At 48.3% G+C, this 57,671-nt stretch carries 39 protein-coding genes and 5 pseudogenes (1 of these 44 running past the window's edge); 31 read left to right on the forward strand and 13 right to left on the reverse strand.

Annotation, left to right across the window (positions count from 1 at the left end):
* Positions 1 to 224: pseudogene (locus C234_RS18000) on the reverse strand (IS982 family transposase); the annotation flags it as partial.
* 260 nt (positions 225 to 484) lie between these two features.
* On the opposite strand from C234_RS18000, the gene C234_RS0106045 reads away from it, so the two are divergent.
* The 20 genes and pseudogenes from C234_RS0106045 to C234_RS15965 form a co-directional block, all read left to right on the forward strand.
* Complete coding sequence (locus C234_RS0106045; protein WP_027325034.1) at positions 485 to 1,186, forward strand: iron-sulfur cluster assembly scaffold protein; 702 nt, start codon at positions 485 to 487, stop codon at positions 1,184 to 1,186.
* Between the two features lie 18 nt (positions 1,187 to 1,204).
* A complete protein-coding gene (locus C234_RS0106050) occupies positions 1,205 to 2,215 on the forward strand; it encodes a GGGtGRT protein (RefSeq protein ID WP_027325035.1) in 1,011 nt (336 codons plus the stop codon).
* 158 nt (positions 2,216 to 2,373) lie between these two features.
* Complete coding sequence (locus tag C234_RS0106055; protein WP_027325036.1) at positions 2,374 to 8,001, forward strand: alpha-2-macroglobulin family protein; 5,628 nt, start codon at positions 2,374 to 2,376, stop codon at positions 7,999 to 8,001.
* A 15-nt stretch (positions 8,002 to 8,016) separates the two neighbouring features.
* Positions 8,017 to 10,335: a penicillin-binding protein 1C gene (gene pbpC / locus C234_RS0106060; protein ID WP_027325037.1), complete on the forward strand. Its 2,319-nt coding sequence runs from the start codon at positions 8,017 to 8,019 to the stop codon at positions 10,333 to 10,335.
* A gap of 192 nt (positions 10,336 to 10,527) precedes the next feature.
* Positions 10,528 to 10,947: a hypothetical protein gene (locus C234_RS0106065; RefSeq protein ID WP_021646018.1), complete on the forward strand. Its 420-nt coding sequence runs from the start codon at positions 10,528 to 10,530 to the stop codon at positions 10,945 to 10,947.
* A gap of 45 nt (positions 10,948 to 10,992) precedes the next feature.
* Positions 10,993 to 11,652, forward strand: coding sequence for a response regulator transcription factor (locus tag C234_RS0106070; RefSeq protein WP_027325038.1), 660 nt, complete (start codon positions 10,993 to 10,995; stop codon positions 11,650 to 11,652).
* A gap of 427 nt (positions 11,653 to 12,079) precedes the next feature.
* Positions 12,080 to 12,928 carry a hypothetical protein gene (locus C234_RS0106075; protein WP_027325039.1) on the forward strand — a complete coding sequence of 283 codons (849 nt, stop codon included), beginning with the start codon at positions 12,080 to 12,082 and terminating at the stop codon, positions 12,926 to 12,928.
* A gap of 341 nt (positions 12,929 to 13,269) precedes the next feature.
* On the forward strand, positions 13,270 to 16,635 hold the full coding sequence (locus C234_RS0106080) for a SusC/RagA family TonB-linked outer membrane protein (RefSeq protein ID WP_027325040.1): 3,366 nt from the start codon (positions 13,270 to 13,272) through the stop codon (positions 16,633 to 16,635).
* Between the two features lie 23 nt (positions 16,636 to 16,658).
* Positions 16,659 to 18,428, forward strand: coding sequence for a RagB/SusD family nutrient uptake outer membrane protein (locus C234_RS0106085; RefSeq protein ID WP_027325041.1), 1,770 nt, complete (start codon positions 16,659 to 16,661; stop codon positions 18,426 to 18,428).
* Positions 18,429 to 19,160: 732 nt separating this feature from the next.
* A complete protein-coding gene (locus C234_RS0106095) occupies positions 19,161 to 22,256 on the forward strand; it encodes a golvesin C-terminal-like domain-containing protein (RefSeq protein ID WP_027325043.1) in 3,096 nt (1,031 codons plus the stop codon).
* A gap of 4 nt (positions 22,257 to 22,260) precedes the next feature.
* A complete protein-coding gene (locus tag C234_RS0106100) occupies positions 22,261 to 24,135 on the forward strand; it encodes an outer membrane protein assembly factor BamB family protein (RefSeq protein WP_154656396.1) in 1,875 nt (624 codons plus the stop codon).
* Positions 24,136 to 24,155: 20 nt separating this feature from the next.
* Complete coding sequence (locus C234_RS0106105; RefSeq protein WP_027325045.1) at positions 24,156 to 25,628, forward strand: glycosyltransferase family 2 protein; 1,473 nt, start codon at positions 24,156 to 24,158, stop codon at positions 25,626 to 25,628.
* A gap of 15 nt (positions 25,629 to 25,643) precedes the next feature.
* Positions 25,644 to 27,014 carry a SpoIID/LytB domain-containing protein gene (locus C234_RS0106110; RefSeq protein WP_027325046.1) on the forward strand — a complete coding sequence of 457 codons (1,371 nt, stop codon included), beginning with the start codon at positions 25,644 to 25,646 and terminating at the stop codon, positions 27,012 to 27,014.
* 33 nt (positions 27,015 to 27,047) lie between these two features.
* Positions 27,048 to 27,563 (forward strand): annotated as a pseudogene (locus C234_RS18190) (MFS transporter); the annotation flags it as partial.
* A 663-nt stretch (positions 27,564 to 28,226) separates the two neighbouring features.
* A pseudogene (locus C234_RS18195) lies at positions 28,227 to 28,937 on the forward strand (MFS transporter); the annotation flags it as partial.
* Between the two features lie 52 nt (positions 28,938 to 28,989).
* On the forward strand, positions 28,990 to 30,228 hold the full coding sequence (locus C234_RS0106120; protein WP_027325048.1) for an exo-beta-N-acetylmuramidase NamZ family protein: 1,239 nt from the start codon (positions 28,990 to 28,992) through the stop codon (positions 30,226 to 30,228).
* Between the two features lie 48 nt (positions 30,229 to 30,276).
* Positions 30,277 to 31,449, forward strand: a complete 1,173-nt coding sequence (locus C234_RS0106125) for an acyltransferase family protein (RefSeq protein WP_027325049.1) — start codon at positions 30,277 to 30,279, stop codon at positions 31,447 to 31,449.
* 49 nt (positions 31,450 to 31,498) lie between these two features.
* Positions 31,499 to 32,338, forward strand: a complete 840-nt coding sequence (locus tag C234_RS0106130; protein ID WP_027325050.1) for a BadF/BadG/BcrA/BcrD ATPase family protein — start codon at positions 31,499 to 31,501, stop codon at positions 32,336 to 32,338.
* 18 nt (positions 32,339 to 32,356) lie between these two features.
* Entirely contained in the window at positions 32,357 to 33,178 is an 822-nt protein-coding gene (murQ, locus tag C234_RS0106135; RefSeq protein WP_021646002.1) for an N-acetylmuramic acid 6-phosphate etherase, read from the forward strand.
* Positions 33,179 to 33,362: 184 nt separating this feature from the next.
* Positions 33,363 to 33,956: pseudogene (locus C234_RS15965) on the forward strand (GDSL-type esterase/lipase family protein); the annotation flags it as partial.
* A 25-nt stretch (positions 33,957 to 33,981) separates the two neighbouring features.
* On the opposite strand, the gene mnmA reads toward C234_RS15965, so the two are convergent.
* Entirely contained in the window at positions 33,982 to 35,055 is a 1,074-nt protein-coding gene (gene mnmA / locus C234_RS0106145) for a tRNA 2-thiouridine(34) synthase MnmA (RefSeq protein WP_027325051.1), read from the reverse strand.
* A 182-nt stretch (positions 35,056 to 35,237) separates the two neighbouring features.
* Here mnmA and C234_RS15970 point away from each other — a divergent pair, with 182 nt between their 5' ends.
* Entirely contained in the window at positions 35,238 to 36,584 is a 1,347-nt protein-coding gene (locus tag C234_RS15970) for a S41 family peptidase (RefSeq protein ID WP_081688124.1), read from the forward strand.
* Positions 36,585 to 37,070: 486 nt separating this feature from the next.
* On the opposite strand, the gene C234_RS0106160 is transcribed toward C234_RS15970, so the two are convergent.
* Positions 37,071 to 37,889, reverse strand: a complete 819-nt coding sequence (locus C234_RS0106160) for an alpha/beta hydrolase (RefSeq protein WP_027325052.1) — start codon at positions 37,887 to 37,889, stop codon at positions 37,071 to 37,073.
* 20 nt (positions 37,890 to 37,909) lie between these two features.
* On the reverse strand, positions 37,910 to 38,344 hold the full coding sequence (locus tag C234_RS0106165; protein WP_027325053.1) for a putative signal transducing protein: 435 nt from the start codon (positions 38,342 to 38,344) through the stop codon (positions 37,910 to 37,912).
* 111 nt (positions 38,345 to 38,455) lie between these two features.
* Here C234_RS0106165 and C234_RS15975 point away from each other — a divergent pair, with 111 nt between their 5' ends.
* The 6 genes and pseudogenes from C234_RS15975 (at position 38,456) to C234_RS15980 (ending at position 46,217) form a co-directional block, all read left to right on the forward strand.
* A complete protein-coding gene (locus C234_RS15975) occupies positions 38,456 to 39,331 on the forward strand; it encodes an ATPase (RefSeq protein ID WP_051290180.1) in 876 nt (291 codons plus the stop codon).
* A gap of 702 nt (positions 39,332 to 40,033) precedes the next feature.
* Positions 40,034 to 40,555 carry a hypothetical protein gene (locus tag C234_RS0106180; RefSeq protein WP_027325054.1) on the forward strand — a complete coding sequence of 174 codons (522 nt, stop codon included), beginning with the start codon at positions 40,034 to 40,036 and terminating at the stop codon, positions 40,553 to 40,555.
* A gap of 197 nt (positions 40,556 to 40,752) precedes the next feature.
* Positions 40,753 to 41,937, forward strand: coding sequence for a C1 family peptidase (locus tag C234_RS0106185; protein ID WP_027325055.1), 1,185 nt, complete (start codon positions 40,753 to 40,755; stop codon positions 41,935 to 41,937).
* Between the two features lie 612 nt (positions 41,938 to 42,549).
* Entirely contained in the window at positions 42,550 to 43,422 is an 873-nt protein-coding gene (locus C234_RS0106195) for an electron transfer flavoprotein subunit beta/FixA family protein (protein ID WP_021645983.1), read from the forward strand.
* Between the two features lie 63 nt (positions 43,423 to 43,485).
* Positions 43,486 to 44,505: an electron transfer flavoprotein subunit alpha/FixB family protein gene (locus C234_RS0106200; protein ID WP_021645982.1), complete on the forward strand. Its 1,020-nt coding sequence runs from the start codon at positions 43,486 to 43,488 to the stop codon at positions 44,503 to 44,505.
* Positions 44,506 to 44,511: 6 nt separating this feature from the next.
* A pseudogene (locus tag C234_RS15980) lies at positions 44,512 to 46,217 on the forward strand (acyl-CoA dehydrogenase family protein).
* Positions 46,218 to 46,446: 229 nt separating this feature from the next.
* On the opposite strand, the gene C234_RS0106210 reads toward C234_RS15980, so the two are convergent.
* Positions 46,447 to 46,761 carry a chaperone modulator CbpM gene (locus tag C234_RS0106210; RefSeq protein WP_027325056.1) on the reverse strand — a complete coding sequence of 105 codons (315 nt, stop codon included), beginning with the start codon at positions 46,759 to 46,761 and terminating at the stop codon, positions 46,447 to 46,449.
* Positions 46,762 to 46,777: 16 nt separating this feature from the next.
* Positions 46,778 to 47,743, reverse strand: coding sequence for a DnaJ C-terminal domain-containing protein (locus tag C234_RS0106215; protein WP_021645978.1), 966 nt, complete (start codon positions 47,741 to 47,743; stop codon positions 46,778 to 46,780).
* Positions 47,744 to 47,804: 61 nt separating this feature from the next.
* Between C234_RS0106215 and C234_RS0106220 the strand changes: the two genes are divergently transcribed.
* Positions 47,805 to 48,107, forward strand: coding sequence for a hypothetical protein (locus C234_RS0106220; RefSeq protein WP_027325057.1), 303 nt, complete (start codon positions 47,805 to 47,807; stop codon positions 48,105 to 48,107).
* Here C234_RS0106220 and C234_RS0106225 read toward each other — a convergent pair.
* From C234_RS0106225 to C234_RS0106245, 5 genes are all read right to left on the reverse strand, one after another.
* A complete protein-coding gene (locus C234_RS0106225; protein ID WP_027325058.1) occupies positions 48,101 to 49,807 on the reverse strand; it encodes a phosphoethanolamine transferase family protein in 1,707 nt (568 codons plus the stop codon). The two genes, C234_RS0106220 and C234_RS0106225, sit on opposite strands and share 7 nt — an antisense overlap.
* Complete coding sequence (locus C234_RS0106230) at positions 49,794 to 50,852, reverse strand: BamA/TamA family outer membrane protein (protein ID WP_428829119.1); 1,059 nt, start codon at positions 50,850 to 50,852, stop codon at positions 49,794 to 49,796. The genes C234_RS0106225 and C234_RS0106230 overlap by 14 nt, the downstream gene beginning before the upstream one ends.
* 263 nt (positions 50,853 to 51,115) lie before the next feature.
* Positions 51,116 to 51,334, reverse strand: coding sequence for a winged helix-turn-helix domain-containing protein (locus C234_RS0106235; protein ID WP_027325060.1), 219 nt, complete (start codon positions 51,332 to 51,334; stop codon positions 51,116 to 51,118).
* A 455-nt stretch (positions 51,335 to 51,789) separates the two neighbouring features.
* Complete coding sequence (gene groL, locus C234_RS0106240; protein ID WP_021645973.1) at positions 51,790 to 53,427, reverse strand: chaperonin GroEL; 1,638 nt, start codon at positions 53,425 to 53,427, stop codon at positions 51,790 to 51,792.
* 43 nt (positions 53,428 to 53,470) lie between these two features.
* Positions 53,471 to 53,743, reverse strand: a complete 273-nt coding sequence (locus C234_RS0106245) for a co-chaperone GroES (RefSeq protein WP_027325061.1) — start codon at positions 53,741 to 53,743, stop codon at positions 53,471 to 53,473.
* Positions 53,744 to 54,434: 691 nt separating this feature from the next.
* Between C234_RS0106245 and C234_RS0106255 the strand changes: the two genes are divergently transcribed.
* Both C234_RS0106255 and C234_RS0106260 read left to right on the forward strand, forming a co-directional pair.
* Positions 54,435 to 55,466 (forward strand): L,D-transpeptidase, encoded by a 1,032-nt coding sequence (locus C234_RS0106255; protein WP_027325063.1) that lies wholly within the window; start codon positions 54,435 to 54,437, stop codon positions 55,464 to 55,466.
* A 43-nt stretch (positions 55,467 to 55,509) separates the two neighbouring features.
* Complete coding sequence (locus C234_RS0106260) at positions 55,510 to 56,253, forward strand: murein L,D-transpeptidase catalytic domain family protein (protein WP_051290185.1); 744 nt, start codon at positions 55,510 to 55,512, stop codon at positions 56,251 to 56,253.
* 77 nt (positions 56,254 to 56,330) lie between these two features.
* On the opposite strand, the gene C234_RS18005 is transcribed toward C234_RS0106260, so the two are convergent.
* The gene (locus tag C234_RS18005) at positions 56,331 to 56,756 is read right to left on the reverse strand and encodes a PepSY-associated TM helix domain-containing protein (RefSeq protein ID WP_051290181.1); all 426 of its coding nucleotides are present in this window, start codon (positions 56,754 to 56,756) and stop codon (positions 56,331 to 56,333) included.
* Positions 56,753 to 57,034 carry a PepSY domain-containing protein gene (locus tag C234_RS18010; protein WP_052001874.1) on the reverse strand — a complete coding sequence of 94 codons (282 nt, stop codon included), beginning with the start codon at positions 57,032 to 57,034 and terminating at the stop codon, positions 56,753 to 56,755. Before C234_RS18010 ends, C234_RS18005 begins: the two co-directional genes overlap by 4 nt.
* A 213-nt stretch (positions 57,035 to 57,247) precedes the next feature.
* Between C234_RS18010 and C234_RS0106270 the strand changes: the two genes are divergently transcribed.
* A protein-coding gene (locus tag C234_RS0106270) for a monomeric [FeFe] hydrogenase (RefSeq protein WP_027325065.1) crosses the window boundary here: on the forward strand, positions 57,248 to 57,671 show its 5' end (the start). 1,046 nt of this gene lie beyond the right edge of the window; 424 of the gene's 1,470 nt are visible here — the first part of the coding sequence; the start codon lies at positions 57,248 to 57,250; the stop codon falls past the right edge of the window.

Consider the following 57,671-nt stretch of genomic DNA (forward strand, 5'->3'; position numbering starts at 1 on the left):
GCTGTTATGCTCAAAGCGATGACCTCAAGGTCGGAAAACTTGGGAACTACACCACAACGGGGTATATTTCCGAGCTCATTAACACGATTTCCGGCGAAATCCTTGCAGATTCCGAGAATTCTGACGAAATTTGCTATGAAGTTGCGCATATGCAGATAAATAGTATTCAACGGTTTAGCTACCATTAAATTACTAAAAATCAGTGATATGTGCAACTTTTTCATTTGTAAATATTTAGATTTTTAATTCAACCAACGGGTTATGTATGGTAAAAAGCATTATAAAATGTTTCAATGAGAACGAGAAAATCAGTTTCTGCAATACCGACTTTGCAATCTTTAAATAAACGCCGGTCAAATTGCCGGTTTTCTCAAAAAAGTCACAAAAGGCGGTTGACAGAAACAAATAAAACGACTAACTTTGTGGACGATTCTGAAAAAAGCAACTACGTATTTTTTATTATATTACTTAAATAGAGCTAATTATGACTTATTCACACGAAGTGGAACACATGTGTGTTGTAAAGAAAGGCCCTAATCATGGACCGGCTCCCATACCCGAAGAAGGCAAATGGGTAAAATCAAAAGAAATCGTCGACATTTCAGGTTTAACACACGGTATCGGTTGGTGTGCTCCTCAACAAGGCGCCTGCAAACTGACACTCAACGTTAAAGAAGGCGTTATTCAGGAAGCATTAGTTGAAACTATTGGTTGCTCGGGTATGACGCATTCGGCAGCAATGGCCTCCGAAATTCTTCCGGGAAAAACAATTCTCGAAGCGCTGAACACCGACCTCGTTTGCGATGCCATTAACACCGCCATGCGTGAACTTTTCCTGCAAATCGTTTACGGACGTACACAGTCGGCTTTCTCAGAAGGCGGTCTGATGATCGGTGCCGGATTGGAAGATTTAGGCAAAGGATTGCGCAGCCAGGTAGGTACATTGTACGGAACTTTGGCCAAAGGTCCTCGTTACCTCGAAATGGCCGAAGGCTACATCAAGTCTGTCGCATTGGATAAGAATGATGAAATTTGCGGATACGAATTCGTTCACCTTGGCAAATTCATGGATGAGATTAAGAAAGGTACAGATGCCAATGAAGCTCTGAAGAAAGTCACTGGTACGTACGGACGTTTCACTGCTGAACAGGGTGCGGTTAAACATATCGACCCGCGTCACGAATAATAGATGGAGGAAGAAACAATGATTAGAGAAGTAAAATTTGAAAGCCAGGACCGTCGTATCAAACAGATTTTAGCTGCATTGAACGAAAACGGAATCAAAGATATTGAAGAGGCTAACGCAATCTGCGAATCGCACGGTCTCGATCCATATAAAACTTGTGAAGAAACCCAGCCGATATGTTTCGAAAATGCCAAATGGGCATATGTGGTAGGTGCAGCTATCGCATTGAAAAAAGGTTGTAAAAATGCAGCCGAAGCGGCCGAAGCTATCGGTATCGGTCTGCAAGCATTCTGTATTCCGGGCTCTGTTGCCGATGACCGTAAAGTAGGTATCGGACATGGAAATCTGGCTGCTATGTTGCTGCGTGAAGAAACCAAATGCTTTGCTTTCCTTGCCGGTCACGAATCGTTCGCTGCGGCCGAAGGTGCAATCAAAATCGCCGCAAAAGCAGATAAAGTGCGCAAAGAACCCTTGCGTTGCATCCTGAACGGTTTGGGCAAAGATGCCGCACAGATTATTTCACGTATCAACGGATTTACCTATGTTCAAACTCAATTCGACTATTATAGCGGCGAATTGAAAGTAGTTCGCGAAATTGCCTACTCCGACGGGCCACGTGCCAAAGTTAAATGCTACGGCGCCGATGATGTTCGCGAAGGTGTGGCTATCATGTGGAAAGAAGGCGTAGACGTATCTATTACAGGTAATTCTACCAACCCGACCCGTTTCCAACATCCGGTTGCCGGCACTTATAAGAAAGAACGCGTTCTCGCAGGCAAACCCTATTTCTCAGTAGCTTCAGGCGGTGGCACCGGTCGTACACTTCATCCGGATAACATGGCTGCCGGTCCGGCATCTTATGGAATGACGGATACAATGGGGCGTATGCACTCAGACGCTCAGTTCGCCGGTTCTTCATCAGTCCCCGCTCATGTGGAAATGATGGGATTCCTCGGTATCGGAAACAACCCGATGGTAGGCTGCACAGTAGCTTGCGCGGTCGATGTTGCCCAAGCTTTGAGCAAGTAAACTGATACTTCAATCGACATAATAAATCCCTGTAACTGAAAGTTATGGGGATTTTTGTTTTTATCGCTTCGGGCAAATGGTAAAATCTATATAAAATATTTGAAATGCACAATAAAATTAGTTTCTTTGTATGATAGATCCATATCAAACATTTCACTATGAAACAAATCAAGAACAACCGCAATAACTTTCTGTCGTTACTTCTCATCACAATGGCAGCCGTGATCGTTTCCTCATGCACACGAACCCGAAAAGAAATTCTTCCTTCTATAGAATATGCGCCGTACATAAACGCTTATACGGGCGGGGTTATTTCACAGGCTTCCACCATACGCATAGAGCTGACGCAAGACCAACCGGTTGTCGATCTTAACAATGAATTGAAAGAGAATCCGTTTAGCTTCTCACCTTCATTAAAAGGAAAAGCCTATTGGGTCAGCAATAACACCATCGAATTTATTCCCGAAGAGGGTTCGCTGAAACCCGGAGAGCTTTATGAAGGAAGTTTTCAGTTAGGCAAATTCGTAGAAGTAAAAAAGGATCTGGAAAAGTTTTATTTCTCTTTCAGGGTACAAGAAAGAAATTTTACTCTGCATACTTCTCCCATCTCAGTCACATCCTCACAACCGGATGAAGTGACAGTGAAAGGAGAGATATGTTTTAGCGATGTAGTGAAAAAAGAAGTGGCAGAATCAATGATAAGCGCTTCCGGGCCGGACGGGAAAGCGTATCGGGTACATATAGTTTCCACCGACAATCCTGCACGCTACCGATTCAGTATAGAAAAAGTGGCGAGAGGCAACACAGATTACCGGCTAAAGATAATGGCAAACGGAAAACCTGTCGGGATAAAACACACGCAAGAAAAAGAAGTTTTGATTCCGGTCAAAGGAAGCTTCCGTTTTTTATCCGCACACCGTATCGAAGAACCGGAGAATGGCATTGAAATTATCTTCTCCGATCCGGTTTCATCCACACAAGATTTGAAAGGATTAGTAGAAATCCCCGAAATCTCTTCAAGTATTCTACAAGTTGAAAACAATAAAATTATTCTATTCTTCGAAGCCAATCATCGCGATAAACTGAGTCTGAAGATTGACGAAGGACTGAAAAACTTCGACAACCGTGCGTTAGGATCATCGCATTCCGTATCATTCGGCCAACTGAATCTGAGACCGCAGGTAAAACTGTCGACATCCGCAGCTATCTTGCCCGATTCAAAGAACCTGATTATTCCTTTCCGGGCTGTCAATCTTCATGCTGTCGATTTAAGCGTCATACGTATTTTCGAGAATAATGTACTGACGTTTATGCAGACCAACTCCCTCTCGTCTGCCAATGAGCTGAGGCGTTCGGGACGATTGGTATATAAAAAGACCCTTTGGTTAAGCAAAGACCCTTCTAAGGATGTCCGCCGTTGGGAAGACTATTCGATCGATCTTGCAGGAGTGATCCGTCAGGAGCCGGGAGCTATTTATCGAATCGTTCTTTCTTTCCGTCAGGAATACTCCGCTTATTCCTGCGGGGGAGACACCCAAAACGTGCAATCAGCCGATAATAACACAAATAACCGATTGACAAGAATCAATGAGGAGACTTTGTCGGATAAAGAAAAAGATGCATGGGACACCCCGGAGGCTTATTTTTACTATAATGGAACAGAAGGTATAGACTGGAGTTTGTACAAATGGGACGAGCGGGATAATCCCTGTCATCCGTCATATTATATGAGCTCCGACCGTAGCGCAGCATGCAACGTGTTTGCGTCTAATCTGGGAATGATTGTAAAAAGGAACTCCCAAAACAAGATATGGGTTACCGTAAACAATATATTGGACACGAAGCCGATATCGAAAGCGCTGGTAAGCGTATACAACTTCCAACTACAACGCATAGGCAAAGGAGAGACAAATGGAGAAGGGTTTGTGGAAATCACTCCGCAAGGAATACCTTTCATCGTGGTAGCCGAAGCGGATAAGCAAAAAGCCTATGTTCGTACAGTCGACGGCGAAGAGCAGTCCGTGAGTCGGTTCGATGTAGGAGGAAAAGATGTTCAGAAAGGCTTGAAAGGATTCATCTATGGTGAAAGAGGGGTATGGCGACCGGGTGACACCTTGCATCTTTCATTCATTCTGGAAGACCGGGAAAAAAGAATTCCCGAAAATCATCCCGTATCATTGGAAATTTACAATCCGCAAGGACAGTTTTACGCAAAGCAGATTTCAACACAGGGAATGAACGGTTTCTACACATTTCATGTACCGACAAACGCCGACGCACCGACAGGCTTCTGGAACGCTTATGTTAAAGTGGGTGGAAGCAGCTTCCACAAAAGCCTGCGTATTGAAACAGTCAAACCCAACCGACTGAAAATAAATCTCAAATTACCCGGCAAAGTAGTCGAAGCTTCCGGAAAAGAAGTTCCGATAAGCATTTCTTCTACCTGGCTGACGGGCGCCACCGCTTCCCGATTAAAAACAAAAGTAGAAATGTCTTTGTCGAAGGTAAACACACAATTCGAAAAATACGGCAAATACATCTTTAATAATCCTGCGACCGACTTTACTTCAGTCAAAGAAGAAGTATTCAGCGGTACCCTTGACGCAGAAGGAAATACATCTTTCTTATGGAAACTCCCTCACGCCGTGCACGCTCCGGGAATGCTGAACGCCACTCTCACCACCCGCGTGTTCGAACCGGGAGGAGATGCCAGTATCTATATCCAAAGCATTCCATTCTCACCCTTCACGTCGTATGTGGGTATCAATCTGAACCAACCGAAAGATAAATACATCGAAACCGATCAAAACCACATATTCGACATCGTAACCGTTAATGCCCGGGGAGAACTGACCAACTGTTCCAATCTGGAATATAAGATATACCGAATCAATTGGAGTTGGTGGTGGGAAGCAAACAACGAGTCGTTCGAAACATATGTGAACAGCAGTTCTATCACTCCTGTAGTAAGCGGAAATTTGCAAACCAACGGTGGAAAAGCTTCTTTTGGCTTTCGTGTGAACTATCCGGACTGGGGACGCTACCTGGTCTATGTGAAAGACAAAGAAAGCGGACATGCTACCGGAGGAACCGTATATGTCGATTGGCCTGCATGGAGAGGGCGATCGGACAAAACCGATCCCAGCGGTATCAAAATGCTTGCTTTCTCATTGGATAAAGATTCGTATAAGCCTGGTGAGACAGCCACAGCCATTATTCCCGGATCGGCGGGCGGAAGAGCTTTGATTTCCATCGAAAACGGATCGAAGATATTGAAACAGGAATGGCTCGAAGTATCCCCTCAGAACGACACAAAGTATACATTTAAGATAACGGAAGAAATGACTCCGAACGTATATCTGCATATCAGCCTGCTGCAACCTCATGCGCAAACGGTGAACGATCTGCCTATCCGCATGTACGGAGTCGCTCCCGTATTTGTCACCAATCCGCAAACCATTCTGCAACCGCAAATCAAAATGCCCGAAGTTATCCGTCCGGAAACCGACTTCAGCATAACTGTCAGTGAAAAAAACGGCAAACCCATGACGTATACGCTGGCAATTGTCGACGACGGTTTGCTCGATTTGACGAATTTCAAGACTCCCGATCCCTGGAACGAATTTTATTCGCGCGAAGCGCTGGGCATTCGCACTTGGGATATGTACGATGATGTATTGGGAGCTTTTGCCGGACGCTACACGGCGTTGTTCAGCACCGGAGGAGATGCTACCCTGAAACCCGCCGATGCCAAAGCAAACCGTTTCAAACCCGTAGTGAAATTTATAGGACCGTTCTCTCTGAAAAAAGGAAAGCAACAAACACATACGCTGAAGCTTCCGATGTATATCGGTTCGGTTCGCGCGATGGTGGTAGCCGGACAAGACGGAGCGTACGGAAGTGCGGAAAAAAACGCCTTTGTGCGCACACCTTTAATGCTGTTGTCTACTTTGCCTCGCGTGCTTAGCACTCAGGAAGAAATACTGGTTCCGGTAAACATCTTCGCCATGGAAAAACAGGTGAAGAACGTGACCGTATCCATACAAGCTTCCGGCGCAGGAGTACAGATAGCAGGAACCCGCCAACAGTCGCTTACATTCGGACAACCCGGAGACCAACTCGCATTCTTTACATTGAAGACGGGACAGCAAACGGGAAAAGCTACCATTCGCATTGCTGCCGATGGCGGTGGACAACGGACGCAAGAAACAATAGAAATAGACGTACGCAACCCTAATCCTGTAGTAACGACACGAGAAAGCCGCCGGCTCGAGGAAGGACAGGAAAGCGAGATTGCTTATCAGCTGGACGGGACTTCCACCGACAACCACATTGCTTTGGAAGTATCGCGCATACCGTCGGTAGACATCAACCGCAGGTTAGATTTCCTGTACAGCTATCAACATCAATGTACCGAGCAAATCACTTCCAAAGCCTTTCCACTCTTGTTCGTCGATTGTTTCAAAGAGACAGACAAACAGGAAGCCGAAAAGATAAAGGCCAATATACAGGAAGCCATCCGACAGCTGTATGCCCGCCAGCTGCCGAACGGAGGATTTATTTACTGGCCGGGGAATGCAGTTGCCGACGAATGGATCAGTTCATACACAGGCATGTTCCTGACGATAGCACAAGAAAAAGGATATGCCGTTCAGCCCGCCGTATTGAAAAAATGGAAACGATTCCAACGTGCCGCGGCACAAAATTGGCGTATGCCGCAAGGTGCCGACGAATGGCAATTGTGGCAGGCAGAATATCAACAAAGTTTCCGATTGTATACGCTGGCATTGGCAGGAACACCGGAACACGGAGCTATGAATCGCATGAAAGAGCAAAAACAACTTTCGCTCCAAGCCAGGTGGAGACTGGCCGCAGCCTATGCGCTGACCGGCAAACAAAAACCCGCCGGCGAATTGATATATAAGGCCGAAACGGAGATTACTCCCTATTCTTCGATGAATTTCATCTACGGATCGTCCGATCGGGACGAAGCTATGATTCTGGAAACACTCATCCTGATGAAGAGAGATGGAGAAGCATTGAAGCAGGCCGGAAAAGTATCGAAAAACCTCTCATGGGAAAACTGGTTCAGTACGCAGTCTACGGCATTCTCACTGATGGCTATGGGGCGGTTGGCCGAAAAGCTGTCGGGCAACATGGACTTTAACTGGACGTGGAACGGCAAACAACAACCAGACGTGAAAACGGCAAAAGCTGTTTTTGAAAAATCGATTCCCACTTCTCCGAGATCGGGCAGAATAACAGTAAAAAACCGGGGGAAAGGAGTGTTGAGCGTAGACCTGATCACACGCACGCAACTGTTGAACGACACGCTACCCGCCATTGCCGACAACCTGCAAATGACAGTGAAATACACAGATGTCAACGGCTCTCCTGTTTCGATAGAGAATATCCGACAAGGAAGCGACCTGCTGGCTGTCGTTACCGTAAGTAATGTCAGTGGAACATCGGATTATAGCAATTTGGCGCTGACGCATATTCTTCCATCGGGATGGGAGGTATACAACGAACGAATGATAACGAATCCCGAAGAGGGAACGGCAACCGGAAGCTCGACGGGCAAATTGTATACTTATCAGGATATTCGCGACGACCGTGTACTGACTTATTTCGATTTGCGACGAAACGAATCGAAAACATTCACCATCAAATTGCAAGCGACCTATGCAGGCAACTTTATACTACCGGCCGTTCAGTGCGAAGCCATGTACGACACCTCGGTGCTGGCACGGAGTAAAGCCGGAAGAACCATCGTCAGCAGATAGGCAGTAAAGATACAGATGAAGAATAATTTGCTAAAATTCTTCAAAGATTTATCCGCCGCCCGGAAAGCAAGCATCGGCATTATTGCTTTTCTGGTGGCAGGATATGTATTTTGTCTTCCTCAGGAGTTATTCAAAGTGCCCTACTCCACAGTTGTAACCGACCGGAACGACGAACTGCTGGGCGCACGCATCGCCTCCGACGGGCAATGGCGTTTCCCTCCGCGCGAAACGACTCCCGAAAAAATAAAACGGTGCCTTGTCGCTTTCGAAGACAAACATTTCTACAGCCATTGGGGCGTTAACCCGTTTTCCATCGGAAGAGCCGTTTATCAGAACATAAAAAACAGGCGTGTCATAAGCGGCGGGAGCACAATCACCATGCAAACCATACGGCTTGCCCGGAACAACCCGCGCACCATCGGAGAAAAACTCATTGAAATGATTTGGGCTACCCGGTTGGAGTTTCGCGCTTCGAAAGAAAAAATCCTGTCGATGTATATTTCCCATGCGCCGTTCGGAGGAAATGTAGTCGGCCTGGATGCTGCTGCCTGGAGATATTTCGGACATTCCGCAGAAGATTTGTCGTGGGCGGAAGCAGCTACACTGGCTGTATTGCCCAACGCTCCCGCAATGATTCATCTGTCTAAAGGTCGTAAAGAATTGTTAAGCAAAAGAAACCGGTTGCTCAAACGATTGTTCGAACAGAAAAACTTCGACCGTTCTACCTACGAGCTGGCAGTCAGTGAACCCTTGCCCGATGCGCCTCATCCTCTCCCGCAAACAGCCCCTTATCTGGTGAGCCGTTTCTACAAAGAGCGGAACGGAATGTACAGCCAGTCCACCATCGACCGTGGCCTCCAAATGCAGATCGAGGAGCTGGCGGAACGATGGAGCCGTGAATTCAGCCGGAGCGATATCCGGAATCTGGCTATTCTGGTAATCGACATGAGAACCAACGAAGTGGCGGCATACTGCGGCAATGTACATTATCATAAGAAGCAGCAAGGAAATCAGGTAGACGTGATACAAGCCCCGAGAAGTACAGGCAGTATTTTGAAACCGTTCCTGTATAATGCGATGTTGCAAGAAGGAACCTTATTGCCCGACATGTTGGTTCCGGACACTCCCATCAATATCAACGGCTTCACTCCGCAAAACTTTAACATGCAATTCGAAGGAGCGGTGCCGGCCTCGGAAGCTCTTGCCCGTTCGCTGAACATTCCTGCCGTAACCATGCTGCAAAGATACGGAGTACCGAAGTTCCACCGCCTGTTGCAACAGGCGGGTTTTACAACAATCAACCGTGCTCCCTCCCATTATGGCCTGTCACTTATTTTGGGAGGTGCGGAAGCCACCTTATGGGACATAACGAACGCATACGCCCGTATGGGACGCAGTCTGCTCCGATTGCCGCAGAAGCGTTGCAAACTGCTGTCCTCCGAAACGGGAGCCGATGAGGATACGGAATTTTTCATGCCGGGCGCTGTGTGGCAAACTTTCGATGCACTGAAAGAGGTAAACCGTCCCGAAGAGATAGACTGGAAATCGATTCCGTCTATACAGACAGTTGCCTGGAAGACAGGGACAAGCTACGGATTCCGCGACGCGTGGGCAGTAGGAGTTACTCCGCGTTATACCGTTGGCGTGTGGGTGGGCAATGCCACCGGCGAAGGAAAACCGGGATTGGTCGGTGCTCAAACGGCAGGTCCCGTATTGTTCGACATATTCAACCTGCTTCCTGCATCAAAATGGTTCGAACGTCCCACAGGCGTTTTCGTCGAAGCGGAAATATGCCGACGTTCCGGGCACTTGAAAGGGCGGTTCTGTGAAGAAACGGATACGGCACTTATTCTTCCGGCAGGGGCGCGAACGGAAGCTTGCCCGTACCATCATCCTGTCACTCTCACGGCAGATGAGAAACATCGCATATACGAAACCTGTGCCGATACCGAACCTACCATTCGGAAGTCATGGTTCACTCTCCCGCCTGTATGGGAATGGTACTACAAACAATACCACCCCGAGTACAAGCCCTTGCCTCCGTTCAAACCCGGCTGTGGAGAAGATTTCTTCCAACCGATGCAGTTTATATATCCTTCGCCCAATGCCCGCATCAAGCTCACCAGACAGATGGACGGAAGCGGCGGATTCATAACCGTGGAGCTGGCGCACAGCAACCCCCAAGCAACTGTCTTCTGGCATTTGGACGGATCGTATGAAACACAGACGGAGGATTTTCATAAAATATCGTTGAAGCCTTCGGCGGGCAAACATTCCCTGACCGTAGTCGACAACGAAGGCAACAGTGTTTCGACCAGCTTTTTAATAGAATAAACAACTGACTTCAACTACAAAATAAAAAGAATAAAGCGTTTCCTCCCGACTCGGTTTTTTATCGAATAAAACAACAAAACCGATGTACTAATCGTTGTATTCAAGAAATAAGCACCGGATGAATGACATTTACCTCACCGGCCGAATAATTATCCGATTAACCCGCTAAGAAAAGGAGAAAAGAAAAAGAGTATGAAATACGGAGTAAACAGAAACGTTCTGCTTATCACGGCCGGACTTGTATGGATTGTAGCCGGCGCCAACGTATTGCGAATAGGTGTTGTCACTTGGATGAACAATGACAAAGACTGGATGTTCAAAACAGGCGAAGCAATCATCGTCTTCCTGCTCTTCTTCGTCCTTGTATTCCGAAAGCTCTACTACAAGCACACCCGGCGCATCGAACAGAAAAAGAAAGAGAAAAACTGCCCCTTCTCCTTTTTCGATGCGAAAGGATGGGCCATTATGACATTCATGATTGCTCTCGGAGTATCCATCCGCCGTTTTCAACTGCTGCCCGATACCTTCATTTCCGTCTTCTACACGGGGCTGTCCGTAGCTTTAATTCTCACGGGCATATTATTTCTGCGTTATTGGTGGCTGAAACGTTAATCAAAAAGCGTACCTTTGCAGCAGGATTTTAAACAGGCGATTCAGATGAGAGAGTATATCATTGCAGACAATCAAGACATCAGCAAGGCAGGAATGATGTTCCTGTTGAATCAGCAAAAAGATGTATCCGCTCTTTGGGAAGCCGACAATAAGTCCGAGCTGATTCAACAACTGCGACTGCACCCGCAGGCGATCGTGATATTGGATTATACGCTGTTCGACTTTGCCGGAGCGGACGAGCTGCTCATTCTGCAAGAGCGTTTCAAGGAGGCGGACTGGATTTTATTTTCCGACGAACTGAGCGTTAGCTTTCTCCGACAAATGTTGCTGGGCAGCACCGCTTTCAGCGTAATTATGAAAGACAACAGCAAGGAAGAAATCACCTCTGCCCTTCAGTGCGCCACACGCAGGCAGCGGTACATCTGCAACCACGTCAGCAACCTGCTGCTTTCGGGTTCAGGCTCTCCCTCCCATACTTCTTCTGCAAAAAGCAGCCTGCTTACCGTAACGGAACAAAACATCCTGAAAGAAATCGCTTTGGGTAAAACGACCAAAGAGATAGCAGCGGAGAAAAACCTCAGCTTTCATACCATCAATAGCCACCGGAAGAATATTTTCCGCAAGCTGGGGGTCAACAATGCGCACGAGGCCACCAAATATGCCATGCGGGCGGGCATTGTAGACCTTGCCGAATATTATATTTGATCAGACCTTTTTCCCAAAAAGACATGGCGACGGTTTTCCGCTTCGCGTACTCCAATAGCATATCAAAAATCAACAACTTTCATCTTATCCAATATGCCGGGGCATAAAATCGCATTGCCGGTTTTCAAAAAAGATTAGGCATCTGAAAAAGTGTTTTTTGGGGATTTGCCGGAACTTTTGTACAGTTGTTATGAAGAAGGAAAAAAACGTTCCTGCCTAAATAATTTTTCACGTTTAGGCAAGCGCGTTCTTTGGAGGAGGTAAGCACGTTTTTTTTGAAGGCAAACGCGAAAATCTTTTCAGGCAGACGTTTTTTTCACACATGATATTTTGACAAAAAAAGAGTAAAACGAAAATACTTTCCGTTTTCCTTTTCGACTCTTTAAAAAAATCATATATTTGTATCCAACTCTAAAGAATACAACCGATGAAACTGATTGCAGAAAGTGGGTCGACCAGAACGGAATGGGCCATAGTAGAAAACGATCATGTAATACAACGCGCTTTCACAGAGGGAATAAACCCGTATTTTCAGACTCGGCGCGAAATAAGCCGTAGCGTCCGTTTAGGGTTACCTGACATATTCTTCCGGAAAAAGCTGGAACAGGTATATTATTACGGAGCGGGATGCAGTTCGAACGAAAAGAAAAACATACTCGGCGCTTCGTTAGTAGCCCAGTTTAAGACTCCGATTCAAGTGGAAAGCGACTTGCTCGGCGCAGCCCGCAGTCTGTTCAAAAGCGAACCCGGCATCGCTTGTATTCTGGGAACAGGATCGAACTCCTGTTTCTACGACGGAAGAATTATTGTGAAGAATGTAAAGCCCGGAGGATACATTCTGGGCGACGAAGGAAGTGGAGCAGCCATGGGAAAAATGTTTTTATCCGATCTGCTTAAGGGGCTAGCTCCCAAAGATTTGGCAAACAATTTCTACGATAAATTCCGCATCACTGCCAATGAAGTTATGGAGTCAGTCTATAATCGTCCTTTCCCTAACCGCTTCCTTGCTACCATTGCATATTTCCTGGCCGACCATACAGACAATGATTACGCCCTTAACCTCATAACGGGCAGTCTACGCAACTTCTTTACCCGCAACGTTTGCCAGTACGATTATCAAAACTACCCCATCCGTTTTGTGGGTTCGCTGGCATATACATACGCTCCTCTGCTGAAAGAAATAGTAAAAGAGTACGGCATGAAACTCGATGTGATAGAAGAAACACTGATGAACGGACTGATCGAATATCATTCGATGAACATAGAAGAACCATAAAATATAAGATAACGATAAACAGCACTGATAATAAAATAAAATCATAGCCACATCAAGTATAAAAACAGATTATAAAATAGAATAAATGTAAAAATCTGTTCTTGATTTAAAACAAATTCATATCTTTGCTAATAGTTGGAACGAATACTATTCGTTCCCTTACCTTTATTAACCTAATGAAAGGGCCATGCCTATGAAACACAGAACCGTCTATTCGCAATAGTATCCTCCTATAACGACAAACTTCATGTTATAGACGTACTATAATTCACTAATTACTCATCGATTTCAAGAAACCTGAAAGAATAACCTTTTTTATTAACAAAAATCATCAGTCACTTATGAATGGGAAAGGCACAAAAAGAGGATTGACAAACAGCAGACTTCTCGCAGCAATAGCTGTCAGCACACTGCTCCTCAACAGCGGCGACATAATGGCCGCTCCGACTGCCGAAGGCAGTATTTCGGAAGTTACGCAACAATTGCAAACAATCAATGTAAAGGGGGTTGTCGTTGATGTACAAGGACAACCTGTTATCGGTGCAAGCGTGCTTGAAAAAGGTACGACAAACGGAGGAGTTACCGATATAAACGGCAATTTCATATTGAACGTCAAATCCGGAGCCATACTGCAAATCTCTTATGTCGGCTACCGGAATCAGGAAGTTAAAGCCGAAAAAACGATGAAAATCGTTTTAAGAGAAGACACCGAACTCCTGTCGGAAGTTGTGGTGGTAGGCTACGGAACACAGAAAAAAGAGAACTTAACGGGAGCCGTCACCACGGTAGATGTTTCAAAGACCTTGGAAGGACGTCCGCAACAAGACGTAGCGAAAGCTCTTCAAGGAGCCGTTCCGGGATTATCCATCGTTTCGTCGAGCGGTAACATCAACAACAACCCGACTATCCGGATTCGCGGTCTGGGAACTTTGAGCAACGACAAAAAAAGCGTTCCGCTCATCGTTGTCGACGGCGTGCCGATGGACGACATTTCTTTCCTCAATGCTCAGGATATCGAATCCATCTCCGTGCTGAAAGATGCGGCTTCTTCTTCCATTTACGGTACACGGGCAGCTTTCGGAGTGATTTTGGTTAAGACCAAAAGTGCGAAGTCCGTTGAGCGCGTATCGATCACCTATAGCAACAACTTCGCATGGGATCAAGCTACGTTCCTGCCCGATTATCCGGACGTCCCGACGCAACTCCGCGCAGCCATCGATGCCAAGAAACGTGCCGGAAGCGATGCGGTAGAACTCTTCGGCATGTATTTCGACCAAATGCTTCCTTATGCCGAAGCATGGAAAGCCCAACACAAAGGTAAAGCAGGCTACCGGGAAATGGTGCCGTTTGAGAGTATGGACAAGGTAGGCGATTACTACATGGATCCCACCACCGGCAGAGCGTTGTACTACGCCGATTGGGACGTCAAGAAGATTTTCTATAATGACGCAACTCCTTCGCAGAACCATAATATAAATGTTCAGGGCACAAGCGGAAAGACTAACTATTACCTTTCTTTCGGATATAATTCCCAACAGGGTATCATGAAATTCAACCCCGACAAGCTGAAGAAATACAACGCTTCGGTAAACATTACCACCCAACTGAAAGACTGGCTCGAAGTAGGCGCACGAATCAATTACATCCGCAAAGAATACACAAAGCCGGATACCTGGAACTATACATACCAGTACTTATGGCGATGGGGGTCGTTCTTCGGTCCTTACGGAACCATCAACGGACACGATTTCCGTGTAATCTCCATGCAAAAGCAAGCGGCTACAAAAACCACGACAACGGATATCACCCGTATGAACACATTCCTGAAAGCTGACATTATCAAGGGGTTGACATTGAATGCGGATTTTACCTACGAAATCCAGAACATGAACAGCGGATCGTCCGACTTTCCCGTATTCGGAATGAATAATTGGGCATCGATAAAAGAACCGAGCTATATCGTAAACAAGGGAAGCACGAATGCATGGAGAGACAATTCCAAAACAAACACTTGGACTACCAACATATATGCTTCTTATAACAAAACATTCGCCCAAGACCACAACCTGACGGTCATGTTGGGAGGAAATGCGGAATCTACGCGCTACGATTACTTCTATGCATACCGCAACGGTCTGCTGGACACGAGTCTTCCTGAAATCGATCTGACCACAGGCGACAAGAAAGAAGTGAAAGGCAATGCCACTCACCGTACGTCGGCCGGATATTTCGGACGTATAAACTACGATTACAAAGGCATTTACCTGCTGGAACTGAACGGACGTTACGACGGTTCTTCACGTTTCCCGCGCAACGACCACTGGGCATTCTTCCCCTCGGCATCCGTAGGATACCGCTTTTCGCAGGAAGCTTACTTCGATAATCTCCGCCACATCATCAATAATGCCAAACTGCGCGCTTCCTACGGGGAAATAGGCAACGAAGCCGTAGGCGATTATATGTTTATTCCGGTCATCACCACCGTTTCGCAAAACGAAGATACGGGATATACCCATTGGCTCAACAGCGCAGGAAACGGTTTGATCACCCAAGCCAACATGCCTAAGCTGGTTTCCAGCGCATTGACATGGGAACGCATACGCACGATCGATGTGGGAATCGACCTCGGATTCTTGAATAACGAACTAACCGTCGGGTTCGATTGGTTCCAACGTGAGAACCGGGATATGCTTGCACCGGCCAGAACTTTTCCGGAGACCTTGGGAACTACCGCTCCTTATGAGAATGCGGGTACGCTCCGTTCGCGCGGTTGGGAACTGTCGTTAAACTGGAATCATCGTTTCAATGACGTGGAAGTTTACGCAAACTTCAATATCGGAGATTCGAAAACGACCATCACCCAATGGAACAATGACTCCAAACTACTTAATACATATTACTCAGGCAAAGTATATGGAGATATCTGGGGATTCGAAACGGAACGCTACTTTATGCCGGATGATTTCAATGCAGACGGTTCATATAAAAAAGGTGTGGCAGACCAGACCGGACTTCAAACCGACAACTTCGTATACGGACCGGGCGATATAAAATTCAAAGACTTGAACGGCGACGGCAAGATAGACGGCGGGAAAGGTACCGCCGACGACCACGGAGACCTCAAGGTTATCGGAAACAACATGCCTCGCTATGAATACAGCTTCCATATCGGCGGAGCCTGGAAAGGGTTCGACCTCGACCTATTCTTCCAAGGCGTAGGCAAACGCGAGAACTGGACACAATCGGCATTCGCATTCCCGATGATGCGCGCAGCGGATATTTCAATCTATGGCAACCAAACGAGCTATAACAGCTACGATTATGCAACAGGGCAGTGGAACATTAACCAAGGAAACGACTTCCCGCGTTTATATCCGGGCAATGAGGGTAAAGGAACCGTATCGGGAATCGAAGACGGTTGCCACAACTACTACCCGCAGGACAAATATTTGGTCGACATGTCGTACCTTCGTTTGAAGAACGTTACTTTGGGATACACAATTCCCCAACACCTGACCCGCAAGGCTTATATCGAAAAGGCACGCGTATACTTCAGCGGCAGCAACCTGTTCCTGCTGCACAAAGGCAGTAATTTACCCGTCGACCCGGAAGTCGATGAAGGATACGGAAAGCTCTCATACGGAACTTGGGGACGTACGGAACCCATTACCCGCACATTCTCGTTCGGTCTGCAAGTAACATTTTAAACAACCTTAAAACACAGAAGAATATGAAAAAGAAATACATATATGGAATCGTTGCCGTATCAATATCTCTCATGAGCTGTAACGACTTCCTCGACAAGGAGCCATTGGACCGCTTTACGGACAGTCCGGCATATTGGAGTAATCGCGACAATGTAGAAAACCAATGCAATAAACTATATGAGAACTACTCAGGCTACGGAAACGGCGGCGGTGGAGGCTGGTATTACTTCAAATCTCTCAGCGACGATCAGGCATCGGGAACCTTTACCGACTGGGCGAACGTCAACGTGCCTGCCGCGTCAGAAAACTGGAAATTGCCCTTTACAGAGATTCGCCGAATCGGTTACATTCTGCATGGTTTGAAAATATCGAGTCTCGACGAAGCGACCAAAAAGTATTATGAAGGAGTAGCCCGCTTGAACAGGGCCTGGCAATACTACCAGCTGGTGCGCATGTACGGAGATGTTCAGTGGATCGACGAAGTGATAGACCCGGCAAAAGAAGAAGAGTTGTATGGCGAACGGCTCGATCGCGACATCGTGATGGATAAGGTACTCGAAGATCTGAATTTCGCCTGCGAAAACATCACGGGAACGAATAAAGCATTCTGGAACAAAGGACTGGCCTATGCCATGAAAGCAGATATCACGTTGTTCGAAGGAACATTCTGCAAGTACCGCACAGTAGCCGAAAACGGGAAAGCTCCCGATAACGCGCGTACTCAGAAATATCTGCAGGAGTGTGTGAAAGCCTGTGAGGAGATTATGAAGATGAACTATTCGCTGAGTAAAACTTACAAGGAGATATATAATTCCATCAGCCTGAAAGAAAACCCCGAAATGATCTTCATCAAGGCCTACGCATTGGAGGTTTTCATGCATTCCACCATCGCCTATACAGGTTCATCGTCCAATCAAAGCGGCATCACCAAAGATGCTTTCGAAGCCTTCTTGTTTAAAGACGGGAAACCGCTTGCCACAACCTCTGAAAACAAAAACGACGCGGGCGAACTGATGACGGTGAATGCCGGCGTAGACGCTCAAGGCAAGCCCCTGACCGCGCACTACATCAGTATCCGGAAACTGTTGGACGTACGCGATGCTCGCTTGGAAGCTTTGCTCGACCCCATCGTTTACTTCAAAAACTGGGGTTGGCAGCGCGGCAAAGGCGGGGCGACAATGACCTCTTCCACCGGCTACGGAATCGGAAAATTCGACAATCTCGGCATGTCCGTCAACGATCGGGAGAATGTAGGGCGTAATTACACCGACGCTCCCCTATTCTGGCTCTCCGTAGTCTATTTGAATTACGCGGAAGCCAAAGCCGAGCTGGGCACTATCGACCAGAACGATCTGGACAAAACGGTGAACAAACTGCAAGCACGCGCAGGGCTTCCTCCTATGAGCCTGACGCCCGAAGCCGATCCTGCCAACAACATGGGAGTGAGCAACCTCTTGTGGGAAATCCGCCGGTGTCGCCGGTGCGAATTAATGATCGACAACTGGGTGCGCTATTGGGACCTTATCCGCTGGCATCAGCTCGATAAGCTCGACTCGAAGAAGTATCCCGATATCCTGAAGGGGGCGAATATCAAAGCCGCCATCGAGTACGCCAATGCCAACCCGTCGGATACCGACAAGAGAATCGACATATCTTTGGTCGACGGCACTTATATAGACGCTTCGGCGGATAAAACACGTATTTTCGAGGCGCGCCAATATCTGTACCCTATTCCGTCGGGACAATTGACCCTGAACAAAAACCTGAAACAAAACAAAGGATGGGAAAAATAACCGGCCGGACATGCCGGAAGTTGCACATACGAAATATTGCAATGCCGGAAGTTGGCTGACAAATTCCTAAAAACAGAATTCGCCCCTGTCGCAGATGATTGCAACAGGGGCATTTTTTTAGGCATACAGCTTTACGATGCGCTCAACAAACACATATCATGCCCGCAAATACGGATAAGAAGCACAGGATGTCGCGCTACGGCAACAGAAAGATGGAGTTTCCATTTTGTTTCACGCTGATGAAACAAAAGTTTCCCACTGGGGAAACTTTATTTTCCCGCTGTGGAAACTTTTGTTTCCCATCGGGGAAACTTTTGTTGCCCATGTGGGAAACAACGCACACCATAGATGGTCCGAAACGGAGAGAACGGTTCTCAGGCCGAAGCCTATCGTGAATCCGGAAATCAAATGCAAATTAAACCTTGCAATAGCAAAAAATATCAAACAAATGTTTCCGATACCAAAAGAAATGTTATCTTTGTTCCGGAAATAAAGCTTGACGGATACTGCTATGGGAAACGCCTGTCAATAGTCACCAAAAGCTGAAAACTCATTTTACAACAGACCTGTTTAACCGTTTAAAAACGTTTGTATATGATTCCTTCATTTCTAATAGCCGCAATAATCACATCCTTTGGAATATTCATATTCCGGGCTTTTTCAAACCCAAGAAGCAGATTCTTGCCAAAGACAGAAGAGAATAACTTGACACACAGAAATACCGCCTCGAAATTGCTTGTTTTCGCCGCCCTATGTACGGCGTTTCTTCTCCCCCCGCCGGCAAACGCGCAAAAGCTACCGAAAAATGTACTCGACACCATCGAAAGCCGCTTGAATGAAGCTGCCCGCAAAGAGGTTTCGATAGGACGCGTCAGAATAGACTCGGTGGCGATAAACAGCAAAAACAAAACGTTGCAGCTCTTTGCCAATATGAATTGCGCGTACATTCCTTTTCGTGAAAAGAACGTAGCGGATCTTTATCAAACCGTCAGACGGCTGTTGCCGGGAAGCTTCAGCAGATTCAAAGTGGAAGTCTTCACTCACGGACGCAAAATCGAAGAATGGATTCCGCAAGCCTTCCGAAGCAAAGCGGACAAAAAAGCAAAAAGGTTTCATCCGGCAGGCAAGACTCCTTTGAAGCGGGAAGCGGATGCCATACACACGCCGACGAACGGATTGTACAACCGCCACATAGCGATGTGGCAAAGCCATGGTTTCTACTACGAAGCCAAACTCGACCGTTGGGAATGGCAACGAGCGCGCATCTTCCAGACCGTGGAAGATTTATACACGCAAAGCTATGTGCTTCCCTATCTGGTGCCGATGCTGGAGAATGCGGGCGCCAATGTGCTCCTCCCTCGCGAACGGGATTGCCGAAGAGAAGAAATCATCGTAGACAACGACGGAAGCCGCGACACACAATCGGCTTATATAGAAAAGCCGGCTCAAAAAAGCTGGAAGCAAGGAGAAGGTAAAGGATTCGCCCACCTCCGTGCGCAATACATCGAATTCGAAAATCCATTCAACGAAGGCACGTACCGCCGCATCGAAAGCGTAAGGAAAGGGAAAAGGGAAAGTACGGCAGAATGGATACCGGACATTCCGGCAAAAGGAGAGTATGCCGTGTATGTTTCGTACAAGACTTTGCCCAACAGCACGGAAGACGCGCTCTACACCATTCATCACAACGGAGGCACGACGCAATTCAAAGTAAACCAGAAGATGGGCGGAGGCACTTGGATTTACTTGGGAACATTTGTTTTCGACACCGGCAAAAGCGACAGAGGAAAAGTTGTATTAAGCAACATCTCCGGAAAGGCAGGAAAAACGGTGACAGCCGACGCAGTGAAATTCGGCGGCGGAATGGGAAACATCGCCCGTACTTTCTCGGCAGAGGGCACGACGGAGAATGTGAAAAGCTCCGATACGGGAAATGAAGTGAAAGAAACCGCCAACAGCAATCACCTTCCTCTTGAAAAGAGAGACTATCGCACATCGGGCTACCCGCGTTTCTGCGAAGCTGCCCGCTATTGGATGCAATGGGCGGGCGTACCCGACAGCATTTATTCGGAGAGCCGAGGGAAAAACGACTATACCGACGACTACAAATGCAGGGGCATGTGGGTAAACTATCTGTCGGGCGGCTCTGTTGTCAACCCCTCTGAAAAAGGACTAAACATCCCCATCGATCTGGCTTTCGCTTTCCATTCCGATGCCGGCACTACTTTAAACGATTCCATCATCGGAACTCTGGGCATATACCATTCTTCCTCTTACGACGGGATGTATGCCAACGGAGCTTCGCGCACTCTGGCGCACGATCTCACGGATATCATTCAGTCGGATATCGTGAACGACATCCGCGCGCTTTACGAACCGCAATGGACACGCCGGGGGATGTGGGACCGAGCGTATTTCGAGGCACGCGTCCCCCGCGTTCCCGCCATGTTGCTCGAGCTGCTTTCTCACCAAAACTTCGCAGATATGAGATACGGACTGGATCCTCGCTTCCGCTTCACCGTGAGCCGGGCAATCTACAAAGGCATACTGAAGTTCATTTGCTCGCAATATCAGATGCCGTATGTGGTTCAACCTTTACCGGTAGACCATCTGGCGTTGCGGATGACGGGAACGAACGAAATAGAATTGAGCTGGCAGCCGGTGGACGACCCGTTGGAACCGACCGCGAAAGCCGAACAATATATCGTTTACACCCGTGTCGGAGACGGAGACTTCGACCGCGGAGTATTGGTGGGCACGAATCGTTACCGGACTACGCTACCCTCCGGTGTGGTTTGCAGCTATAAAGTAGCGGCCGTCAACAAAGGTGGAAAAAGCTTTCCCTCCGAAATTTTATCTGCCGGCGTGGCATCTTCCACCTTATCGGAAGGACGTGCGAAACCACCGGTACTCGTCGTCAATGCATTCGATCGGATCAGCGCGCCCGCCGACTTCGTAGCGCCCGCTCCCGGCGACAAAATGCTTGCAGGATTCCTCGACATGCTCGATCATGGAGTACCCTATCTGAAAGACATCAGTTACATCGGGCGAATGAAAGAATACCGCCGACAAATTCCGTGGATGGACGATGACGCCTCGGGCTTCGGCGACAGCTATGCCGATTATGAGACCCAAGTCATCTGCGGAAACACGTTCGATTATCCGAGTGTGCACGGCGCCGCAATCCTGAATGCCGGATATTCTTTCGTATCGTGCAGCGACGAGGCGGTAGAAGACAGCATAGTCGATCTGAACGATTATAAGCATGTAGACCTTATTTTAGGGAAAGAACGTCAGACCAAAATGGGAAGAGGCGGTATAAAGCCTTTGCAATTCAAGACTTTCACCCAACCCATGCAAAAAGCCATCGAGGCTTATTGCCGGCAAGGAGGCAACATCTTTATCTCCGGGGCATACGTAGGCACCGACTTATGGGACAACCCCCTTGCCCCCGGCAAAGAATGCGACAAGCAATTCGCTTCGCAGGTGCTGAAGTACAAATGGCGTGCAGGACAAGCCGCAAGAACGGGAAAGGCGAAAGGCGTCGCTTCACCGTTCCGTTTTCCCGCCGCTCACTATTCATTCAACCAAGAGCTGAACGACCAATGCTACATAGCTGAATCGCCCGACGCAATAGAGCCGGCAGACAAAGCGGCTCATACGGTGATGCGATATTCCGAGAACAATTTAAGCGCGGGAGTCGCCTACTGCGGCAATTACAAGACATACATACTGGGATTTCCCTTCGAAACGCTGCGTACGGAGGATGAACGAAACAGTTTAATGAGCGCCATTTTAACTTTCTTCGACGAATACACAAAAGAATAACCGCATGAACCGACTTTCAACCATAAGAAAAAGAATACTGGCAGCCATCCTGTTCGTACACTCGCTGGCTTTTCCAACCGGGGCGCAAGTCACTCCGTTTCGTTTTATTCAACTGACGGATACTCATCTCAGTCCGAACAATGCCGCCCCTACCGAAGATTTGCTTCGCAGCATACGGCAAATCAACGCTACGGACAGCATCGACTTTGTGCTGGTGACAGGCGACCTGACGGAAGAAGGAGACCGAAGTACAATAGAAAAGGTAAAATCGTGTCTCGACTTGCTGAAAGTGAAATATTACGTCGTTCCGGGCAACCACGAAACGAAGTGGAGCGAATCGGGATGCACTGCCTTTGCCGATGTTTTCGGCAGCGAACGATTCGATTTCACGCACAAAGGCATTCTTTTTATGGGGTTCAATTCCGGACCACTGATGCGAATGGCATACGGACACGTCGTTCCTCAGGATATCGCTTGGATGCAGGAAAGAATGGATAAAGCTCCCCAAGGACAGCCTGTGGTATTAGTCACGCATTATCCGTTATCGGACGGAGATGTGGACAACTGGTATGAAGTAACGGATGCGGTACGCCGATACAATATCCGCATGTTCATCGGCGGCCATTACCACCGTTTCCGCAACTTGCGTTACGATGGAATTCCGGGAATACTAATGCGAAGCAGTTTACGCGATAAAGACAACAAATCGGGCTATGGGATATACGAAGTGACTTCGGACTCCATACATGTATATACGCAGCGCATCGACGAGACTCCGAAAAGAGAGACCGGTTTCTCTCTGACATCGTCTTATTACGACCCTGCGGGCAAAGCCGAAAAATATCCCGACTTCACGGTCAACGAAGAGTATCCGAACGTAAGGGAACAATGGATGATACAGACAGGCGCAGGTATCTACTGTTCGCCCGCCGTGTCCGGAAATAAGATTTTTGTGGGTGACGATATGGGACGCCTCACCGCCTATAAACTAAAGAACGGCAAAAAGCTCTGGAGCTTCAATGCGGAAAAACGAATTATAGGAACTCCGGCTTTCAGCGACAATATTGTCGTATTCGGTTCGGCCGACCGTCACATTTATGGCCTGAACGCCAAGAACGGAAGACTGCTATGGAAGATTAAAGCCAAAGACTCTGTGTTAGGGGCTGTAACGATAGAGAACGGAATTGCTTATGTCGGCGCCAGCGATCATATATTTCGCGCCATCGATATCAGAACCGGAAAACTGAAATGGGAATATGATAAAGTAAAAGGGTATATAGAAACAAAACCTTTGGTCACAGATGATAAAGTTGTATTCGGCGCATGGGACAACACGCTTTATGCACTGCATAAAGCAAATGGCAAAGAAGTTTGGAAATGGACCGGCGGACTGACACGCATGCACTTTTCCCCTGCTGCCGTATGGCCGGTTTCTTCGCATGGCAAAGTATTCATCACAGATCCGCAACGCGCGATGACAGCCATCGACCTGAACACCGGGAAAACAGTGTGGCGTACTTTCCAATCAAAAGTAAGGGAAACAATCGGATTGAGTGAGGACGGCGAACGTATCTTCAGCAAAACGATGAACGACAGTATCGTATGTTATGCGGCAAGAGGCGACAAACCGCATCAAATATGGGCGGCAAACGTAGGGTTCGGCTACGAGCATGCCCCATCCATGCAGATGGAAAAAGACGGAGTCGTGTTCGGGAGCACCAAAGAGGGACTTATCTTTGCATTAAACGGGAAGGACGGACGCATATTGTGGAAGCACAAGATAGGAAATTCTTTGATAAACACAGTGATTCCCGTAAACGGGAAGAAAGTGGTATTCACCGCAACAAGCGGTGAAGCGGGAGTTTTAAAGGTAGACTGAAACCATAAAAACAAAAAGATATGACCAAAATCAGCTGTTACCTCCCCTACATAGGGAAAGAAGAAATCGAAAAAACCGTAAAAGGATTGCAAAACACCGGAGTCATTAAAAATATCTACCTGATGACGACCGGAAATCAGCCGGAAGCATTACCCGGTTGCAAGCTATTGAATATAGACAAGTTTCATAGCAGCCGCACCATGAAGGCCATCGCCGAAAGCGCGGATGCGGAATATACGCTTCTTTATACAAAGGAAACCGGATTGGAGCTGGGCATGTTTGCTTTGGAACGAATGATACAAATCGCTTCCGACAGCACGGCGGGCATGGTGTATGCCGACCGCTATCAAATGAAAGAAGGAAAGCAAATGGCCGCTCCCGTCATCGGCTATCAGCAAGGCTCTTTAAGAGATGATTTCGACTTCGGTTCCGTGATGCTGTTCGACACACAGGCGTTGAAAGATGCGGCGGCCCGCATGAAATCGGATTACGACTTTGCCGGTCTTTACGATTTACGGCTAAAAATAAGCCAAAAGGCAGATCTGGTACATATAAACGAGTATCTTTACAGCGAAATAGAGAAAGACGTAAGAAAAAGCGGAGAGAAACTGTTTGATTATGTCGATCCCAAAAACCGCAATCGCCAGATCGAGATGGAACAAGCTTGTACGGAACATTTGAAGGAAATAGGCGGATATCTGGAACCGGAATTTGAAAAAATAGAATTCAGCGAGGATCATTCAGAGTATGAGGCGTCTGTCATTATCCCCGTGCGCAACCGGATACGTACCATCCGTGATGCGATCCGTTCCGTACTGAGTCAGGAGGCCGGGTTCAAATTCAATCTCATTGTCATCGACAACCATTCGACGGACGGAACCACCGAAGCGATCGACGAATTCAAGGACGACGAACGTCTCATCCATCTTATTCCCGAACGCAAGGATCTGGGAATCGGCGGATGCTGGAATTTGGGCGTGCATCATGAGAAGTGCGGGAAGTTTGCGGTTCAGCTCGACAGCGACGACGTTTACAAAGACAAGAACACGCTGGCAACCATGGTCGACGCATTCTACCGGCAGAACTGCGCGATGGTGGTAGGAACCTACATGATGACAGACTTTGACATGAACATGATTGCCCCGGGAATAATCGACCACAAAGAGTGGACTCCTGAAAACGGACGCAACAATGCTCTGCGTATCAATGGGCTGGGCGCTCCCCGCGCGTTCTATACTCCGATTCTGAGAAAAATAAAAGTACCCAATACAAGTTACGGCGAAGATTATGCGTTAGGGCTCAACTTCTCGCGCCACTATCAGATAGGCCGTGTGTATGACGTCGTTTATCTATGCCGCCGCTGGGAAGACAACTCCGACGCTTCGCTGGACATCGTGAAACAGAATAGTCATAATTTATATAAAGACCGCATCCGTACTTGGGAGCTTCAAGCCCGGATCGCATTAAACAAAAAGAAAAAAACGAAATCTTAAAGACATCATTATATTATGGAAGAACCGAAAGTAGAGGTGGGTGTTTTGTTCAATCCGAAGATTGAGTTTGTTCTTTCCGGCAACTTCGCAATGAAGGGACGGGAAGGATCGGAACACCGTCAAAACATATCTTTTGCAGAAGGGAAACAAACAGCTGTCTATGACAAAGGGAAAGTTTTGTGGAACGGACAATACTTCGACGAACTACGGTTTGAGCCGCAAAACCCGGAGAAAGATTCGTTCGAACTGCTGGATGTGACAATCGGTATCAACTTCCACTGGGAGCGTAAGGAGAACCAACGTTTCTCAGGAGCGCTGAAGCTGATAACGGAAGGAGAACATCTGACAGCCGTCAACATCGTTAAGGTAGAGGATTACCTGACGAGCGTAATCTCCAGCGAAATGAGTGCGACAGCATCGCTCGAACTGCTCAAAGCACACGCGGTAATCTCGCGCAGCTGGCTGTTGGCCCAAATAGAAAGAAGCAAGGCCGATCATAAGCCGACGGAAAACAATCATTCGGAGTTCGTGCAAACCGACGAAGAACACATCCGGTGGTACGACCATAAAGACCATACATTGTTCGATGTATGCGCCGACGATCATTGCCAGCGATATCAGGGGATTACCCGCGCTTCTACGGAGAAGGTCAGGCAAGCCATTGCGGCAACTCGCGGGGAAGTGCTGACCTACAACCGCAAGATATGCGACGCCCGATTCTCCAAATGCTGCGGAGGCGCGTTCGAAGAGTTTCGTTATTGCTGGGAAGACGCGGAACATCCCTATCTGGCAAAACAGAGAGACTGGGCAACGGACAGCACGCCGGCGGTGAACCAACCGCTCCCCGATTTGAGAATCGAGGAAGAAGCCGACCGCTGGATTCGCACTTCTCCTCAGGCTTTCTGCCATACCACAGACAAAAAAATATTGTCGCAGGTACTCAACAACTACGATCAGGAGACCACCGACTTTTACCGATGGCAGGTTTCCTACACACAAGAAGAGTTGTCGGCACTAATCAAAGAGCGTTCGGGCATCGACTACGGACAAATCATCGATCTTGTTCCCGTGGCGCGAGGCACAAGCGGACGGCTCTGGAAGCTGAAAATCGCAGGAACTAAAAAGACATTGACTATCGGCAAAGAACTGGAGATAAGACGCACGCTCTCTTCTTCGCATCTTTACAGTTCCGCTTTTGTGGTCGACAAAGAGAATGTGTCGGCAGAAGGCATACCCGCCCGCTTCACTCTCACGGGCGCAGGATGGGGGCACGGGGTCGGCTTATGCCAGATAGGAGCCGCCGTTATGGGAGAAAAAGGGTACGGGTACGACGCCATCCTGCTCCATTATTATATAGGTGCCCAAATAGACCGAAGATACAAATAAAGAATATCCTGTAATCAGACAAAGAACAAAATCATGAATATCGTGAACAAACAAGAAAAGAAAACCAGTCCGTGGGCATGGATACCGACGTTATACTTTGCTCAGGGACTGCCTTACGTCGCCGTGATGACAATCTCCGTAATCATGTATAAACGCTTAGGCATATCCAATACCGACATTGCGCTATACACCGGATGGCTTTATCTGCCATGGGTTATCAAACCCTTTTGGAGTCCGTTTGTCGACCTCATTAAAACCAAACGCTGGTGGACGCTTACCATGCAATGGATATTGGCTTTCGCACTTGCGGGAATAGCTTTCTGCATACCGACTTCTTTCTTTTTCCAGTTGACATTGGCGGTATTCTGGATTGTAGGTTTTACTTCCGCCACGCATGACATCGCCGCCGACGGTTTTTATATGCACGCACTGACCGAACACGAACAGTCGTTGTATGTGGGAATCCGAAGCACGTTCTACCGCATCGCCACCGTAGCGGGACAAGGATTGCTGGTTATCATAGCAGGACTCATCGAAACCGGAACCGGCTTATCGCCCGCCATGCTACAGATAGAAGCCTCTCCTGCTTATACGCATACCCTCACTTTGCCGACATTTGAGGAAACAGAGATAAATGCCGGTGATGAAATGCGGTTCGTCTATACTTCTCCCATCGTGAAAGCAGGAGTAATGCCCGAAAGCGACGACCCGACAGCAATAAAAACGCAAATAGCGGAGCTGGAAAAGCAAGTCAGAGAGTGGAACATCGCCAACAAATTTGTGCCCGCCGAGAAAGAACGGACATCGGGCGCTGAAAAAGTAAAAGGAACAGACGCTCCCCAAGAGAGCGGATTTACGGCATGGGTGCGGGATGTGTTCGGAGAAAAACGGGAAACCGCCAAAGAACAGATCAACAATGTGGTGGTTGTAGGCGTACGTCTGAACAAAAAACCGGCAGCCGATGAGACGAAGGTGCTGAACGTTACCTTTAAAGAAGGAGACCAAAGCATCAGGCTGGAGCAGAACAAGCTTGCCACCCGCTTTGAATTCACCGAAGCCAATTGGAACAAGCCGGCTTATCTGCTTTTCCATATCGATCATAAAATACAGTCGGCCACAAGCGCCACATTCGAAGGCGCCTCCGGGAATATACCGTTTGCCTGGCTCATGGTATTCATCTCCTTGTCGGTCTTCTTCTTCCTGGTCAGTGTTTACCACAACTGGGTTTTGCCGAAACCGGCATCCGACCATGCGGCGGCGGATATCAGCGCGCGAAATATCATGAAAGAGTTTTTCGAAACCTTCAAAACTTTCTTTACCAAGAAGCAAGCGTTTACAGCCATTCTTTTCATGCTGTTGTACCGCCTGCCCGAAGCGCAATTGGTGAAGCTGATCAATCCTTTCCTTCTCGACCCGGTAGATAAAGGAGGACTGGGATTGACTACCGGGCAGGTCGGCTTTGTCTATGGAACGATCGGCATCATCGGACTGACGCTGGGAGGAATCATCGGAGGAATCGTCGCCGCCAAAGGAGGGCTTAAGAAATGGTTATGGCCGATGGCATGGAGCATGTCGCTCACCTGTCTGACATTTGTTTATTTGAGCTATGTCCAAGACCATTCATTGCTGACCATCAACATCTGCGTGTTCATCGAGCAGTTCGGTTACGGTTTCGGTTTCACCGCGTATATGCTATACCTGATTTATTTCTCCGAAGGAGAGCACAAAACGGCCCATTACGCCATCTGTACCGGCTTTATGGCGCTGGGAATGATGCTTCCGGGCATGGCTGCGGGCTGGCTTCAGGAAACAATCGGATACCGCCATTTCTTTGTGTGGACGATGATATGCTGCATAGCCACCATTGCAGTATGCGCGTTCATACGCATCGACCCGAACTTCGGAAAGAAAAAAGAACAATAAAAGAAGATGTGTTTCTGTGTGTTTACAACCAATTATAAAGAATAAAGTCATGATGAAAAAAGTATTTCTTATCTGTTTGTCGCTTACCTTATACGGCAATATTCAGGCACAGAAAATAACGGTAAAAACCGGAATAGAAGTCTTGAAGAGAGAACAGTTCAAATGTCTGGAAGGCAAACGGGTAGGATTGATCACCAATCCTACGGGAGTCGACAACCGGATGAAATCGACCATCGACATTCTTCATCAAGCTCCCAATGTCGACCTCGTCGCCTTGTACGGCCCCGAACACGGTGTGCGGGGAGACGTGCATGCCGGAGATAAAGTAGAGGATATGAAGGACGCCGCCACAGGGCTTCCGGTGTATTCTCTCTATGGAAAAACCCGCAAGCCCGCTCCGGAGATGCTGAAAGACATCGATGTGCTGGTATATGACATTCAGGATATAGGCTGCCGCTCCTTTACTTATATCAGTACGATGGGACTGGCTATGGAAGCCGCTGCAGAAAACGGAAAAGAATTTGTGGTACTGGACCGCCCCAATCCGTTGGGCGGAATAAAAATAGAAGGCAACCTCACGGAAGACGACTGCGTCTCCTTTGTCAGCCAGTTCAAGATACCTTATCTCTACGGTCTGACAGCCGGCGAGCTGGCTCTGATGCTGAACGGCGAACGGATGCTGAAAGACAAGAAGCAATGCAAACTGCATGTGGTTAAGATGAAAGGGTGGAAACGCAAAATGGATTACAGGCAGACGGGATTGCAATGGGTACCTTCTTCACCGCATATCCCCCACCCTCACTCCGCATTCTTCTATCCCGTGAGCGGCATTCTGGGAGAACTGCAATACATGTCGATCGGCGTAGGCTATACCATTCCTTTCCAGATGTTCGCGGCTGCATGGATAGAGGCGGAGAAACTGGCAAAGAGGCTGAACGGCCTCAACGTTCCCGGCGTTGTGTTCCGCCCCATACACATCAAACCGTTCTATTCCATAGGCAAGGGTGAACATTTACAAGGTGTACAAGTGCATATCACGGACTTCAAAAAAGCTCCGCTAAGCGAGATACAGTTCCTCGTCATGCAGGAAGCGGCGGCTCTTTACCCCGACCGTGCCATATTCGACCATGCCGATAAAGGACGGTTCCGCATGTTCGACCTTGTCAGCGGGTCGAAACAGATACGCGAACGCTTCTCGAAGCGCAACCGTTGGGAAGATATCCGCGATTACTGGTACAAGGATGTGGAGGATTTCCGCAAATTATCCAAGAAGTATTATTTGTATAAATAAACCGTAAGCGACCGGATGATTCCGGATGCGTAAAATGAAACAAGACTCATGAAAACTTCCCATACAAGCCAACGGATTCTTTCGCTCGACATCCTGCGAGGCATTACAATCGCAGGAATGATCATGGTAAACAATCCCGGAACATGGTCTCACATCTATGCTCCTTTGCGACATGCCGAATGGAACGGGCTCACTCCCACCGATCTGGTCTTTCCGTTCTTCATGTTCATCATGGGGATATCGACCTATATCTCACTGAAGAAGTACGATTTTCAATTCAGCCGCGCTGCCGGAATGAAAATACTCAGGCGAACTTTGGTAATCTTTTTAATAGGCATCGCCATCGGATGGTTCTCTAAATTCTGCTACTATTGGCCGTCGGCGCCGGACGGGCTCAGCTTCGGCGAAAAGCTTTGGAACGCGGTATGGACTTTCGACCGCATACGCATATCCGGTGTCATGCAACGTCTGGCGGTTTGCTACGGAGCCGCTTCAATCGTCGCGCTAACCGTGAAGCACCGTTATATACCGTATTTGATTGCCGCTTTACTAACCGGATATTTCCTGTTGCTGATGGCGGGAAACGGGTTCGCGTATGATGAGACGAACATACTTTCTGTCGTCGACCGTTCCGTTCTTACGCCGGCGCACATGTACAACGACAACGGGATAGACCCTGAAGGCATTCTAAGCACCATCCCCTCCATCGCGCACGTACTGCTGGGATTTTGCGTAGGACGTATCATTTTCAACAAAGAGACCCACAAAGAGCATAAAGATATAATCAATACCCTGTTCATTGCAGGTACCATTCTTACTTTCTCAGGGCTTTTGCTAAGCTATGGCTGCCCCGTCAACAAAAAGATATGGTCGCCTACATTCGTCCTCACCACATGCGGTCTCGCCTCCAGCTTGCTGGCGCTACTCACTTGGATCATCGACGTGAAAGGACATAAGAAGTGGAGCCTCTTTTTCGAAGCATTCGGCGTCAACCCGCTATTTATGTACGTGTTGGGCGGCGTGTTAAGCATCCTCACCGGAAGCATCCGGATTCCGTATGTGGGCGAAATGATGAGTATACGCCGGTTTATGTATCAGGAAATGCTCATGCCGGTATTCGGAGAAACCGGAGGATCATTCGCTTTTGCGGTGATATTCATAGTCTTCAACTGGTGCATCGGCTACCAACTTTATAAAAGAAAAATTTACATCAAAATATAAACCAAACGGCTTTCATACAGAAGCCCGAACTTTAATATAAAACAATTACATGATATTAATAGCAGACAGCGGATCTACCAAAACAGATTGGTGCGTCGCAGAGCATGGAAAAGCCCTGCAACGGATTTGCACGAAAGGCACCAATCCGTTCTTTCAGACGGAAGAAGAAATCGGCGATGAAATTGCGACCGCTCTTCTTCCTCAGTTGCAAACCAATGAATTGGACGCCGTTTATTTCTATGGCGCAGGTTGTGCGTTTCCCGACAAAATCGAGATGGTGCGCCGGGCCGTCGGCCGCCACCTTCGGGTGAAGCGGGATATAGAAGTATGCACCGATATGCTCGCCGCCGCGCGCGCCCTTTGCGGACACGAAGCGGGAATCGCATGTATCATGGGAACCGGTTCGAATTCCTGCTACTACGACGGCAGGAAAATCGCGAACAACGTTTCTCCTTTGGGATTCATACTGGGCGACGAGGGCAGCGGAGCTTATCTGGGGAAACGGCTTGTAGGCGATATCCTGAAGAATCAGATAAGCCGGGAACTGAAAGATAAATTCCTCAAACAATTCGACCTGACCCCGGCGACAATTATCGACAATGTATACCGCAAGCCTTTCCCCAACCGTTTCCTGGCAAGCTTATCCCCCTTTCTGGCGCAAAACATCCGGGAACCGGCCATCCACAGGCTTGTGCTGGAGAGTTTCAAGGATTTTCTGGAGCGGAATGTGATGCAATACGAATATCAAAAGCATAAGGTACATTTCGTAGGGTCGGTAGCCTATCACTACAAAGAGGTGCTGGAAGAGGCCGCCGAAGAGAAGGGAATCCGCATGGGAACAATCATCCAAAGTCCTATGGAAGGACTTATACGGTATCATAAATCATAACTGGCAACAACAAGAATTATGGCTTTTATAAAGATTTCAGAGCAACCTTCGCTCTACAACGACTTAGACAAGAAGTCTGTCCGGGAGATACTGGAAGACATCAACGCAGAAGACCGTAAGGTGGCGTTGGCTGTCGAGAAGGTGATTCCGCAAATAGAGAAACTGGTGAACCGGATTGTGCCGCGCATGAAACAAGGCGGGCGTATCTTTTACATGGGCGCAGGAACGAGCGGAAGGCTCGGCGTGCTCGACGCGTCGGAGATTCCGCCTACCTTCGGCATGCCTCCTACGCTGGTGATCGGACTCATCGCGGGCGGAGACACAGCCCTCCGCAATCCGGTGGAAAACGCGGAAGATGATATTCACCGCGGATGGGAGGAACTGATCGAAAACAACGTCACCGACAAAGATACGGTCATCGGAATCGCCGCTTCGGGCACAACGCCCTACGTCATCGGCGCACTGCACGAGGCCCGCGAGCACGGTATTCTGACCGCCTGCATCACCAGCAATCCCGATTCGCCGATGGCGGCCGAGGCGGACATACCGATTGAAATGATCGTAGGCCCGGAGTATGTGACGGGGAGTTCGCGCATGAAGTCGGGTACGGGACAGAAGATGATTCTGAACATGATCACCACTTCGGTAATGATCCGGTTGGGGCGTGTGAAAGGCAACAAGATGGTGAACATGCAACTAAGCAATAAGAAACTCGTAGACCGGGGCACGCGCATGCTGGTGGAAGAACTCGGACTGGATTACGGCAAAGCCAAAGCATTGCTGCTGATGCACGGTTCGGTAAAAAAGGCGACAGATGCTTACAACGAAGGAAGGCGATAACAGGCATCCGGCTTTCCGCTCATTCATCAGCCGGAACACATCTATAAACTCACGGAAAATGAAAACGATTCTATCTGTTTTTCTGCTCTCGATAACCTTACAGACAGCCGCCGCGCAGTCTTCGGGGAAAACATCGCACGAGCAGGCGAAATGCGGCGCCGACAGCGGACAAGTTGCCGGTAAGTACACCGATCACTATTACGCGCGGTACCGCCAATTTGCGGACGAGCCTCCCGTAACGTCGAAAGACATCGTGATGCTGGGCAACAGCCTGACGGAAAACGGCGGAGACTGGTCGGCGAGACTCGGCAGAAAGCATGTGATAAACCGCGGAATCATCGGAGACGAGGTGATGGGAGTATACGACCGCCTGCATCAGATATTGCCCGGAAAGCCTGCCCGGCTGTTTCTGCTCATCGGTGTAAACGATGTATCGCACGATCTGACCGCCGACAGCATTGCCGGCATGATTCGCATGACGGTAGAGCGCATCCGCAGGGAGTCGCCCGGCACAAAACTCTACCTGCAAAGCCTTCTGCCCATAAACGAAAGTTTCGGACGCTACAAGCGAATGACGGGAAAGACGGACACGATTCCCGCCATCAATGCCAAGCTGCGCGCGTTGGCAAAAGAAAAGAAGATTACGTACGTCGACCTTTTCCCGCGTTTCATCGAAAAGGGAACGAACATACTGCGGAAGGAGCTGACCAACGACGGCCTGCATCTGAACGAGGAAGGATACGCCATCTGGGTAAAAAGACTAAAAAGGGTATGGTGACGGACGGAGACGGTCTGCCGCAACATCAGGCATTGCGGCAGATCTCTCCGCTTCCTATACAAATCTTCGATTCACGGTCGTAAACCACCCCGAACTGTCCCGGAGCGATGCCTTGCAACTTTTCGGACGACAGGATGCGGAAGCGGTTTTCGCCTTCGCGAAAAAGCTTTCCACACGTAAACTCAGGTGTATGGCGTATCTTAAAGGTGACTTCCGCCCCATTCTCCGCCGCGCCCCAAGGATTGTCCGTAATGAAATGGAAGCCGTTCATGACGAATTCATTGCCGTATTGCGTCTCCACTCCATAGCCTCGCGATACGTACACCACGTTTTCTTCGATATCTTTCTTCACCACAAACCACGGGCCGCCGCTCAATCCGAGCCCTTTCCGCTGTCCGATGGTGTGGAACCAGTAACCCAGATGGGTTCCGATCCGCTTTCCCGACTCATATTCCACGATCGCCCCCTGCTTTTCGCCAAGGAAACGGCGGACGAAATCATTGTAGTTCACCTTTCCCAAGAAGCAAATCCCCTGACTGTCTTTCCTTTTGGCGGCGGGCAGTCCGGCTTTCGACGCAATCTCCCTCACCTCCCGCTTCATCAGTCCGCCGAGGGGAAACATCAGTTTGGAGACTTGCAGATAATCGATCTGCGCCAAGAAGTCGGTCTGGTCTTTCAACGCATCTTTGGCGGTAGCCAGCCAAGTTTTCCCCTCCAGTTCGACGGTGGAAGCGTAATGTCCCGTGGCGGTGAAATCGAAATGCCTGCCCACGCGCTGCTCGAAACACCCGAACTTGATGAGCTTGTTGCACATCACATCGGGGTTGGGTGTCAGCCCTTTGCGTATCTTGTCGATGGCATAAGCCGCCACATTGTCCCAATACTCGCGGTGCAGATCCACGATTTCGAGCGGCAGCCCGTACTTGCGGGCGGTGGCTGTGGCAAGCTCGATGTCTTCTTCGGCGGGGCAATCCATATGCGCCGCGCCGTCCATCCCGATTTTTATATAGAAAAGAGCAGGCTTATACCCGTGCTCGCAAAGGAGGTGCACGACAACCGAACTGTCGACACCTCCGGACAATAATGCTGCAATATTCACAAAACTAATTATTATATTATCCGCTCAATAAGCATCCGGCTCGCATCCGCGACCTTATAAGCGGATGCAAAGATAGAGCAAAAGCTTCGTGCACGCAATGGCACAATCGGGCCAATTTTATACCATAAATATGGTAGATGAGGAAAGTATTTCCTACATTTGCGAAGTAAAAAGCTGTTTTTATGACGACAATTATTAGAAAGATATTTCTTTTGCCCGCTCTGGCGGCGGTGTGCGCCGGCATTTTCTCTTCCTGCGGAGAAGACCGTTGGAAGGAGTACGAGGAGGAAACTGCGGTAGACACATGGATGCATCGCATCATGCAGGAGCACTATTTGTGGTATCAAGAGCTGCCTTCTTACAAGGAGGTAAACCCGTTTCTCGACCCGGCAGTGTTTCTGACCAAAATCAAATCGGAGAAAGATAAGTATTCGTTCGTAAATGAGCTGCGGGATGCACCGGCTCCCACTTACGGGTTCAAATATTCGCTCGTAAAAGACGCCGATTCGGAAACGAACTACAACGCATTGGTGACTTACGTGATTCCGGGCTCTCCCGCCGAACGCGCCGGACTGCAACGAGGCAACTGGATCATGCAGGCAGACGGGCGGCACATCACCAAGAAAGAGGAGGAGGAGTTGCTGCAGGGCACCCGTGCGATGGACCTGACGATGGGATCGTGGCAAGAGGTAACGCCGGAAGCGGAAGAAGGAACGGAGCCTGTAAAGGTATGGAAGGTTGCGCCGAACGGAAAAACAGTCAGGCTGGGGGCTGCCGAAACGGTGGAAGACAACCCCGTGCATGCGTACAAAATACTCACGGTGGCGTCGGTAGGCAAGGTAGGCTACCTGATGTACAACAGTTTTACCGCCGGAACAAAAGCCGAACCGCAAAAGTATAACGATCTGTTGCGGAAGATCTCGCGCGAATTCCGGGAAGCGGAAGTGAAGGCAACCATCCTCGACCTCCGCCACAACACGGGTGGAACGCCAGATTGCGTACAGTTGCTGGGAACGATTCTGGCTCCCGAATCACGCTTGGGGACGTCGATGGCTTATCTGGAATACAGCGACAAGCAGTCGGAGAAGAACCGCGAAATCACCCTCGACCGTGAAGTGCTGAAGGGCGGCGTCAACCTCAACCAACAGTTGTTGTTCGTCATTACAAGCGGAGAGACGGCCGGAATGGCGGAAATGTTGATCAGCGGTCTTTACCGGGAAAACGAAGTCCCTGCCATCATCACCATAGGGAGCGCGACGAAAGGGCAGAACATGGCTACCGAATCATTCGCCAACGAAGAACTCAGGTGGGCTGTCAACCCGGTGGTGTGCGCCATATACCGTCCCGATAAAAAGACCACATACGGTCCCATCTCTCCCGCAAGCGACTTCGTCATAAGCGAAACCTCGATAGACGGAAAGACGGACTACAGCCGCTATCTGCCTTTCGGCAATCCCGAAGAGCGGTTGTTGAACATAGCCCTCGAAACGCTGGCGGGCAACTATCCGCCCCCCAAAGAAGAAAAATAAAGCCGGAGAGCGGAGCAAGACGTATGTGCGCGGTGGCGGAGCGAATGCTTCATCCGTGCACAACGAGAATGGAACCTGTCACATGACAAAGGGTTCATTTCCTCATCACAGAGGCTCTGTTTGCCGCAAGCAGAGGCTGTGTTTGCATGCAATAGAAGCTCTGTTTACAGCTATCCGATAGTCCATTCCCATTTTCATCAAGTTAGCTTTCATGCAACAGAGGCTCTGTTTGCAACAGGCAGAGGCTGTGTTTGCATGCAATAGAAGCTCTGTTTACAGCTATCCGATAGTCCATTCCCATTTTCATCAAGTTAGCTTTCATGCAACAGAGGCTCTGTTTGCAACAGGCAGAGGCTCTGTTTGCCGCAAGCAGAGGCTGTGTTTGCATGCAATAGAAGCTCTGTTTACAGCATCAATTGGCAGGACTCCTCCATGCCGTGCAGTGTTTGTATGTAAGAAAGGCTTTGTCCGCAGTGATCCGGAAGTCTATTTCCTGAAGAACTTATCGAAAAACAGAATCTGATAGTCGATGGAGTTCCTCCAATAATCGGCATTGTGTGCTCCCGGACGCACGATAAAGTCATGGTCGATTTTGCGTCCCAGCAGTCGTTCGTGCAACTCTTTATTTACGTTCAAGAAAAAGTCTCCCTCGCCGCAATCAATTATTATCGCCAAGTCGCCATTTTCTATTCTGTCTATTTGATTCACTACGCTATGCTCGTCCCACGTCTTTTTATTGGCGGCAAACTCTCCCAACAGCTTGGAGATTTCCCAATTTCTCGGAAACATACGTATGTCTACCCCGCCGCTGGTGCTTCCGCCTGCGCCGAAGGTATCTTTATGCCGGAAGGAAATCCACAATGCGCCGTGTCCGCCCATGCTCAAGCCGGTGATGGCACGGGCTTTCCGGTGGGGTATCGTCGCATAATGGGCGTCGATATACTCCACCAGTTCCGACGAAACAAAGGTTTCGTAACGGTACGACGGATTCTTCGGACTGTCCCAATACCAACTGTTCTTTCCGTCGGGACAAACGAAAATGATTCCTTTTTCATCGGCAATCTTCGGCAGGTCGGGCTTAATCGCAATCCAGCTCTTTGCATTTCCGCTGTATCCGTGAAGCAGGTAAACAACCGGACAAGCCACCGCTTTCTTTCCGCCGGACACGTCGGGGATGACCGCCACTACCTGAACATCGCGCTGCATCGACGCGCTTCTTATCCACAACGTGTCTACTCTTGCCGCGAAAGTGACGGGCAACGAAAGCAAAAAAGTGACGAGCAAGAAGAGTGTTTTCTTATGCATACTGATATGTTTTTATTTTATTATTCCTGCGTTTTATCGGAAGATTCGAACCGGGACACGGGCTTCTCGAACCTCCGCCGGCACTCATTGCATACATACTCCCAATGATTGCTTCCCGGAGGAGCCTGCGACAGCAAAGAGAGCGCGGCTGCCGCAAACGCGCGTATCTTCTTTCCTTTCTTCAACACAAAGCGGATATGCAACGAGCCGCAATAAGGGCATAAAGTCAGCTCTTCTTCCCAGCTTTGGTTGTCTTTCAACACCTGTACGGCTTTGTCGTAATCTTCTTCGAGCACGAAAATGTCTACTCCGGCTATATTGCTTATGTAACTTTTCATCAACGTCGAGAAATTTTCGTTGTGCAGCAGCGATTCAATCCCTTCATTCCTCAGCGCTCCCTGAAGAATATGCGCCTGCATGGCATCGTTACAGGTGATCAGTTTCACGGTTTTCATACGTATACGATTGTTAGTTTTCACAAAAGTACAATATAAAATCATACGCAAAGATTTTTTTGTATTATCTTTGCACGATTTAAAAATAAAAAGAGAGATAACATAAAGAGAATGATTCTAATAGCGGATAGCGGATCTACCAAAACCGACTGGTGCGCGGTAGACCATGAAGGTATCGTAAAACGGATAAGAACTCAAGGGACGAATCCGTTCTTCCAGTCGGAAGAGGAGATTTGCGAAGAGATACGACAGAATTTATTGCCCCACTTGCCGGAGCGCCGGTTCGGGCACATCCACTTCTATGGGGCGGGATGCGCTTTCCCCGATAAAATCGACGTTGTGAAGCGGGCGCTCACTGCTCATCTGCAGGTGGAGGGTTCGATAGAAGTGAGCAGCGACATGCTTGCCGCCGCACGCAGCCTGTGCGGACACCGGGCGGGCATAGCCTGCATCATGGGCACAGGTTCGAACTCCTGCTATTACGACGGCACGGAGATTGTACAAAACGTATCTCCGTTAGGATTCATATTGGGCGATGAAGGCAGCGCTGCGGTGCTGGGGAAACTACTGGTAGGCAATCTGCTGAAGAATCAGATGCCTGCGGGGATGAAAGAGGAGTTCCTGAACGAATTCAATCTTACTCCGGCTGAGATTATCGACCGCGTCTACCGGCGCCCTTTCCCCAATCGTTTTCTGGCAAGCCTCTCTCCTTTCCTTGCCCGCCGCATCGCCGTTCCCGAAGTGCATCAGCTTGTTTTGAACAGCTTTAAAGACTTCCTGAAAAGAAACGTGATGCAATACGACCGGCGTAACTTGCCGGTTCACTTCACTGGTTCCGTCGCTTTTTACTACAAGGACGTGCTGGAAGAAGCCGTGCAGGCGATGGGCATGCAAATGGGGCAAGTGCTTCAAAGCCCGATGGAAGGCTTAATCAAATTTCACCGATCGGTTTGCCTGCCGCTCGAATCGTCCGTTTCCCGGATTTAAAGCGCGGGGAACGAACCTCGCGCACTTTCGGTTCCGACAAATCCAAACGACTATCAGAACTATCGGGACACTTCTTTTCAAACACGGCGGGCTTTGAAAAAAAGGCGGCGGGCTTTGAAATCAAACACGGCGGGCTTTGAAAAAAACACGGCGGGCTTTTTAAGCAAACATCATGTAGCCCAAACAGAAGCCCAAGAAAACGTTGCCGGGGACCTGCAAGCCTCAGGACGAACACGATGCAGTCCGAACGCAAGGTGGCAGGAGCATTAGAAGCAAACAATGAGCCGTTCGCAAAAACCGGAAAAGAAAGCATAACACACACGCGCCCGATTTTCGAAACGAAAAAGCAACTTTATCAGTAAGAAAAAGGCAGATATCTAACCCACATGGTGTATATATATGGCCACCACGGTAAGCATATATATACTCGGCACGGTATATCCATAGCCCGTAGGACACGAACAATTATACAGGGAAAACGGAATAAATAATTAAGCTGTTTCCATACACGAGATAAAACATTAAACATTTTCCATTTTATCGTACATTCATAGATAAATAGATAAAAAAGTAGGTATTTTTGGTAAAAATAGAGAATAATCAAGCGAAACTTTGTTTTTCTGCAACATTTTATATAACTTTAAAGGACCCGGAAAACTTAGAGATAAATCGTAAAACAAGTCCTGATTGCAGGCAAACGCTATGAGAATCGTATTTGAAATCAAAGAAAAACTGCCCGAGATTATCGAGGAAATCATGAACTCGCCCAAATGGGCTACCACCATCAGGGAAAAACTTCAGGGACGCACCACCGTAGCCATTCGTGATGAAGCCTACGGTTCGGAAGCTGTTATCGAAATCTACGAAAAGGAAATTGAAATCAGAACAGCATGGTCTAAGTATGTCTATCGGATATACATGGTCAATAACGTGGTGTGGTGCGAATATAACGGCGCTTATCGGGGATTGTTGGAACAAGTGCTTCTGCCTACCATTACGCCTAAGGAGAATCTCCTCGACTCTGAAGTGATAGAAAGCTCGCTATACGGACGCGAACACAAGAAGCTGAGAGAATATGCCGAAGACAACCTCAAACTGAAGCAATTCCGCCGCGCGAATTTCAACGAAGAAAGAAACGGTACGGCTTCATTCGATCATCCCAGAAAGGTATATGATGAATTTATCAAAGAAGATTACGTCATTACCACCCAAACAGAAGAATAGTGATACTCTGTTGAAAGTTTATCATCTCTCCGGTCTGCTCTACAGCGTTCAAGACAAGGAAAGGTAAGCCATTGTCTGCGCAAAAAACAATATTCATTCTTTTTTCATGCAAATGTATACGTAAAACAATGAATTTCAAGATAGGATTTTTATCTTTGCATGCAAAACAAACTTAATCATTAAACTCATAAAAAAGAATGAAAAAAACGATTCTTATTGCCACTTTAGGCTTACTCGGCTTGAGCGCAATGGCACAAGACACAAAAGAAAAAGAGGGTTTTGTATTCACAACGGTGAAAGAAAACCCCATTACATCCATCAAAAATCAAAACCGTTCGAGCACTTGCTGGAGCTTTTCGGGGTTGGGATTTCTCGAATCCGAATTGCTGCGTACAGGAAAAGGCGAATACGATTTATCCGAAATGTTCGTTGTGCACAAAACCATGCAAGATCGTGGCGTGAACTATGTACGCTACCACGGAGATAACTCCTTCTCTCCGGGCGGAAGCTTTTACGATGTAGTGTTCTGCATGAAGCACTACGGACTGGTTCCGCAGGAGGTAATGCCGGGAATCATGTACGGCGATTCGATGCACGTGCACAATGAAGTCGACGCAGTGGCCGAAGGATACGTAAAAGCCATCGCCCAAAGCAAACTTACCAAGCTATCGCCCGTATGGAAAAAAGGACTAAGCGCCATTTACGATACTTATTTGGGAGAATGCCCCGAGAAATTCACATACAAAGGGAAAGAATACACGCCGATGACATTCGCCGAATCATTGGGGCTGAAAGCGGAAGACTACGTTTCGTTGACTTCGTATACCCATCATCCTTTTTACACACAGTTCGCCCTCGAAATTCAGGATAACTGGCGCAACGGTTTATCGTACAACCTGCCGATAGACGAATTGATGGCTGTAATGGACAATGCTGTCAGAAAAGGCTATACATTCGCATGGGGAAGCGATGTCAGCGAAACAGGATTTACGCGCGACGGCATCGCCGTAATGCCCGACGCAAACAAAGGAGCGGAACTGACCGGATCGGATATGGCCAGATGGACAGGGCTGACCGCTACCGACAAGCGCAAAGAACTTACTTCCAAACCGCTGCGGGAAATGGAGATCACGCAACAAATGCGTCAGGAAGCTTACGACAACTGGGAAACGACCGACGACCACGGAATGCTGATCTACGGTATCGCCAAAGACCAAAACGGCAAAGAGTATTTCATGGTAAAGAACTCTTGGGGAACAAACAACAAATACAAAGGCATCTGGTATGCTTCGAAAGCATTTGTGGCTTACAAGACGATGAATATCCTCGTGCACAAGGATGCGCTTCCCAAAGAGATAGCCAAGAAGTTGGGAATCAGATAAACCGCTCCGCATTTCTATCCCCTCTTTCTATAAGACTATAAGAGAGTACTCCGCAAAAGGGAATCAAAACGATTGAGACATAAGAATTGAGGATGCGCCAAAACTAAACTGAGCACCCGGAAAACTTGCGGGTTGTAAAAGGCAAATATAAATAGCCCTATCAAACTTTATAAATAGCCCTATCAAACTTCATGTTGAGGTAATGATAGGGCTATTTTTATGCCAACTGAAGATAGTCCGAATTTCAGATTAGAAGCTCATCTTCGCTGTGCTTGGGCTTCGACATCCCCTCTATTTCTTTGGAGCCATGTGCCTGCTCCGCAACTTTCCGCCCAATATTTATTTCATAAAGACAGACCGAAGGCAAGCTCCGAAAAGGTCTGAAACGCATTTACCGATGAAAAGGAAACGGATTGCGGGAAGATAAAAAGGAAAGGCTTTTTGCTCAAAAATCTTAATCTTGTGCATTTTTTAGGCGGTTTCCTTGTCAGAACCAAGTGTTTGACTAAATTTGCACACTCATAGTTAACCGGATAGTTTAGATAGCAAGACAAATTACTACTACGCTACTGGCTGCTAACTCGTAGAAATACTAATACTAAAATTAATAACATGAGTTTGAAAATTGTTGTATTGGCAAAACAAGTTCCCGACACACGAAACGTTGGGAAGGATGCCATGAAAGCCGACGGAACTGTAAACCGCGCGGCGCTGCCCGCTATCTTCAACCCCGAAGACTTGAACGCATTGGAACAAGCGCTTCGACTGAAGGACGCTCACCCGGGGTCTACCGTAACTGTTTTAACGATGGGGCCGGGACGTGCCGCCGACATCATTCGCGAAGGACTCTTCCGCGGCGCGGATAACGGGTACTTACTGACCGACCGCGCTTTTGCCGGCGCCGACACACTGGCTACTTCTTACGCTTTGGCAACTGCCATCCGCAAGATAGGCAATTGCGATATTATCATAGGCGGACGTCAGGCCATCGACGGAGACACGGCTCAGGTGGGGCCGCAAGTAGCCGAGAAGCTGGGATTGACACAAATCACCTATGCGGAAGAAATATTAAAGGTAACCAAAGACCGCATCACCGTAAAACGTCATATCGACGGCGGAGTAGAAACCGTAGAAGGCCCGTTGCCCATCGTGATTACAGTGAACGGTTCGGCAGCTCCCTGCCGCCCGCGAAACGCCAAACTGGTGCAGAAGTACAAACATGCCAAAACGGTGACCGAAAAGCAGCAAGGCAATCTGGACTACACCGATCTGTACGACAAGCGCGATTATCTGAATCTGGTGGAATGGAGCGTAGCCGATGTGAACGGCGACCTCGCCCAATGCGGTTTGTCCGGTTCGCCCACCAAAGTGAAGAGCATTCAAAACATCGTATTCCAAGCGAAAGAGAGTAAAACCATCAGCGGCAGCGACCGTGACGTAGAGGAATTGATTGTCGAATTGCTGGCCAACCATACCATCGGTTGACAGCTGCCGGCAGGCAAATCGATTCATCAACTAAAATCAACCGGTCAATTTAAAAAAGAAAACATGAATAACTTATTTGTATATTGCGAAATAGAGGAAGGCATCGTTGCAGACGTCAGCCTCGAACTCCTGACAAAGGGCCGCTCACTGGCCAATCAGCTGAAATGCCAACTCGAAGCGGTGGCTGTCGGGAAAGACCTGAAAGATATCGAAAAGCAAATTCTTCCCTATGGAGTGGACAGACTCCATGTGTTCGACGGCGAAGGGCTTTACCCTTACACTTCCCTTCCGCACACTTCCATTCTTGTAAACCTGTTTAAAGAAGAAAAGCCGCAGATCTGCCTCATGGGCGCCACGGTAATCGGACGCGACCTCGGTCCGCGCGTGTCTTCCGCCTTGACCAGCGGGCTGACGGCCGACTGTACTTCGCTCGAAATCGGCGACCATGAAGACAAGAAAGAAGGAAAGGTGTATAAGAACCTGCTGTATCAAATCCGTCCGGCATTCGGCGGGAACATCGTAGCCACGATCGTCAATCCCGAACACCGGCCGCAGATGGCGACCGTCCGCGAAGGAGTAATGAAGAAGCAAATCCTGGCCGCCGACTACAAAGGCGAGGTGATCCGCCACGATGTAAAGAAGTTTGTTGCCGATACGGACTATGTGGTGAAGGTTATCGAGCGCCATGTGGAGAAAGCGAAGAACAACCTGAAGGGCTCTCCCATCATCATTTCGGGCGGATACGGCGTAGGCTCGAAAGAAAACTTCGACTTACTGTTCGAACTGGCGAAAGTGCTGAACGCCGAGGTGGGCGCCAGCCGTGCGGCCGTCGACGCAGGATTTGTGGAACACGACCGCCAAATCGGACAGACGGGGGTCACCGTGCGTCCGAAACTTTACATAGCCTGCGGCATCTCCGGACAGATTCAACACATTGCCGGGATGCAGGAAAGCGGAATCATCATTTCCATCAACAACGATCCCGAAGCTCCCATCAACACGATTGCCGATTATGTGATAAACGGAACGATCGAAGAGGTGGTGCCGAAGATGATCAAGTATTATAAACAGAATAGCAAGTAACGGATTATGGCAAATTTTTATACCGATATACCGGAACTCAAGTTTCACTTGAACAATCCGATGATGAAACGGATATGCGATCTGAAAGAGCGCAATTACAGAGACAAGGACGTATTTGATTACGCGCCGCTGGACTACGAGGATGCAGTAGACTCGTACGATAAGGTATTGGAAATCACCGGAGAGATTACCGGGGAGATTATTGCTGCCAATGCCGAAGGCGTAGACGTCGAAGGGCCGCACCATGCCAACGGAAGAGTGGAATATGCGTCGGGAACCAAAGAAAACCTCGACGCGATGGTGAAAGCCGGGCTGAACGGAATGACGATGCCGCGCAAATACGGCGGACTCAACTTCCCCATTACTCCGTACACGATGTGCGCGGAAATAGTGGCTGCCGCCGATGCCGGTTTCGGCAATATATGGTCGCTGCAAGACTGCATCGAGACATTGTATGAATTCGGGAATACCGACCAGCACAACCGTTTCATTCCGCGTGTATGCCAAGGAGAAACCATGTCGATGGACTTGACGGAGCCCGACGCCGGTTCCGATCTGCAATCGGTGATGCTGAAAGCGACGTATAGCGAGAAGGAAGGCTGCTGGTTGCTCACGGCGTAAAGCGTTTCATCACCAACGGCGACGCCGACATCCATCTCGTTCTGGCCCGTTCGGAAGAAGGAACCAGAGACGGACGCGGATTGTCGATGTTTATCTACGACAAGCGCCAAGGGGGTGTGAATGTGCGCCGCATCGAAAATAAGCTGGGCATTCACGGCTCTCCCACGTGCGAGCTGGTCTACAAGAACGCCCGCGCCGAACTTTGCGGCGAACGGAAACTCGGTTTGATTAAATACGTCATGGCATTGATGAACGGCGCCCGCTTGGGTATTGCCGCACAGTCGGTAGGACTAAGTCAGGCTGCCTACAACGAAGGGTTGGCTTATGCCAAAGACCGCAAGCAGTTCGGCAAAGCCATCATCGAGTTCCCTGCCGTTTACGACATGCTCTCTATCATGAAAGCCAAGTTGGACGCCGGACGCGCGTTGCTGTATCAGACAGCCCGCTACGTAGACATCTACAAAGCGTTGGACGATATTGCCCGCGAGCGCAAGCTCACTCCCGAAGAGCGTCAGGAGCAAAAGAAATATGCCAAATTGGCGGACAGCTTTACTCCGCTGGCAAAGGGAATGAATTCGGAATACGCCAACCAGAACGCTTACGACTGCATCCAGATACACGGAGGTTCGGGTTTCATGATGGATTATGCCTGCCAGCGTATCTACCGCGACGCACGCATCACCAGCATCTACGAAGGTACCACGCAGTTGCAGACGGTAGCCGCCATACGCTATGTGACCAACGGCTCTTACATCGCCACGATTCGCGATTACGAGGCCGTTCCGTGTTCTCCGGAGATGGAGCCGCTGCTTTCACGCCTGAAGAAGATGGCGGATAAGTTTGAGGAAAGCACGAACGCCGTGAAAGAAACTCAGGATCAGGAAATACTCGACTTCACCGCCCGTCGTTTGATGGAGATGGCTGCCGACTGTATCATGGCTCACCTGCTTATTCAAGACGCAAGCAAAGCCCCCGAACTGTTTGCCAAATCGGCGCACGTGTATCTGAACTACGCGGAGGCGGAGGTGGAAAAGCATGCCGGATTTATCAAAGGGCTCGACAAGGAAGACCTTGCATTCTACAAACGATAGCCGGGAGTTTGAGTTATCGCAAACCGAGCTTGACGGAAAAACTTCGGTTTTCGCAACGTAATGAAGCGCGGAACTAAAAAAACGCAGGCTCTGTATGATTGAAACAAAGCCTGCGTTTACTGCAAACAGAGGCTCTATCCGGCGCGGATAGAGCCTCTGTTTTTCACCGTTTCCATCTGCCGGCAACGCAGAACAGATTCTTGGCAAGAAGGAAGGCAATCTTCGTCCGCTACCGGTCTGCTTCTTCCCTTTCCCTGCTCCTGTAAAGCATGAGCTGCTTTCGAAGCGAGTCTATTTCACGTTGCATCTCCTCTATCCTGAGAAGCAAATGGTGGATAGCGTCGATACCTTCCATGTTAATGGAAAGGTCGTAATACATCCGGCTGTAACGTTCCACTTCCGGAAGCTGAGACAAAAGCAGATAATGCTCTCCGCCTTCGATGCGTGTCTCGATCAACCCGCCTTCCCTCAGCATATCAATAAACGAAGGCTCGATGTGGCACTTCTGACAATATTCACTGACAATGATCAATTCGGTCTGCATAGCGTTTCATTCTTTTTTAGTTCATAGCCTGCAACTGGCGGAATAATTCTTTCTGTTTCTCGGTCAGGTTGGTAGGAATCCCGACAGAGTAAGTCACGATCAAATCGCCCGTTTGCCCTTCTTTCTTATAAACCGGAAAACCTTTGCCCTTCAGGCGAACTTTCGTTCCGCTCTGAGTCTCCGGTTTTACCTTCAGTTTCACTTTTCCGTCGAGCGTGTCGATTACCGTATCGCCGCCCAACACAGCCGTATAGAGGTCGATTTCGACATCTACGTACAAGTCGTCGCCCAGTCGTTTGAACACCGGATCAGCGGCAATGACGAACGTGATGTACAAGTCGCCCGCAGGACCTCCGTTTATTCCTTCGGCTCCGTAGCCTTTCAATTTGATGACCTGACCGTCGGCTACCCCGGCGGGAATGGTGATACGCACCTGCTTGCCGTTGACAGTCAGTATTTGTTTATGCGTGCGTGCAGCGTCGCGAAGCGAGAGATGAAGCTCGGCAGTATAATCTTGCCCGCGAAATCCTGCGGCGCTTCCGTCTCTCTTACCACGGCTTCCGAACATGGATTCGAAGAAATCGGAAAATCCCCCGGCATTGTTTCCCTCGAATCCTTCGCCTCCGGACGAATACCAGTAAGTTCCCTTTCCGTCCGTAAACCCTCGCGCCCCGCTGCCGAAACCGCCGAAATCCCGGGCACTGCCGAAGCCGCCGGCCTCTTGCCGGGCTTTCTTCTGCGCCTCAAACTCATCGGCATGCTTCCAATGCTCGCCGTATTCATCGTATTTCTTGCGCTTTTCGGGATCGCTCAAAACCTCGTTGGCCTCATTGATCTGCTGGAACTTATCCTTTGCGCTTGGGTCGTTGGGATTCAAATCGGGATGATATTTGCGGGCCAACTTACGGAAAGCCTTCTTTATATCACCTTGCGAAGCGGTTTTCTCCACCCCAAGAATTTGATAATAATCTATATAAGCCATATCTAATGTTATTTAATCGTTCACGCGATATATGCAAATAACAAGCCAATCAGCAGTTTAGATGCGGCTTTTAGCACTATTTAATGCTATTCCTCCATCCGGCACATCCTTATCAGACGACTTTTATGACAGCAAGAAGAGAGGCGCGGCTGCTCTTCTTTCCCACAAAAATCAGCATGAAGTACGGCTTTGTGATAAAAAAGCGGCAGGGTTGCCAGACTTATTTCTCCAGCAACATTCGCATGAGGCAAGGCTTCGCGACAACAAAACGGAAGGTTGGCCGGACTCCTCCTCCAGCAACATTAGCATGAGGCAGGGCTTCGCGACAACAAAACGAAAGGTTGACCGGCAGGCGGATCAATAACGGATTCCTTTCTGTTGCAGCATCCGGAAATCTTCCTTCCGCATTCCCAGATATTGCAGCGAACGAGGTTCGTTATGATCGTTCAGATACACCCTCGGCTTCATCGTATAGGCAGTACTTGCCACAGACAGCGAATCGCTCCGGTAAGGAGTCTCTATCCCGGCAATGTGGAGCATGGTGGGAAAGAACGAACTGCTTGAAGAAACGTCTTTCAGGCGGTTGTCCGCCAAAGCAGTCCACTTGGCGGGATAGGCCGCCCGGTAGCTTTCCGACATCCAGACAAGGAAAGGTACATGCAGCTGATAGTAAGAAGGAACGGGAGAGGCATGTAGGAACAGCCGGCGGGAATCATCGAAAACATCCTCGCCGTGGTCGGAAGTATAGAGCAATGCCGCGTCGACACGCCGATGCTCCAACAACCCGATCAGGCGGGATAAGAACCTGTCGGTATACCGGATGGTATTGTCATAGGCGTTGATGAGGTTCGAACGGTATTTCACTTCGGCATCCACAGGATGATCGGGAGTAAAGAAAGCCTCATCGGCAGCATAACGCTCGCGGTAATTGAAATGCGAACCGTACGTATGAAGCAAAATAAACTGCTTCTTTGCGCCTTTGTCCAGCTCACGCTTCACCATTTCCAGAAGCACGTCATCCGAAGGATTGTATGCAATACCGGCATTCGCTTCCTCTTTCACAAAGACGGAAGTGTCGGCTTCCATGCCGAAGAAGTCGATGAACGAATGGTTGTAACGCTGATTGGAGAAAAATGCCGTGCGGTATCCCGCCTCTTTGAAAGCGGTGACAATGCTTTTCTGCCGGTAGATCGAATCATAGCTGTGTGCCGTGACGGACGAAAGCAACATGGGTACGCTCTTGTGCGTGGTGTTCGATTCCGACAGTGCTTTAGGGAATGCCGCCAAGCCTTCGCGGCGGGAAAGCAACGGATTCGTCTCACGTTCGTATCCGTACAATTGCCAGTTCAAGGCGCGCGCAGTTTCGCCCACCACCATCACATACACCTCATTTTCATCTTCAGGGTGTGTCGATCGGGCATGGAAAGTGAACGACTCCGACGTCCGGTGATAGTTCTTCGTCCGGACATTCCGCTGAAAAGCAAGCCCGATATTATAGCATACGTTCACGGGATACAAGTCCGACTGCGGTTCATACCTCTCATCCTGAAGATAGGCTCCGCCGAGTGTCAAGAGCGAAACGCAAAGAAGCAGCAAGGCCCGTCTCCGCCCGCGGCTTATGAACGCAGCCGGCAGCCGGCGTTTACGGACCATAGAAACAGTTCCCAATACCAAAGCGGGCACATAGAGTATCACCACCATCACAATGGCAGGCAGAAGATTGTTCAGAAGCTCCATCGCCTCCGTCGGATTGGTAGTCATCAGATTCAGGAACATATCCACGGCGATAATCGACTGCCCGAACAGGTAGAGCAACACAAGCTGGAAAGCTCCCAGAAAAACAAACGGGAACAGCAACCAAAACGTTCTGCCGCAATTGCGCGACAAAGTCATCACCAAATAGTAACACGCAAACGGAAGCAATACGTTGCACAACTTCGCCATCAAAGGCAACGGCTCTGTAAAGCAAAGCGCGATGTTGGGCGTAATCAAAACGATCAGAAACAGATAAAACAAATGCTCCTGACTTTCGAACCGTTTTTTTATCTTCTTAAAAAGCTTCATTGACATTAAATATAAATCCGGTTTGATGCTTGCCAAACCCTAAATCCAAACGTACATTCACTCTTTTCTTAAATTCCCACCGATAGCCTATGCCGTAATTAGGCAGCACGTGCCCGGCAAGCAAACCGGAAAATGCGGGAAAAACGGTTCCCGCCCCCATCCACACCGCTACTCCATTCCGTTTCCATACATGCTGGCGAAGCTCGATTTGTGCATCCATCGCGCATTTGTCCCGATAGCGACCTTCGTAGTATCCGCGCATGGAATAGGCGCCGCCCAGCGTTGCCATCAGTCCCCACGGAACCTCTCCATAGTTCAATTGGGTGTGGAATTGCCCCGCCACCACTCCTCCTTTCCATACAGTATGATAAGAACAAGCCGTAAACTCGGTACTTCCGAAAGCGTATTTACTGCTTAGAAACGACGGACTGATCCGTTGGTCAATGCGCAGATAATATCCTTTGTAAGCATTGGTCAGAAAATCGCGGGAGTCATAAAGAACGGAGAGTCCGAAACCGACGTTGGTGGTACGCAGATCCATTCCTTCCAGCAATTCTTCCTTCTCAAAATCCCGTCCGGAGACATGGTCGAATACAATCATCGGTCCCAGATACAGCTTTTTCGATATCCGAAACATAAAGTCTGCCCTCACCTGAGCCTGCAAGCGTTTGTATTCGCTTTCATTCTCCGAGTTCGCTCCGTGTTCGTAGCCCCTTCCCCAATAAAGTCCGGGAAAAGAATAGAAATAAAGATTATAATTCAGGCGGTAGTTATCATGCGGAAACAAATGGTTGCCTCTCACTCCCAAAAGATAATAGCCTATTGTGGAGACATCGCCATAGAATGAAATATTGGAAGGAGGAAGAATCGTATCGTTGCGGTCGGTATGGTACAAGCCGGCTGCTACCATGCCAATCCCAAATTTCGTATCACCGGAATAATGAGGACCGGCTATCACGCTAAAATCGAACGCTTTATCTTTTTTCTCCTTATTAGCTTCCTCAAAATAGTCGAACAGTCTTCGTAAGGGGCCATATTTTGTCATAACCGTGTCCGATATGCTTTTCCCGTCAACGCACAACGGATACTCGGACGGAACAGAATTAGCTGACGCATGTATAGCCGCTTGCCCCCAAATAAGTAATACAGAAAGTATTTGTTTGTTTAATCTAATACCCATATCAAGAAATAAGAAGACCACTTTAAGCATACAAAGTTAGTTTGAAACTTCCTATCACAATCATATTACGGATATTTTAGCATCTCCTTTCCCCTTTTTTAACTTTTCAGATTCAACCAAGCGCAGCATCAGCCGATATAGATATTTACATACAGGTAAAGGTAAAGATCGTCATCATTCTGATAAATCTCTATTTTATCTTCGCGAGCCAACCAGCCTATGGCAGCCCCTAATGCCAAATCATCCAAGCCGGATGCCTTCTTCAGGGCAGCATAAGTCCACCTTTGATTATTACACAATAATTGCCAAACTTTTCCTGCATTAAAGCCTATTTCACTTTTATTCATAGTCAGAAAAATTAAAAGGTTAAGAAAAATAATTATAGAATACTCTATAAAAAAAGAACAAATCAGCATCATTATTAGTTTGTTCAATTACACTGAAAAGTTCTCAAAAAAGGCCTTTTAACATATTTAAAAAGGAAATACGGTAAGACAAAGAGACAAATAACAAACAAAGTCCGGAAAAGAGCGTCAATTTGAATAGATAAAAAAGATTTATCCGGAAAATAAAAAAGTAATGAAATAAAAGTTTGATTATCTTGCTCTCTAAGCTATTTTGACCTTTTATTTACTGAGACAAGACAGGAGGATAAGCAGGCTGAAAAAAACGTTGCGCGTTTGCAGGCAAACTAAAGCAAGGGAACTATCATGGTTGAAACCGGCAAATTAAAAATAAGGCTGCCTCAAAGTACACGATGAGGCAGCCTGTTTCTTTGTTTAATTAAACCGCAGGGGCGATATTACATCATTCCGCCCATGCCTCCCATTCCGGGAGCGCCCATCGGCATTTCGGGTTTATCTTCTTTCTTCTCTACGATGACGCATTCCGTAGTCAGGAACATTCCTGCGATAGAAGCTGCGTTTTCCAAAGCCACGCGAGCCACTTTGGCAGGGTCTACCACTCCCGCCGCATGAAGGTTTTCATAAACGTCGGTACGTGCATTGTATCCGAAGTCGCCTTTTCCTTCACGAACTTTCTGCACCACTACGGCGCCTTCTTTGCCTGCATTGGCCACAATCTGGCGGAGAGGCTCTTCAATGGCGCGTTTGATGATTTCGATACCGGTCGTTTCATCGGCATTCTCACCCTTCATTCCGTCGATAACATCGATAGCGCGGATGTAAGTCACACCGCCACCCGGCACAGTACCTTCTTCGATAGCCGCGCGAGTCGCACGCAACGCATCGTCCACACGGTCTTTCTTTTCTTTCATTTCCACTTCGGAAGCGGCACCCACGTAAAGAACCGCTACGCCACCCGACAGTTTGGCCAAACGCTCTTGCAGTTTTTCACGGTCGTAGTCGGATTTGGTTGCGCCGATCTGAGTCTTGATCTGCTCGCAACGTTCTTTGATGTTCTGTTTCTCACCGGCACCGTTCACAATTGTCGTATTGTCTTTCGATACCGTCACCTTGTCGGCTGTACCCAACATTTCGAGTGTAGCCTGTTCCAGTGTCAGACCTTTTTCTTCGCTGATTACCACACCGCCGGTCAAGACAGCGATGTCTTCCAGCATTTCTTTACGACGGTCGCCGAAGCCCGGAGCTTTCACTGCACAGATCTTCAACTGAGAGCGCAGACGGTTTACAACCAAAGTTGTCAACGCTTCGCTGTCTACATCTTCCGCAATCACCAACAGAGGACGACCCGACTGAACGGCAGGCTCAAGGATAGGCAGAAAATCTTTCAGGTTCGAGATCTTCTTATCGTAGATGAGGATGTAAGGTTTTTCCATCTCACATTCCATCTTCTCGGTATTGGTCACAAAATAAGCCGACAGATAACCGCGGTCGAACTGCATGCCTTCTACCACACCGATGGTAGTATCCGTTCCTTTCGCTTCTTCAATGGTAATTACACCATCTTTGGAAACCTTACGCATTGCGTCCGCAATCAGTTTGCCGATCACCGGGTCATTGTTGGCAGACACGGTAGCCACTTGTTCAATCTTATCGTAGTTGTCGCCCACTTTTTCAGATTGCGCCTTGATAGATTCCACCACTTTAGCAACAGCCTTGTCGATACCGCGTTTGATATCCATCGGGCTGGCTCCGGCAGTAACGTTCTTCAAGCCTTCGGATACGATAGCCTGAGCCAGAACGGTAGCTGTGGTAGTACCGTCGCCGGCATCGTCTCCTGTCTTGGAGGCTACCTCTTTCACCAGCTGAGCGCCTGTGTTCTGATATGCGTCGGCCAAATCTATTTCTTTAGCCACGGTCACACCGTCTTTTGTGATGTGCGGAGCGCCGAATTTCTTTTCGATAATCACGTTACGTCCTTTCGGGCCGAGTGTTATTTTAACTGCATTTGCCAATGCGTCGACACCTTTTTTCAACTGGTCGCGGGCGTCGATATTGAATAATATTTCTTTTGCCATGATACTTATGTACGATTTTTATTATTTATGATTGATTTGATTATTAACCCAAGACTGCCAGTACGTCGCTCTGACGCATGATGAGGTATTTCGAACCTTCCACTTCGAGTTCCGTTCCGGCATATTTGCCATACAAAACCGTATCGCCCACTTTCAATACCATCTCTTCGTCTTTCGTACCGTGACCTACCGCCACAACTTCGCCTTTCAAAGGTTTCTCTTTTGCCGTATCGGGTATGATGATACCGCCAACCGTTTTTTCTTCCGCAGGTGCAGGGAGAATAAGCACTCTGTCTGCCAATGGTTTAATGTTCATAATGCTTTTGTTATATTTTAAAGTTATACATATATGATAATAACAAACTGCCTTTATCAATCGGGCAGGACGCAGAAGAGATTGCGAAAAGCGTGCCAAAACGATAAAGAAGGAATTTGTCAGGAGCAGACTGACAAAATGACGCAAAGCAGACAACCGAGCATGCAAACGCCGTGTTTCATGCAAAGCCGGCAAACTCCCATTACAAAGATTTCCGCACCTCATCTCAGGGACATCCGCACCGGATTCGAAACACAAAGGCCCGTAGACGAGGGTGGTTGGAAGTCTGTTTTCAAAACCCGCCGTGTTTGCTTTCAAAGCCCGCCGCCTTTCATTTCAAAGCCCGCCGCCTTTTTTTCAAAGCCCGCCGTGTTTTTTTCAAAGCCCGCGGGCTTTTTTGGCAGAGTCCGCCGTGTTTTTCTTCGGCAAACAAATCCGTTGTGTTTCAACGCAATGTGCTGTGCCTTGTCGAAAGGGCACACGAACTTAACCTCCGTCTTGTCTGCCTCTACCGACGCTCTGTACTGTTTGGATCGATAAACCAAAACTTAATAACAAGCGCACTACTCTTTCAGTAAATGAAAACAACTTTGGTTACTCCTCAAAAACATCTCTTTTTTAAACCGATATATACTGTTATTTCCTTTTAATACTGTATATTCGCACCTAAAAACAAACAAATTGTCTCCTTATGAACAAACTGACATTTGCCGGAATATTACTGTGCGCTTACTTTTACAGTTCCTGCTCTTTACTGCCTGACAGGCAAAACGGCTCCGAAAAACAGGAGAAAGAACCGCTTTCCTGGCAAGATACACTTGCCGCAACCGAAGCCGCCCGAATAAAGGAAGTAGAAGCCGGCGAAATAAAAATCGGCAAAGAGTTGCTATACGACCAATATACATTAGACAGCATTTATCCGTACAAAGACACGACCCGCCGCTTTCAGTGGGAGAAAATAAAAGAAAAACTCGCGTTATTGGAAAACATACAGTCGGAACCCCGGCAATGGGCGATACTTCAAAACTACAAGAACCGCAACGGAGAGGCGCCACTGGTGAAAAAGTTTCATAGAAATTCGTACAAACGGATAGCGGATTCGTTCGGCACGGAAAGGTATCAGTCCGTCCCGCTATACGAACTCACGGATACGCTGACGCCCGAACGCTACGCGCAGGACGGAGAGCTGACCCGCTTTCTCGCAAGCGAAGGAAGTTTCATGAAAATGGAACCCATACACACCGGAGACGTCTGGATGGTTCCACAAAAATATGTCAAGCTTATCGGCGACTCCATCGTTTTTGACCGAGCCATTTTCGTCGACCGCCACAACCAGAACATCGCTACGCTGGAACGCATAGGCCGTGCACAGTGGACGATACGGAGTATGAATCCTTCTACTACGGGACGATACCGCCCGCCGTATGCACAAAAGACACCGATAGGCATGTTCGTCTTACAAGAGAAAAAAAGAAAAATGATATATTTAAAAGACGGCTCTCCGGAAGTTGCGGGATATGCTCCTTATGCCAGCCGATTCACGGACGGAGCATACATTCACGGCGTACCCGTTCAGCTTCCCCGAACGGCGGAAATAGAGTATAGCCACTCGTTGGGAACGACTCCCCGTTCGCACATGTGCGTGCGGAATGCCACTTCACACGCTAAATTTATTTTCGAGTGGGCGCCTGTAAATGAGACGATTATTTTTGTTTTGGAATAAAAAGCGTTATCTTTGCCGCATTATTTTTCAGAAAAAAGAATTCATGCGAAAAGTTTCTCTCATATTGTTGATATTTCTTCTCATTCCATCAGGAAACATTTCCACCCGTGCGATGAGACCCGCTCCGGTATTGTCCGGCACAGGTTCCGAACTGGCGGCGGGCGAACAACTTTTCGAGGAGATGCAATTGGGAGGCGTGGTAAATTTCGTGGCTTTCCGCCAAGCAGTGGCGGGATATCTGCGAATCAAAGAAAAAAGCAAACCGGTTCTGACGCTTATCGATTTCACCAAAGCCTCTACCGAGAAACGTCTCTTCGTTTTCGACATGGAAAAGAAAAAGTTAGTATTCAGTTCTGTTGTGGCCCATGGCAGAAACAGCGGAGAAAACTACGCTACTTCTTTTTCCAATAAATACGGTTCATACAAAAGTTCGCTCGGATTCTATCTCACCGGACATACGTATCAAGGGAAAAACGGTTATTCGTTGATATTGAACGGATTGGAGAAGGGCATCAACGACAAAGCCCGTGAGAGGGCAATCGTGGTACATGGAGCAGCTTATGCCAACCCTTCCGTGGCGGCTTCTGCGGGTCGATTGGGAAGAAGCTTCGGATGTCCTGCCCTGCCGCAAGCCATCACAAAGCCCATCATCAATACGATCAAAGGAGGAAGCGTCATGTTCATTTATGCCAACAATCAGGATTATATGGCACAAAGCAGTATCCTGAAAGGGTTGCAGCAGACAGGATTGCTGACACGGAATCAATTCCCCCATCCACAGCAATAGAATCTTGCCTTTATAATATCCGCTCCCGCCTTTTAAGGATTGAAACAAGTGCCTGATCATATCTTAAAACCGACTGTCTATCGCGCTTTTCTCCGATTTTTCCTGTGCCAGATGACAAAGCCCGTTATTGGCAGAGAGGCCCCTATCAGGCTGGCAAGCAACATGATTGATTTACCGAACAACCCCAATATGCTTCCGCCGTGCAGTGCGAGATTCATCCTCCTGAGCTTATGAACGGCAGAGGCGTCTTCATACTTGCCGGTAAAAGGACCGGAGCCTTTGCACGGCTTCAACGTATGACGGTCGAAAAACAAATAATCTGTCCTGGAGCGGGAACCGCGCCGATGCCCCACACTTACCCTGAACACGCCGTCTTTCTTCGAGGGCAGCGAAAAGGAAAGTTTTTTAGCTTCGGGCGATTCCGCTTTCAACCGGTAGAAAAGGCTGTCTAAAGGTTCTACTACCCGTGAAGAAGTTTGTAAGGTATCCGAAACAGGAATCATATTCGGCTGCAAGCTTTCGCCACCGGAGAGACTATTGCATAAAAGGATTTGTTAAACCATCCCAGACTAAAAATCAATCCGGTGAAACAAATTACAAATAAAGGCAGAAAAGCATAAAAGCCTAAAATGCGGTGCAAATCGAAGTTCAAACGGGGGAAAGTAAAAAGACGCTTCATCGTCAAGCGTTGCATAAGCGCTCTCCGGGTCCATTGCGGCGGGCACCACAATGTCAGTCCGGCAATGAGTGCGATAAAAAAGGCAAGCACGCTGTATCCCACGATAACGCTGCCTGTTATTAATATACGGCTTCCTTATTACAAAAATAAAACCGCAAATTTAAGCATACGTTCAGAATCAGTCAATAACCGGATGTAGGTATTTAAACGAAGAAAAACTTTATAAAGGAAGAAATTATAATCATTTTTAATGATTATTCGTTTATCAGCAAACTAGTTAGTATCTTTGCGCCGAAAAAACCTCTTAATTTAGATATGGCATTTACGAATAATATTATGATTGTCCGGCACAAATTGCTGGCCGACCTTGTCAGACTCTGGAAAGACGAACAACTGATAGAGAAAATAGACCGCCTGCCATTGGAACTGACTCCTAAAAAGTCCAAACACATGGGACGTTGCTGCGTGCACAAAGAACGCGCTGTATGGAAATACAAATCGTTTCCGCTGATGGGATTCGACATGAGCGACGAACATGACGAGTTGACCCCATTGTCCGAATATGCCCGTCAGGCATTGAAACGGGAAGAGATTACCAAAGAGAACATACTGTGTGTAATCGATGAAGCCTGCTCTTCCTGCATACAAATTAATTATGAGATAACCAACCTCTGTCGTGGATGCGTAGCTCGGAGTTGCTATATGAATTGTCCGAAAGGAGCCGTCCACTTCAAAAAGA

Origin of the sequence: Bacteroides pyogenes DSM 20611 = JCM 6294 (assembly GCF_000428105.1) — a bacterium.
Classification (GTDB): domain Bacteria; phylum Bacteroidota; class Bacteroidia; order Bacteroidales; family Bacteroidaceae; genus Bacteroides; species Bacteroides pyogenes.

What these genes read in the sequence shown, in the direction of transcription:
- C234_RS0106230 (WP_428829119.1), bottom strand. Translation starts at nt 50,852, where the DNA reads ATGACAAAATATGGCCCCTTACGAAGACTGTTCGACTATTTTGAGGAA.
- C234_RS0106260 (WP_051290185.1), top strand. Translation starts at nt 55,510, where the DNA reads ATGCGAAAAGTTTCTCTCATATTGTTGATATTTCTTCTCATTCCATCA.
- C234_RS0106110 (WP_027325046.1), top strand. Translation starts at nt 25,644, where the DNA reads ATGGAAGAACCGAAAGTAGAGGTGGGTGTTTTGTTCAATCCGAAGATT.
- C234_RS0106225 (WP_027325058.1), bottom strand. Translation starts at nt 49,807, where the DNA reads ATGAAGCTTTTTAAGAAGATAAAAAAACGGTTCGAAAGTCAGGAGCAT.
- C234_RS0106215 (WP_021645978.1), bottom strand. Translation starts at nt 47,743, where the DNA reads ATGGCTTATATAGATTATTATCAAATTCTTGGGGTGGAGAAAACCGCT.
- C234_RS0106200 (WP_021645982.1), top strand. Translation starts at nt 43,486, where the DNA reads ATGAATAACTTATTTGTATATTGCGAAATAGAGGAAGGCATCGTTGCA.
- C234_RS0106220 (WP_027325057.1), top strand. Translation starts at nt 47,805, where the DNA reads ATGCGGCTTTTAGCACTATTTAATGCTATTCCTCCATCCGGCACATCC.
- C234_RS0106125 (WP_027325049.1), top strand. Translation starts at nt 30,277, where the DNA reads ATGAAAACTTCCCATACAAGCCAACGGATTCTTTCGCTCGACATCCTG.
- C234_RS15970 (WP_081688124.1), top strand. Translation starts at nt 35,238, where the DNA reads ATGACGACAATTATTAGAAAGATATTTCTTTTGCCCGCTCTGGCGGCG.
- C234_RS0106160 (WP_027325052.1), bottom strand. Translation starts at nt 37,889, where the DNA reads ATGCATAAGAAAACACTCTTCTTGCTCGTCACTTTTTTGCTTTCGTTG.
- C234_RS0106195 (WP_021645983.1), top strand. Translation starts at nt 42,550, where the DNA reads ATGAGTTTGAAAATTGTTGTATTGGCAAAACAAGTTCCCGACACACGA.
- C234_RS0106165 (WP_027325053.1), bottom strand. Translation starts at nt 38,344, where the DNA reads ATGAAAACCGTGAAACTGATCACCTGTAACGATGCCATGCAGGCGCAT.
- C234_RS0106120 (WP_027325048.1), top strand. Translation starts at nt 28,990, where the DNA reads ATGAAAAAAGTATTTCTTATCTGTTTGTCGCTTACCTTATACGGCAAT.
- pbpC (WP_027325037.1), top strand. Translation starts at nt 8,017, where the DNA reads ATGAAGAATAATTTGCTAAAATTCTTCAAAGATTTATCCGCCGCCCGG.
- C234_RS0106080 (WP_027325040.1), top strand. Translation starts at nt 13,270, where the DNA reads ATGAATGGGAAAGGCACAAAAAGAGGATTGACAAACAGCAGACTTCTC.
- C234_RS0106255 (WP_027325063.1), top strand. Translation starts at nt 54,435, where the DNA reads ATGAACAAACTGACATTTGCCGGAATATTACTGTGCGCTTACTTTTAC.
- C234_RS0106235 (WP_027325060.1), bottom strand. Translation starts at nt 51,334, where the DNA reads ATGAATAAAAGTGAAATAGGCTTTAATGCAGGAAAAGTTTGGCAATTA.
- C234_RS0106045 (WP_027325034.1), top strand. Translation starts at nt 485, where the DNA reads ATGACTTATTCACACGAAGTGGAACACATGTGTGTTGTAAAGAAAGGC.
- C234_RS15975 (WP_051290180.1), top strand. Translation starts at nt 38,456, where the DNA reads ATGATTCTAATAGCGGATAGCGGATCTACCAAAACCGACTGGTGCGCG.
- C234_RS0106070 (WP_027325038.1), top strand. Translation starts at nt 10,993, where the DNA reads ATGAGAGAGTATATCATTGCAGACAATCAAGACATCAGCAAGGCAGGA.
- C234_RS0106065 (WP_021646018.1), top strand. Translation starts at nt 10,528, where the DNA reads ATGAAATACGGAGTAAACAGAAACGTTCTGCTTATCACGGCCGGACTT.
- C234_RS0106055 (WP_027325036.1), top strand. Translation starts at nt 2,374, where the DNA reads ATGAAACAAATCAAGAACAACCGCAATAACTTTCTGTCGTTACTTCTC.
- C234_RS0106210 (WP_027325056.1), bottom strand. Translation starts at nt 46,761, where the DNA reads ATGCAGACCGAATTGATCATTGTCAGTGAATATTGTCAGAAGTGCCAC.
- C234_RS0106245 (WP_027325061.1), bottom strand. Translation starts at nt 53,743, where the DNA reads ATGAACATTAAACCATTGGCAGACAGAGTGCTTATTCTCCCTGCACCT.
- C234_RS0106085 (WP_027325041.1), top strand. Translation starts at nt 16,659, where the DNA reads ATGAAAAAGAAATACATATATGGAATCGTTGCCGTATCAATATCTCTC.
- murQ (WP_021646002.1), top strand. Translation starts at nt 32,357, where the DNA reads ATGGCTTTTATAAAGATTTCAGAGCAACCTTCGCTCTACAACGACTTA.
- C234_RS0106105 (WP_027325045.1), top strand. Translation starts at nt 24,156, where the DNA reads ATGACCAAAATCAGCTGTTACCTCCCCTACATAGGGAAAGAAGAAATC.
- C234_RS0106130 (WP_027325050.1), top strand. Translation starts at nt 31,499, where the DNA reads ATGATATTAATAGCAGACAGCGGATCTACCAAAACAGATTGGTGCGTC.
- C234_RS0106050 (WP_027325035.1), top strand. Translation starts at nt 1,205, where the DNA reads ATGATTAGAGAAGTAAAATTTGAAAGCCAGGACCGTCGTATCAAACAG.
- C234_RS0106180 (WP_027325054.1), top strand. Translation starts at nt 40,034, where the DNA reads ATGAGAATCGTATTTGAAATCAAAGAAAAACTGCCCGAGATTATCGAG.
- C234_RS0106100 (WP_154656396.1), top strand. Translation starts at nt 22,261, where the DNA reads ATGAACCGACTTTCAACCATAAGAAAAAGAATACTGGCAGCCATCCTG.
- C234_RS0106075 (WP_027325039.1), top strand. Translation starts at nt 12,080, where the DNA reads ATGAAACTGATTGCAGAAAGTGGGTCGACCAGAACGGAATGGGCCATA.
- groL (WP_021645973.1), bottom strand. Translation starts at nt 53,427, where the DNA reads ATGGCAAAAGAAATATTATTCAATATCGACGCCCGCGACCAGTTGAAA.
- C234_RS18005 (WP_051290181.1), bottom strand. Translation starts at nt 56,756, where the DNA reads ATGATTCCTGTTTCGGATACCTTACAAACTTCTTCACGGGTAGTAGAA.
- C234_RS0106185 (WP_027325055.1), top strand. Translation starts at nt 40,753, where the DNA reads ATGAAAAAAACGATTCTTATTGCCACTTTAGGCTTACTCGGCTTGAGC.